Origin of the sequence: Micromonospora sp. WMMC250, assembly GCF_027460215.1 — a bacterium.
Lineage (GTDB): Bacteria > Actinomycetota > Actinomycetes > Mycobacteriales > Micromonosporaceae > Micromonospora > Micromonospora taraxaci.
The window spans coordinates 6,631,992-6,688,644 of the sequence record NZ_JAPZBJ010000002.1 but is presented as its reverse complement, the minus strand read 5'-3'; the positions used below and the strand labels follow the sequence as shown (position 1 = coordinate 6,688,644).

Here is a 56,653-nt window from a genome sequence, read left to right as displayed (position 1 = left end):
GCTGGCCGTCACGCAGGTCGCCGGCACGGTCGGGGTGGGCGTCGGGGTGGGCGTGACCGTCGGGGTCGGGGTCACCGTCGGCGTGGGGGTCGGGGTGGTGCCGCCGCCGTTCAGACCGAAGAAGAGCGCGTCGCGGTACGTCGAGCAGATGGTGTCCAGGAAGTACGCGGCGGCGGTGCCGCACTGGTCCGCACCGGAGCCCGGGTCGACCGGGGTGCCGTGGCCCATTCCGGAGACCCGGTAGAGGCGCACGTCGTCGTTGCCGTACACCTCGAGGGTCGTGTTGCCGGGCAGCGACGACGTGCTGCTCGGGGTCTGCGAGACCCCGCGCACGTTGGTCCACTGGTCGCGGGACTCGGTGCCGTTGAGCGGGGTGACTGTGGTGTCCGAGGTGCCGTGCCAGATGGCCACGCGGGGGCGCGGGCCGGTGTAGCCGGAGTACGCGCCGCGCACCAGGTCGCCCCAGGCGGCCGGGGTCTTGTCCGCGCCCGGGTTCATGCAGCTGAACGCGTTGACCATGCTGCTGGCGCAGCGGTACGGGATCCCCGCGATGATCGACCCGGCGGCGAAGACGTCCGGGTAGGTGGCGAGCATGACGGCGCTCATCGCCCCGCCCGCGGACAGGCCGCTGACGTAGACCCGGGAGCCGTTCACGCCGAAGTTGGCCTTGGCGTGGTCGACCATCTGCTTGATGGACAGCGCCTCACCCTGACCTCGGGTGGTGTCCCCGGCCTCGAAGAAGTTGAAGCAGGAGTTGGCGTTGTTGCCGGAGGGCTGCTGGGCGACGATCAGCGTGAACTTCCACTGGTCGGCGTACTTCTGCCATCCCGAGTTGGAGAAGTATCCGGAGGCGTTCTGGACGCACCCGTGCAGGAGGACGACGGCCGGGGAGTTGGCCGGCAGGTTGTCCGGTCGGTAGGCGTACATGGCGAGGTTGCCCGGGTTGGAGCCGAACCCGGTGACCTGGGTGAGGGTGGCGGCCTGGGCGGGTGCGGCGATGGCGAACACACCGGCCAGGGCCAGGGAGAGCCCGGCGACCGCGCCGATCAGCCGGGTGAGGATGGACGAGGAGCGGCGCACGGCGGCCTCCTGGAAGGGGCGGACTGTGAACTGGGTCACGGTCGAATTGCCGAGACGTTACGACGATGTGTCGCCGCTATGACATGGGGCACACTCACACATTTACGGCGACCGCTGTGTACGCCGAACCAGCGAGCGGCGGACCGGAAGGGGAACCCACGACAACCGCCGGTCTGACCGGCCTGTCCAGGTCCGGTTGGTAACGTCCGCTGCGTGCCCTCCTCCCCGTCGCTGGCCACCGGGCCCGCACCAGCGTCACCGCCGCGCGTCGTCCGAGATCGCCGGGCCGACCTGATCGTCGTGGTGGTGGCGCTCGCGCTCGCCGTCTGGGTGACGAGTGGCCTGTGGCGGGACCCGAACACCCGCACGATCACCGTCAACTCCAGCGACCAGGCTCTCTTCGAGTGGCTGCTGGCCTTCGGCGGGCACGCGGTCACCCACGGCGACAACCCGCTCTTCACCTACCTGATCAACGTCCCGGACGGCGTGAACCTCGCGGTCAACACCTCGATCACGGTGTACGCGGTGGTGTTCGCACCGCTCACGTACCTCATCGGGCCGCCGGCGACGTTCCTGGTGATCCTCACCCTGAACCTGTTCGCCACCGCCCTGGTCTGGTACTGGTTCCTCTCCCGGCACCTGGTCCGCAGCCGGCTTGCCGCCGGGATCGGCGCCCTGTTCATCGCCTACTCCCCCGGCATGGTGTCGCACGCCAACGCCCACCTGAACTGGACCGCCGGCTGGCTGGTGCCGCTGCTGATCTGGCGGCTGTTCGCGCTACGCCGGTCGGGGCACTGGCTCCGCGACGGGGTGATCCTCGGCGTGCTGGTGGCGGTGGCCTTCTCGATCGCCGCCGAAGGGCTCTTCTTCACCGCTCTGGCGCTCGGGGTGTTCGTCGCCGTCTGGTCACTGCACCCGGCCAACCGCGCCGAGGCACGCGCCGTGCTGCCCGATTTCCTGCGCGGGCTCGGGGTGACCGCAGTGGTCTCTGGCGTGCTGCTGTCGTACCCGCTGTGGCTGCACTTCGCCGGACCGCAACGGTTCCACGGCACAGGATTCGACCCGGTGATCCATTCCGAGGACATCGCGGCGTTCGCCGCCTTCCCGCGCCGCTCGCTGGCCGGTGAGGCGGGGCTCGGCACCTCGCTCGCACCGAACCCGACGGAGGAGAACTCCTTCTTCGGTATCCCGCTGCTGATCCTCACAGTGGTCTGCTTCGTCGCACTCTGGCGACGGGCCGACGCGAGCCGGCGGGCCACCCTCTGGGCGCTGGGCACCCTCGCGCTGATCTTCTCGGTGCTCTCCTTCGGCCCGGTCGCCAAGGTCGACGGGCGCCGCACCGACCTGCCCATGCCGTTCGACGTGCTCGGCCAACTTCCGGTGGTGAACGCCGCGCTGCCCGCGCGGCTGGCGCTGATCGTCGCACCGGTGATCGGGCTGGTGCTGGCGTACGCCGTCGACCAGTTGCGCGCCGCGCCGCCCCGGCACCGCTCCACGGAGCTGGCCTGGCTGATCGGGTTCGCGGTGGCCCTGGTGCCGTTGCTGCCCACCCCGCTGCTGACCGACGAGCGGGAACCGATCCCACGGTTCATCACCTCCGGCACGTGGCGGGAGTACGTCTCACCGGACGGGGTGCTCACCCCGGTGCCGCTGACCGTCGACATCTACCCGGACGGCCAGCGCTGGCAGGCGTACGCGTTGTCGCACCGGCAGGGCGAGTTCGCCATTCCGGGCGGCTTCTTCCTCGGCCCCGGGGGGCCGGACGGGCGTGGCCGGATCGGCCCGATCCCGCGCACCCTGAGCGCCCTGATGGACCAGGCCGGTCGCACCGGCCTAGTGCCGATCATCACCGACGGGACCATCCGGGAGGTCCAGTCGGACCTGCGGCACTGGCGGATCGAGACGGTGGTGCTCGCCGACGAGGTGCACGGCGCGAAGTTCGAGGTCGACGAGGAGGCGCTGCGGCGTACCGGGACCGCTCTGTTCGGCGAACCGCAACGGGTCGACGACGTGTGGCTCTGGCGCATCCCGCCCGCCGACCGGTAGACCGCGCCACGCGATCGACCGGGGCACGGTTACCGGTCGGCATCGCGTCTAATGGGGTGATGCGAGTGACGGGTGGGCGATTGCGACGCGCGGTTGTGGCAACTGTCGCGCTGGTCCTCGTCGCGCTCAGCGCTCCAACGGCCACGGCCGCTGACCGCCCCGTAACGGTCGCGAGCGGCGTCGTCACCGACAGCACGGCCGCGAGCAGCGCCGTCACCGACAGCACGGCCGCCGGAGGCGCTGTCACCGACGGCACGGCCGGGGTGGTGCCGAGCCGGGTGCGCGATCCGTGGCTGTGGCAGGCCACCGTGGGGCAACGCCCGGCCGGTCCGGCCGCGCTGGTGTTCTTCACCGACCGCACCCGCTATTTCGAGTCGACCGGCGTGCTGGTCGACCGGGACGGCGCCTACCGGCTCATCCCGATCGGCATGGCGGAGGGGCACGGGCTGCTCTCCCCCGACGGGCGTCACTACCTGCGGCCACAGTCCGGCGAGTTGCTGGATCTCACCACCGGTCAGCAGCGCCGCACGGTGAAACCCGGGCTGCACCCGTTCGCCTGGTCACCGGATGGGCGACGCGTGCTCGGCACCCGCAGCAACGACGACCACGTCATCAGCTACGGGCCGGAAAACCAGCAGCTCAACGACCCGGAAAAGCCCGACGACCTGCTCGTCGTCGACCCGCGCGGGGGCAGCGAGCAGGTGGTCGCGGCCGGCACCTTCGCCGCCCACAACGGGGCGGCCTGGTCACCCGGTGGCGACCTGGTGGCGGTCACCGGCTCGCCCGACGTGCCCGCTCAGCTCGCCGAGCGCCAGCGACTTGTGGTCCTGAGCCCGACCGGCGGCGGTCCCCGCTGGCAGGTCGACCTGGGCGACCGGCGGATACTGGCCGGCCCCGCCGCCTGGCATCCGGACGGCCGGCGGCTCGCGCTGCTCGCCTTCGACGGCTGCGCCGGGCCCAGCTGCACGGCCGAGCAGGTGGCGGCGCGCAGCTGGCGAGTCGAGTTCCTGGACGCGACCACCGGTCAGGCGGTCGGCGAGGCCCTGCCGGCCGGCACCTCGGTCAGCGGGCTCGTCGGCTGGCGCGGCGACGACCCACTCCTGCGGTATGTCACCAGGACGGAGGCGGACACCGACCGGCAGGCCACTCTCGCCGCGCTGTCGCCCGAGGGCGGTCGCGAGGTGCTGGTGACCACGCCGGTCGGGTCGACCGACCTGATGGTGCCGGGCGACCTGCTGACCCGGGCCGCGTTCGGTGGGCCGGAGCCCCGGCCGTCACCGTTCGCCGCCCCGCTCTGGGTCTACCTGGCCCTGGCCGTGCCGGCGCTCCTCGTGATCGCTCTCGTCGTCCGCCGGATTCCCCGCCGTCGCGCTGCGACGGGCCCCGCTCCGGCGTGACGACGAACCGCCGAGTGGCAGCGCGACCGGCATGACGTGGTCCTCGTGAGGCGGCTCACCAGGGATGATCGCCCCGGACGGGACTAGGCTGGTTGCCGTGACAACGACGACCCCCGGCCTGACGGCCGTCCGTGCCGGTCTGCTCGACTACCAGGCCGCCTGGGACGAGCAGCGGAGCGTGCACGAGTCGGTGGTGGCTGGCGAGCGCGGCGACACAGTGCTGCTGCTGGAGCACCCGAGCGTCTACACGGCGGGCAAGCGCACCGAACCGTGGGACCGGCCCATGGACGGCACTCCGGTGGTCGACGTGGACCGCGGCGGCAAGATCACCTGGCATGGGCCGGGGCAGCTCGTCGGTTACCCGATCCTGCGCCTGCCCGACCCGGTGGACGTGGTCGCCTACGTGCGCCGGACCGAAGAGCTGCTCATCGACGTGTGTGCGGAGTTCGGGCTGACCGCCGGCCGGGTCGAGGGGCGCAGCGGGGTCTGGGTGCCCGCTGACGACCGGGGGCCGGCCCGCAAGGTGGCGGCCATCGGCATCCGGGTGGCCCGGGGCGTCACCCTGCACGGCTTCTCGATCAACTGTGACTGCGACCTGACGTACTTCGACCGGATCGTGCCGTGCGGCATCCGCGACGCGGGCGTCACGTCGCTCACCGCCGAGCTGGGCCGTCCGATCACCGTCGCCGACGTGCTACCGGTGGTCGAGCGCCGGCTGTCCACCCTGATCGAAATCTGAGCGCACAGCCGACGCACGGCCCTACGGAGTGAGGCGGTGCAGGTCGCGCGGGAACGCGGTGACCTCCCGGATGTTCGCCGCGCCGACCAGGCGGGCGACGAAGCGTTCCAGGCCGATGGCGAAACCACCGTGCGGCGGCATGCCGTGCCGGAACGCGTCCAGATAACCGGCGTACGGCTCGGTCGGCTCGCCCCGGGCCGCCAACGCCGCCAGGTAGTCGGCGTGCCGGTGCAACCGCTGCCCGCCGGTGACCAGCTCCAGACCACGGAAGAGCAGGTCGAAACCGTTCGAGTACGCGGGCCGCGCCGGGTCCGGGTGGGTGTAGAACGGTCGCTTCGCCATCGGGTAGCCGGTGACGAAGAGGAAGTCCGACCCGTGTTCGCGGCGGGCCCACTCGCCCAGCGCCCGTTCGTGGGCGGGCGCGAGGTCCGGCTCGTCGGCGGGCGCACCGGCGATCGTCAGCGCCTCGGTGAAGTGCACCGCCGGGATCTCCGCCGGCACGACCGGCACGTCGACGCCGAGCGTGGTCAGCGCGCCCCCGGCCCGCTCACCCACCGTGTCCAGCATCCCGGCCACCGTGTCGCGCAGCACCCGCATCACGTCGGAGTGGTCGGCGACGAAACCCAGCTCAGCGTCGAGCGAGGTGTACTGCGCGAGGTGCCGGACGGTGTCGTGCGGCTCGGCCCGGAAGACGGGCCCCACCTCGTAGACCCGTTCGAAGACACCGACCATCAGTTGCTTGTAGAACTGCGGTGACTGGGCCAGGTACGCGGGCCCGCCGAACCAGTCCAGCGCGAAGACGTTCGCCCCGCTCTCGGTGGAGGAGCTGACGACCTTCGGCGTGTGGATCTCCACGAACCGCTGGGCGTCGAGGGCGGCCCGGAACCCGGCCACCGCTGCCGCCGAGATCCGTAGCGCGGACGACCGGGTCGGGTGCCGCAACGCGGTCGGGGCGTTGTCCAGCTGGGTGGGCAGGCTCGCGGTGAGCGCCGGCCGGTACAGGTCGAACGGTGGTGGCACGGCGGGCGGCCCGAGTGGTCGTACCCTCGGGTCGGTCAGCTCGACCCCGGCGGGCGCGGTGTCGTTAGCGGTGACCGTCGCGGTCACCTCGACGACCGTCTCCTCGGTGAGTTTCTCCAGGTCGGCGCGGACGGCCGGGTCGGTGACGACCACCTGGGCCAAGCCGGCGGCGTCCCGCACGATCAGGAAGGCCACCGACTTGAGCAGTCGGCGGCGGTGCACCCAGCCGGCGATACGTACGGTCTCGCCGATCCGGGCGGGCAGGTGGTGGGACAGGGTTCTCTGCATGGCGTGCTGCTCCTCGGTCGATCGCCACGCCATCGCCGCCCTGGGGAAGCGATGCGTCGCGTCAGCCCCAGGGAGGTGTGGGCGAGCGGGATCCTCGCGGTGCCACCACACCTTCACCCCCGCCGGAGCGGGGGCCTCGTTCGTCGCCTGATGACCGGGGCCAACCGGGCGGGCTCTACTAGGCGTCGCCGCCGTTCTGCCCGCAGCTCGGGAGGGTCTTCACGCACCGGCGCCAGACCGCCTCTCAGCACCGGCGGCTCTCTGCACTGGCGGGTCGGGGCGCTACTCGGCTCCGTCGTCGCTGTTGGCGCCGACCGTAGCACCCGAAACCCTCTCGTGTGACGCCCATTTTCGACATGCCGGTGTCCGGCGTCACAACATCTGCGGCGTGACGCCGGTCGCCCGACGCACATAGACACCCGCCGTCCGGCGTAGGCTCGTTTTCGTGACGATCGAGCACTCCGCGCCGACGACCGGCCAGGCAGCGCGTACCGCAACGGCGGCCCCCGAGGGGCGACGCCTGCTGCGGATCGAGGCGCGCAACGCCGAGACGCCGATCGAGCGCAAACCGCCATGGATCAAGGTCAAGGCCAAGATGGGGCCGGAGTACACCCAGCTGCGCGGGCTCGTCTCGCGCGAAGGGCTGCACACCGTCTGCCAGGAGGCCGGCTGCCCCAACATCTACGAGTGCTGGGAAGACCGGGAAGCCACCTTCCTCATCGGTGGTGACCAGTGCACCCGACGCTGCGACTTCTGCCAGATCGACACCGGCAAGCCGGCCGAGTTCGACGCCGACGAGCCGCGTCGCGTGGCCGAGTCGGTGGTCTCGATGGGCCTGCGGTACGCGACCATCACCGGCGTCGCCCGCGACGACCTGCCCGACGGCGGCGCGTGGCTGTACGCCGAGACCGTCCGGCAGATCCACGCGCTCCAGCCCGGCTGCGGCGTCGAGCTGCTGATCCCGGACTTCAACGCCGTCCCCGAGCAGCTGGCCGAGGTCTTCGGTTCCCGCCCGGAGGTGCTGGCCCACAACGTGGAGACCGTGCCGCGCATCTTCAAGCGCATCCGCCCGGCCTTCCGCTACGACCGTTCGCTGGACGTGATCCGGCAGGCCCGCGCCGACGGCCTGGTCACCAAGAGCAACCTCATCCTGGGCATGGGTGAGGAGCGGGCCGAGGTCTCGCAGGCGCTGCGCGACCTGCACGACGCCGGCTGTGAGCTGATCACCATCACCCAGTACCTGCGCCCCTCCCCCCGACACCACCCGGTGACCCGGTGGGTCAAGCCGGAGGAGTTCGTCGAGCTGCGCGAGGAGGCCGAGGAGATCGGCTTCGCCGGGGTGATGAGCGGGCCGCTGGTGCGCTCGTCGTACCGGGCCGGCCGGCTCTACCAGCAGGCCATCGACGCCCGCGCCGCCGGGTCGGTCGTCACCGCCGGCTGACCCACCGGCAGCGCCGCACGGACCGTGCGGCGCCCGGGTGTCATGATCGTGCGATGACCGCCGGGGTACGCGAGCAGCCGCGCGACGCAGGTCGTCCGCGGCCCGTCGCACACCTCGGACCGGCCGGCTGGCTCACCGCGTTGGTGCTGCTCGCCGGTGTGGGTTACCGGCTCTGGCTGCTGGCACACGCGACGCCGCCGACGAACAGCGACGAGGCCACCATGGGGCTGGCCGCGCTGCACATCGCCCGGGGCGAGGACTTCCCGGTCTGGTTCTACGGCCAGCAGTACATGGGCACGCTGGAGGCGTACCTGGCCGCACCGGTGTTCGCACTGGCCGGTGGGCCGTCGCTGGTCGGTCTGCGACTGCCCACGCTGGCGCTGTACGCGGTGTTCCTGCTGCTGGCCTGGCGGTTGACGCTGCGACTGACCGGGGACCGGTGGTTCGGGCTGCTGGTGGTGGCGCTGCTGGCGCTCGGCTCCGACCGGATCGTCAAGAACCAGCTCATCGCCGGCGGCGGGTATCCCGAGATGAACGCGGCCGGCGTGGCGCTGGCCGTACTCGCCGTGGACCTGGCCACCGGTCGGCCGGGTCGGCGACCGGCCCGCTGGGCGACGTGGGGTTTCCTGGCCGGCCTGATGCTCTGGGTCGACCCACTCGTGCTCCCGTACGTGGTGGCGACCGGGGCGGTGCTCGTCGGGTTTCGCCGGCGGGAGCTGTGGGGTGCGGCCGGGGCGTTACTCGGGGCGGCAGCCGTGCTGGGGGCGGCCCCTCTTTTGCTGCACAGCCTGCTGAACGGACGCAACCCGCTGCACGCGGTGCTCGCCGCCAGCGGTGCCAACGCCACCGCCGGCTGGGCCGACCGGTTGCACGGCGGCCTGCTGCTCGGCCCGTCGCTGGGGATGGGCTTCTGCGACCCCGGGCGATGCGCCGCCTGGCAACTCTGGTGGGCGCTCGCCCTGCCGCTGCTGCTGGCCCTCGCCGCGGTCAGCGCCTGGCGCGCACTACGCTCGCCCACCCCGACGGATTCCGCCGGCGCTGCTGAGTCTGCCGGCGCCTCGGGCTCCACCGGCGCAGCCGAGTCTGCCGGCGCTTCGGGCTCCGCCGGCGCTGCTGAGTCCGGGGTGTCGGCCCGGGTGGCGGCGGCGGTCCGGCTGGCGCTCGTGCTGGCCGCGGTGGCCACCGTGGGCGCGTACACAGTGAGCAGTTCCGCCGGCCTGACCCCGGTGGAGAGTTCCCGTTACCTGTCCTGCCTGCTCATCTCCCTACCGGCGCTGCTCTGGCCGGTGTGGACGGTGGCCCGGGACGGCCTTCGTCAAATGGCGGCCGGCCGGCGCGAGGTCTCCTCGACGGTGGCCCGCCCGGTCGCGGTGGCCCGCCCGGTCGCCGTGGCCCGCCCGGTCGCTGTGGTGTTGCTCGTCGCCACGGTGGGCACCGCCGCGCACGCCACCTGGCGGGCAGCGCAGACCGCACCGGCTACCCGGGCCGCCGAAGCCCGGCACACCGAGTTGGTCGGCACCCTGCGTCAGCTCGGCGTACGACACGTCCGCGCCGGCTACTGGACCTGCAACCGGCTCATCTTCGCCAGCGGGGAGCGGGCGGTCTGCGCGGTCGTCGACGACAGTCTGCGCCCCGGCTTCGACCGCTACCCCGCCTACCGGCGGGAGGTGGACGAGGCGGCAGCGCCGGCCTGGGTGGCGCCGGCCGGATCGCCGTTGGCGGACGTGCTGGACGAGCGTCAGCGCGCGGGCGACCTGGACCTGGTCACGATCGACGGCTGGCGGATCTACCTGCCTCGGTGATCGGGTCAGCGCGACGCTGTGGTTTCGGTGAGCAGGCCGAGGCGGTGGGCCAGGGCGGCGGCCTCCACGCGGTTGGTCACGTCCAGCTTCGCGATGATCCGGGAGACGTGCACGCTCGCCGTCTTCGGGGAGATGAACAACTGCTCGGCGATCCGGCTGTTGCTGTGCCCCTCGGCGACCAGTCGCAGCACCTCCCGCTCCCGCGCGGTCAGCAGATCGGTGCCCGCCCCGCCCTGCCCGGGGGTGCGCAGGCCAACCCGCCGTGCCAGGGTGCCGGCCGCCTCCATTAGCGGTACCGCCCCCAGTCGCTGACCGATCTCGGCGGCCTCGGTGACCGCCGCCGCCGTCTCGTCGCGCTCCCCGGCGGCGGCAGCCGCCTCGGCCAGCGCCACCAACGCACGGCCCAGCGGGTAGGGCTGCCCGTCGGCCCGCCACGCCTCGACCGCCGTACGCCAGGCCGGCAGTGCCTGGTCGCCGACCGCGAGCAGCGCGGTGACCTGGGCTGCGTGGGCCCGCGCCGCCGGGTGCCGCGCGGGCAGGTCGGCGGCGAGCGCCGCCACGGCCACCGCGAGGTCGCGGTCACCGACCCGGGCTGCGGTACGCGCTACCGCGCTGAGCACCGGCCACCCCTCCCGGGGGAGCTGCGGCAGGCTGTCGTCGGCCACTGCGACGCGGGCGGCCCGGACCGCCTCGACCTTGTCGTCGCTGGCCAGCGCGGCCTCGATCGCCAGTTCGTGCAGGGGCAGGCGGTGGTTCGGCCACAGGTAGGGCCGGCCGAGGAAGGTGAGCGCCCGGTCGACCAGCTCGTCGGCGCCCGGGCGCGCGCGGGCCAGCCGTAGCCCGGCGCTCAGTTGGAGCCAGTGCAGCCCGGTGACGCCGGACAGGTCGATCCGCGCGGCCTCCGCGCACACCGCCTCGGCCTCGTCCCACCGGCCCAACGCGATCAACGCCTCGGCCCTGTTGGACAGGAGGTACGCCCCGGTGGAGCGGCTGATGCCCACCCGCCGCGCTTCGGTCACGCCGGCCTCGGCAGCCTGCGCGGACTCGGCGTAGCGGCCCAGCTCGCAGAGCATGTCCGACTCGAACACCAGGGCGAGCACGAGGGCCGGGGCGTCCCCCGCCGCGCGGGCAGCGGCGGCCGCCCGGCCCAGCTCGACCAGCCCTCCGGTCAGGTCCCGCTCGCCGTGGCACAGCAGTGCGATCCGCGTCGACAGCAGGGCGGAGTGTGCGCCGGGCGCCTCGGCGTCGTCGGCGGCCTCGGCGGCGACCCGGGCCGCCTTCTGCGGGTCGATCTTGACCAGGTGCGCGGCGATCTCGGCCAGCAGCCGGGCCCGCTCCGCGCTCTGCGGGCTGGCGGACGCCAGCCGGTACGCCTCGTCCAGCTCCCGGCCACCGTCACTCTTGCCGAGCAGGGCCATCAGTCGGCCGCTCTGGTCCAGCAGGCGGGCGGCCCGCAGCGGCGCGGCGTCGGCGTCCACCTCGGCCAGTCCGGCTCGGGTCAGGGTCTTGGCCCGGCTGAAGTCGCCGGCGGTGACCGCCGCGTCCAGGGTCTGCTCCAGCAACGCCAGGTGGTCCATGCCGAGCAGGTCGGCGGCGTCGGGCACCAACTCCCACAGCTCCAACGCCCGCTCCAGCAGCCGGCGCTGCTCGGCGTACGCGTACCGGTCGGCGGCGGCGCAGGCCGCGGCCTTCGCGGCGACGAGGGCACGCGGGTGGTCGTGCGCGGCGTGCCAGTGGTGGGCGATCTCCGCCGGGGCCCGCCCGGCGGCGACCAGGTGCGGCTGCGCCTCGATCGCGGCGGCGAAGCGGGCGTGCAGCCGGGCGTGCTCGCCGGGGAGCAACTCGTCGTGGACGGCCTCGCGGACCAGGGCGTGCCGGAACTCGTAGTCACCGTCGCGGTCGGCCACCACCAACTGGGCGGCGACGGCGGCGCGCAGCGCCTCCTCCAGCTCGACGTCGGGCAACCCGGCGACCTCGGCGATCAGGTCGTGGGCGAACCGGGTGCCCCCGGCGGCGGCGATGCGCAGCACCCGTTGGGCCGGCTCGGGAAGGCGCTCCACCCGGGCCAACAGCAGGTCACGCAGCGTCTCTGGGAGCGCGGCGCAGCCCACCGGGTCACCGGCGACGGCCAACTCCTCGATGAAGAACGGGTTGCCCTGGGTGCGGTTGTGGACGTCGTCGACGGCACGGGCGGGTGGCTCGGCACCGAGCAGGTCGGCGAGGATCGCCGCGGTGCCGTCACGGTCGAGTCGGCCCAGCTCGACCCGCTCCACACCGCGCGCCCGGTCCAGTTCGGCGAGGAACGGACGCAGCGGATGCCCACGCTGCAACTCGTCGGTGCGGTAGGTGCAGACCAACAGCAGCCGGCCCGGCCGGGCTGCCCGGACCAGGAAGCCGATCAGGTCCCGGGTGGACCGGTCGGCCCAGTGCAGGTCCTCGATGATCAGGACCAGCGGGCAGGCGTCGGCGAGCCGCAGGAACAACTCGGCGACCAGGTCGAACAGGTAGCCGCGCGGGGCGTCGCCCAGCGGCAGGGCACGCGGGCCGGCCAGCGCCGCGGACGCCCGGCCCAGCTCCGGCAGCAGCGGCGCGAACTCGGCCTCGTAGCCGGCGAAGACCTCGGGGCCGTCCGCGCGGAGCACCGCACGCAGCGCGGCGGCGAACGGAGCGAACGGCAGGCCGGCTTCGCCCAACTCCAGGCACTGGCCGACGAGCACCCGGGCCGTGCCGCCGACAGCCTGGCCGGCGAACTCCTCCAGCAGCCGCGTCTTACCCACGCCCGCCTCGCCACCGACCAGCACCGTGGTCGGCTCGCCCGCCCGGGCACGGCCCAGCGCGTCCCGCAGTGCCGCGATCTCGCGTTGGCGGCCGACGAGGACGGAGCTGGCTGCGCGTACGGTCACATGGTCGAGCATGCCATGACGGCCCGCGCCGCCCGCCCCGCCGATCGGCCGGTGCCCGAGCAGCGGGGCGGGTTCGAGTCGACCGCGCGGTGCGGCGGGCGGGCTCGACCGAAGGTCGGGCTCGACCCCGGCGGCGGACCTGGTGGGGGCGGTCACCGGCGGGCGTCGCCGGTGCGGCCGGCCTGCCTGCGCCGACCCAGCCACCCTCTACTGACCGGGCGTGACAGCGACCGGGCGAGCCGGTCCGCCGCCGCGTCGGCGCGCAACTCGGCGGCGTGGGAACGGTGCAGGGTGAGCAGGAAGTCTGCGTCGTTGCCGAACATGTCGGGCTCCTTCGTCGTGTCGTCGTTGTCTGCTGACGACTCTTCGCGCGAAGGCCCCACCCGGGCATGGGCACGACGCCTCATCTTCCCGGTCGGCACCCTCCTTACCCGCCCGGTCCGGGTGCCTGAGGCGACGTAAGGTACTCAGTTGCCCCGGCACCCGGACGCGGATCAACAGGGCAGGCGGCGACCACTAGACTCTTCGGCATGGCAAAGCCCCAGGAGAAGGTCTCGTTCGGCCAGCGGCTGAAGCAGATCGGGATGGTGTTCCAGTTCACCGCCAAGCAGGACCGGTGGTTCGCGCCGCTGGTCGCCGCCGCGGTGCTGCTCCCGCTCGCCCTCACCGTGGTCGCGGTCATCCTCTGGGGCTGGATCTGGCTGCCGCTGGGCATCCTGTTCATCCTGCTCGCGGTGCTGATCGTGCTCAACCTGCGATCCAACAAGGCGATGATGAACGCCGCCGAGGGGCAGCCCGGCGCGGCGGCGCAGATCATGGAGAACATGCGCGGCGACTGGCGGGTGACCCCGGCGGTCAGCTCGACCACCCAGATGGACATGGTCCACCTGGTCATCGGCCGCCCGGGCGTGATCCTGCTGGCCGAAGGCAACCCGCAGCGGGTGCGTGGCCTGCTCGGGCAGGAGAAGCGGCGGCTGTCCAAGGTGATCGGCTCCGCTCCCCTGCACGACTACGTGATCGGGCAGGAGGAGGGCGAGCTGCCCATCCGCAAGCTCCGGACGACACTGCTGCGCCTGCCCCGCGCCCTCTCCGGCAAGGACGTCAACTCGCTGGACAAGCGCCTCAAGGCGCTCACCGCGCGTCCGCAGATGCCCAAGGGCGCGATCCCGAAGAACATGCGCCCGCCGGGTGCCTTCCGCCAGTCGCGGGGCCGCTGACCCCTTTCGACGTACGCCGACAAGAGCCGGACCCACACGGGCCCGGCTCTTTCGCGTCGTGGCGCCCCGCGCCCTGTCGCCTCGCGCCCTGCGGCCCGCGGCGGGCGGCGACGCGGCGGGCACGCGCGGCGCCAAGATCGTGCTCGAACCCTGGACGTAGTGGTGTCAGGGCGCGTGGATGCCACTACATCAAGGATCGAGCACGATCGTGGGATCGCTGATGCGGGCTCAGCCGCTTTCGGGGGCGCAGAGGGTCTGATCAGCCGCGCGGTGCGTCGACGATGACCGAGTCGGCGAGCCGGTCGTGCAGCCCTCGGCGGTGCTCGTCCATGATCAGCGCGGGGACGACGAGGGCCAGCAGCAGACCCCGGATCAGCCCTCGGAGGATCCCGATCCGCCCGCCGTCGTGCCAGTTCACGCAGCGGACCTTCGTGATGTACATGCCGGGGGTCTGGGCGAACAGGCCGAGGAAGAAGCCGTACACCAGCACCAGCACCAGCACGGGCGCCCAGCCGTCGCGGACCGGGTCGGCGAAGAAGTTGGACACCAGCAGACAGAGCACCCAGTCGATGATCAGCGCCCCGAACCGTCGCCCGAGGGTCGGCGGGGTGAAGGTGGGGTCGGTGGCTGGCGCTGCCGGTGTGTGCGGATTGGTCACAGCGGTCAAGGGTATCCGCGCCGGGACGAGGGCTTGCCGGGTGCCGCCGCCACTGTGTGCCGATTCAGGCCAAACGCATCAGATGTCATTAGACTGGCACAGTCGGTACGGCGCTCGCAGCGGGCCGAGGCGTCGACCGGAGTGTCGCTGACGCTCCGCGAGGGACGTAACACGGCAGAAACAACGGAGACACGGCCGGGCAACCCCCCGGCCCTAGCGTCGCCAGAAGCCTAGCCACCCCGTGGACGTGCCAGGAGGATGTGTGTTCGCCAACCCCGAGGAACTGCTGCGATACCTCAAGAACGAGGACGTGAAGTTCGTCGACGTTCGTTTCTGTGACCTGCCCGGCGTGATGCAGCACTTCAACCTGCCGGTCGAGTCCGTCAACGACGACCTCTTCACTGACGGCCTCGCGTTCGACGGTTCGTCGATCCGCGGTTTCCAGGCGATCCACGAGTCGGACATGCTCCTGCTCCCGGACGTCGCCACCGCGTTCATCGACCCGTTCCGCGCGCAGAAGACTCTCGCGCTCAACTTCTTCATCCACGACCCGTTCACCCGCGAGGCGTACACCCGCGACCCGCGGAACGTGGCGAAGAAGGCCGAGGCGTACCTCGCGGCCAGCGGCATCGCCGACACCGCGTACTTCGGCGCCGAGGCGGAGTTCTACATCTTCGACTCGATCCGCCACGAGACCTCGGCGCACCAGTCGTTCTACTACATCGACTCGATCGAGGGCGCCTGGAACACCGGCCGCGAGGAGGCGGGCGGCAACCGCGGTTACAAGACCGCGTACAAGGGCGGTTACTTCCCGGTGCCGCCGGTCGACCACTACGCCGACCTGCGCGACTCGATCGTGCGTCGGCTGGTCGACTCCGGGTTCACCGTGGAGCGTTCGCACCACGAGGTGGGCACCGCCGGCCAGTCCGAGATCAACTACAAGTTCTCGACGCTGCTGCACGCCGCCGACCAGCTCCAGCTCTTCAAGTACATCGTGAAGAACGAGGCCTGGGCCAACGGCAAGACCGCGACGTTCATGCCCAAGCCGCTCTTCGGTGACAACGGTTCCGGCATGCACACCCACCAGAGCCTCTGGCTCAACGGTGAGCCGCTGTTCTACGACGAGACCGGCTACGCCGGCCTGTCCGACATGGCCCGCTGGTACATCGGTGGCCTGCTGCACCACGCGCCGTCGCTGCTGGCCTTCACCAACCCGACGGTCAACTCGTACCGCCGCCTGGTGCCGGGCTTCGAGGCGCCGGTCAACCTGGTCTACTCGCAGCGCAACCGGTCCGCCTGCACCCGCATCCCGGTGACCGGCAGCAACCCGAAGGCCAAGCGTGTCGAGTTCCGGGTCCCGGACCCGTCGGCCAACGTCTACCTGGCGTTCTCCGCCATGATGATGGCCGGCCTGGACGGCATCAAGAGCAAGATCGAGCCGCCGACGCCGATCGACAAGGACCTCTACGACCTCCCGCCGGAGGAGTGGGGCGACGTCAAGCAGGTGCCGGGCTCGCTGCCGGCCGTGCTCGACTCGCTCGAGGCCGACCACGACTACCTGCTCGACGGCGGCGTCTTCACCCCCGACCTGATCTCCACCTGGGTCGACTGGAAGCGCGCCAACGAGGTCGACCCGGTGCGTCTGCGCCCGACCCCGCACGAGTTCGCCATGTACTACGACTGCTGAGCAGTCCGATGCACGACGACTGCTGAGCAGTCACCGCACCACCGGCCGGGCCGGCTCCGCGATCGCGGAGCCGGCCCGGCTCGCTGTGCGCCGCCCCCCGGCATACCTTCGCGTCCGATACATTGCTCCCTGTGGACATGCCTCTGCGCGAACCGACCTTCCTGATCCTCACCGCGCTGGCCGCCCAACCGATGCACGGCTACGGGCTGATCGGTGAGGTCGCCGCCCTGTCCGACAACCGCGTGTCGCTCCGCCCCGGGACGCTCTACGGTGCGCTCGACCGACTCGTCGACGCCGGCCTCGTCGAGGTCGACCGGGAAGAGGTGGTGGACGGCCGGCTGCGACGCTACTACCGCCTCTCCACCAGCGGCGAGACCACGTTGAGCAGCGAGACCGAGCGGCTGCGACGCAACGTCGAAGCCGCCACCAGCCGGTTGTCCACGCGTTCTCGGGCCACCCTCCCCACCATTCCGCGCACGGCCGGAGGCTTGGCATGAACGACCTGGAACGCCGCTACCTCCGGCTGCTGCGCGCGTACCCCACCGACTACCGGCGCGCCCGCGGCGCCGAGATCGTCGGTACCTACCTCGACCTGGCCGCCCCTGACCAACGCTGGCCGACGCCGGCGGACGCCGCGGACCTGGTGCGCGGCGGTCTCCGCCAGCGGCTGCGGGCCGCGGGCGTCACCGGCCTGATCCCTGGGGTACGCCTCGCGGCGCTGCTGGCCCTGGTCACCGCGAGCGCTCTCGCCGGCGTCTGGGGTACGGCGGAGCTGCATCCGCCGCCCGCGGAGTGGGGCGTCCCCCACGTCGGCCCGTTCGTCTCGCTCGGTGTCGTCACGTGGGCGGCATGGCTGCTGGCGGCGGTGGTGATCGCCGTCGCGCCGAGCCGGGTCGCCCGGTGGGCCATCACCCTCGCGCTCCTGCTCACGATGGCGCTGCCACCGGTGGCTGCGGCGGTCGACGCACCCCGACCGCCGCTGATGGTGCTGCTGCCGCAGGTGGTCCTGGGCCTGCTGGGGCTCGCCCTGCCCGATCGACTCTCCCGGGCGATCCGCCTCGCGCCGGCGCTGTCCGCACTGTCGGCGGTGGCGGTGACGGAGTTCCTGGTGGGCTTGGACGCGGTCGGCACCTACTACGGCGCCACTTTGGAGATCTTCCTGCCCACCGTCGGCGGAGTGCTGCTGGTCGTCGGGGCGCTGCTGGCCACGGGTCTGGCACTGGGCGGGGACACCCGCGGCGGCTGGGCGCTCGTCACACTGCTCACCCCCGCCGGTTTCCTGGCGGTGCCCGGCCTGGCCGACAGCTTCGGCCCGGCGTACGGCGCCATCACCTTCGCGGAACTGGCGGTGACCGCCGTCGTCGTCGCGGTAGCCGGTCCGGCCGCGCTGCTCCTGACCGTCCTGTTCCGCTCCCGCCAAACCTCCACCCCCCAGCCCTCCGGACGACAGTGCCCCACCTGCGGCGCGCAAGCCACCCCACCCCACCCCACCCAGTCCCCACCCCCACCCGCCCCCGCGCGTTGATCAAGAGGTTTGCGTCACCAGAGCGCCGAAATCTGACGCAAACCTCTTGATCAACCAGGACGAGGGGTTAGCTGGATAACTGTCCGAATTGTCACCCGGCAACCTCATGATCGACCGGCCGGACACGACCGGTGGGCGATCGCAGCAGGATCAGACCCAGGGTCAGGAGCAGGACGGTCATCGCCACGGCGCCGGGGGCCTTGGTGAAGCGGGCCAGGTTCGTGCCGTCGGGCAGCGCCAGGAAGGTCGCCACCGCCACCGGCAGCACGAACCAGGTCGTCCGCACGGCGGTGAGTGCGAGCAATGCCAACGGCCAGGTCGCATACCAGGGGTGGAAGACCGGTGACAGGACGACGGTGGCGACCAGCGCCAGCGCCGCACCGTGCAGCACCACCCGGGAACGCCCCACCTCGACCCCTGCCACCCCGACCCGCGCCACCCGTGGGGCATCGTTGACGCCGCGCAGCGCCCGCCAGGACCGGAACCAGAGCACCACCAGCAGACCAGCGAGCAGGAGCAAGGCGACGGCGCGGATCACGGGCACCGCCTGCGGGTCCCGGCCGACCGACGCTCCGATGTAGTCCACCACGAACCCGACGGCGGTGGGTGGTGACGTCCACTGCTCGGAGTCGCCGCTGTGCGTCAGCCCGCCCACCCAGCCGAACCCGAGACCGGACAGCACCGAGGTGACCAGCACCGCGCCGACGAGCCCTCCGGCCAGCCAGCCGCCGGCGCGCAGCAGCGCCCGCACCGTGTACGGACGCCGCATCCCGGCCAGCACGGCGAACGGCACCACCACCACGGCAGTGGCCTTCACCGTGACCGCCAGCCCGAGCAGCGCTCCGGCCAGCAGCAGTCCCCCGACCAGCGGCAGCGCCCCGAGCCGAACCGGTCGCCGGATCGCCACCAGCAGCCCGCAGAGCAGCAGACCCAGCATCACGGCGTCGTTGTGCGCCCCGGCCACCAGGTGTACGCCGACCAGCGGCCCGGCCAGCGCCAGCCAGGCGGCCCGCCGGGTCGGCACCCCGGCGGCGCGGGCCAGACCGGGCAGGCAGAACGCGGCCAGCAGCAGGCCCGCCACGGCGATCACCCGCAGCGCCACGATCGTGCCGGTCAACCCGCCGCCGAGGCCGACGGCGAGCGCGGCGAGCAGGACGAACACCGGCCCGTACGGTGCCGGGGTGTCCCGCCAGATCGGCGCGACGGTGTCCAGCCACGGGCAGCCCGCCGCCGCCACCCCCACGGAGTACGGGTCGACGCCGTGCGCGTACGTCCAGCCCTGGCAGGCGTACGAGTAGACGTCCCGGCTGCCCATCGGGGGCGTGAGCAGCAGGGGCAGCGCCCACAGTCCGGCGGTGACGTACGCCCACCGGGTCGACGGGGCACCGTCGCGCAACGACCACCACGCGCCGACGAGCAGTGCGGTGCCGACCAGCCAGCAGATCAGCGTCGCAGGGCCGTCCGGGGCTCGCCAGATCGACGCCGGTGTCACGCCGAGCGGGGCGTCGGGCAGCGCCCCGCCGAGGTGTCCGGCCACGGCGAGCAGTACCGCGCCGGCCAGGCCGGCGTACCGCGCACCCGACGCCGCCACCGATCCAGCCGCGACCGAAGCAGCCGGCACCGAACCATCCGCCACCGATCCAGGCGGGCCGAGTGAGCCAGGTGGGCCAGGCGGGTCAGATGGGCCAGGCGGGCCGGGAGCGGTCACCGGCGCACCTTCCCTCAGTCGGCGGCGACCGGCTGACGGGTCGCCCGAGCCGACCGTACCAACCGGACGACCACCACGATCACCAACAGCGTCATCAGCGGCGCCCCGACCGTCTTGGTGTACCGGGGAAGCCCGGTGCCGTCGGGCAGGATCAGGAACGACGCGACCAGGGCGACCACGACGAACCATCCGGTACGCCGGGCGGTGGCGGCCAGCACGAACAACGGCCACGTCCAGTACCAGGGGTGCACCACCGGTGCGAGCGCGACGGTGACGGCGAGCGCGAGGCCGGCGTAGAACAGCGGGTCACGGGTGCGGGCCCGCCACCAGAGCCAGACGAGCAGGACGGCCAGCACCACCACGGCGATCCCGCGCGTCACCGGCAACGCGTCGACGTGACCGCCGAACGGCACCGCGAGGTAGCCGATGGTCTGCGCGACGGCGGTGGGTGGGGAGGTCCAGGCGATGGCGGCGCCGCCTTGGGACAGCCCGCCGATCCAGCCGAAGTCGAGCCCGCCGGCCACTGTCACTGCCACGACGGCGGCGACGGTCCCGCCGACCACCCAACCGCCGTCGCGGATCAGCGTCCGGATGCGGTACGGCCCGGCGGTGGCCGCCAGGGCGGCGAACGGGACCACCACCACGGCGGTGACCTTGATCGCCACGGCGACGCCGAGGAGCAGCCCACCGACGAGCAGCATTGCGCGCCGGCCCGGGTGCGACGCCACCACGGCCAGCCCTCCGACCAGCGCGGCGAGCATCAGCACGTCGTTGTGGGGACCGCCGATCAAATGCGCGGCAACGAGTGGGCAGCCCAGCGCCAGCCACACCGCCCGGCCGGCCGGAACCCCGGCTCGGCGGGCCAGCACCGGCAGCGCCCACGCGGTCAACGCCACACCGATCAGGGACAGCGCCCGGAACAACACGATGCTGGCGTTCAGCGATCCGGTCACCTCGACCACAGCGCCCGCGATGAGGACGAACAGCGGCCCGTACGGTGCCGGGGTGTCCCGCCAGATGACGGAGACGGTGTCCAGCCAGGGGCAGGGCAGCGCGGAGACACCGTGCTCGTACGGGCTGATGCCGCCGGCGAAGCTGGCGCCCTGACAGGCGTACGCGTACACGTCGCGGCTGCCGAACGGTGGTGCGACGAGCAGCGGCAGCAGCCACAGCCCTACGGTGACCAGCGCCCAGCGGGTCGACGGCACTGCGTCGCGCAGGGCCCACCAGGCGTACGCGAGCAGGCCGGTGCCGACCACCCAGGCGGCCAGGACCAGTGGCCCGTGGGGGCCCTGCCAGATGCTGACCGGGGTGCTGCGCAGCGGGCCGCTGGGGAACGCTCCCCCGAGGAACGCGGACAGCGCGAGCAGCGTCGAGCCGACCAGGCCGGTCCAGCGCGCGAGGTGGGAAGGCACCCCGACATGCTGCCAGCACACCGGTCGGTGGGTGACGGCAGGCACCGTCAGCAGTGCTTGGCGGGGGCCAGGTCGCTGGAGATCGTGTAGTCACCGGCCGCGCGGACCCGCACCTCGGTCCACCCGTCCGCGCCGGGGCGTACACAGCCGTCCGGGCCGGTCAGCGACAGCCAGCGGGACCAGCGCACCCGCACCGGCACGTCGCCGGGCGCGGCGGTCAGGCGGACCGAACCCCGGTCGCTGGCGACGAGGTGGCCGGGGGCGCCGACCAGCGGTGTCGGGTCGGCCACGGCGTACAGGCGCCAGGTCGTGTCGCGCCAGACCTCCCGCAGGTACGGCAGGCCGGCGCGGATCATCGCGGCCTCGTCCCGGCCCCACCGGTCGACGGGCGCGTCCGGGGCGATCGCCACGTAGGTCACCGCCTCGTCGTGGAGCCACTTCCCGTAGGTCTGCGCGTTCAGGGTGCCGTCGTAGAACAGCGCGTTGCGATCGCTGTCGACCTGGCGTTCCCAGCCGCGGGCCAGGGGCACTGTCGGTGGCAGGTACGCGGATTCCCAGTGGTCGCGCAGCGGCACCACCTCGATCCGTCCGACGGGTTGCCGCCGTTGCAGTTCCTCCACGAGCGGGCGGTGGAACGCCGGGGAGCTTTCCGGGGCGCCGGCCCTGGTGACGTCGCTCGTCATCACCGGCGACTGCCACCACACGGTCGCGGCGAGGAGCCCGGCCAGCCACGGGCCGGGCAGCGGGGCGTACCCGGCCAGCACGGGCAGCGCGAAGAGCAATGGCAGGCGCAGCGCGTTGGACCCGATCGGGCTGGGCACGTAGTAGGCAGCGACCAGGAGCAGGACGGTGAGCGCCGCGCCGACCCGCAGCACCCGGCGGCGTCGCGGCACCAGGACCGCCACCAGCACGGCGAGCGCGACGTTGATCCGCATCGACTCGGCCGAGTACGGCTGGGTGCCCCCGTTGCCGAAGAGGACCGCGATCGGCGCGAGGGTGACAGCGGGCGTGACGGCCAGGACGAAACCTTCCGCCAGTGGACCCTCCGCCCGCCACCCACCCGGCAGCACCCGACCCGGCCCGTCCCCACGGCGGAGGGCGGCCAGCAGCAACGCCGCTCCGGCCAGGCCGGTGAACAGGCCGGCGACCGGGCTCGCCGCCGTCGCCAGGGCAGCGCAGATCGCGGCGAGCGCCAACCGGGCGGCACGTGGCGGGCGTTCCGTGCCGACGGCGCAGAGCGCGAGCAGCCCGAACGTCAGCCCGACGGCGAAGGTGATCCGTCCGCTCGCCAGGTTGCCGACCAGGACCACGGCACCGAGGACGCCGGCCAGCAGCGGGCGTCGGGCCCGGTTCCGGGCGAACAGCCACGCCAGCGCGAACGCGCCGAACACGGCGGCGACCGCCCCCAGTGGACGCATCCCGATCAGCGCGCCCAGCCGTGCCGTGAACAGGCTGTAGCCGTACTGGTCGACACCGCCGTACCAGCCGAGGTCGATCGGCGTCGCACCGTACCGGTCGGCGAACTCGGCCCGCGCCACCTGCGCCGCGAGGTCGGTGCCCATCCGGGGCGCGACCAGGAACACGACGGCGAGCACCACAGCGACCCCGGTCGCCGTCGTCCAGCCGGTGCGCCGCCCGAACGGGCGTGGCGACGCGTCAGGCATTGAGGACCCGTTCGGTGGCGGCCCGGGAGCGACGACCGACGCGCAGGTACTCGTCGAGGAACTCCCCCGGGTCGTCGCGGCCGAGCAGCCGGACCACGCCGGCCAACTCCACCCCGTGCCGGGGCAACTGGTCGCCGGCCCGACCGCGGACCAGCATCAACGCGTTGCGGACCTGCGCGGCCAGGGACCACCCGGCGGCCATCTCGGCGGCGTCCGCCGGGTCGATCAGGCCGGCCCGCTCGGCGGCCGCGAGAGCGTCGAGGGTACGCGTGCCGCGCAGCGCCGGGTTCGCGCCGGCGTGCCGGAGCTGGACGAGCTGCACCGCCCACTCCACGTCGGCCAGCGCGCCGCGACCCAGTTTGGTGTGGGTGGCCGGGTCGGCGCCCCGGGGCAGCCGTTCGGTCTCCACCCGGGCCTTGATCCGTCGGATCTCGACGACCTGCTCACGGGTCAGCCCTTCGGCCGGGTACCGCACCGGATCGATCATCGCCTCGAACTCGGCACCCAGACCCGCGTCGCCGCAGACGAACCGGGCGCGCAGCAGCGCCTGCGACTCCCACACCCGCGACCAGCGGGCGTAGTACGCCGCGTACGCGGCGAGGCTGCGCACCAGCGGACCCTGCCGGCCCTCCGGGCGCAGGTCGGCGTCGACGCCCAGCGGCGGGTCGGGTGCGGGCACGCCGAGCAGTCGGCGCAGCTCCTCGGCGATCGCGTGCGCGGCGGCGCTGGCAGCGCTGTCGCTGGCCCCGGCCGGCGGGTCGTAGACGAAGAGCACGTCGGCGTCGGAGAGGTAGTTCGACTCGTACCCGCCGAGCCGTCCCATCCCGATCACGGCGAACCGCAACCCTTCCGGCGCGGGTTGGCTGGCCTGGGCGGCGCGCAGCGCGGCGGCCAGCGTGGCGTCGGTGACGTCGGCGAGCGCGGTGCCGACCTGGGTGATGTCGGACAGGCCGGGAGCGGGCCGGCTCGTGCCGTCCGGACGGGTGGGGCTGGGTGCGAGCGAGCCCGCACGGCAGAGCACGTCGGCGCAGGCCACCCGGACCAGTTCCCGACGCCGCAGCGCGCGCACCGCGCTGGTCGCCTCGACCGGGTCGGTGTGCCGGCCCGCCGCCGCGAGGAACCCCTCCCGGAGCACCTCCCGGGAGCGCGGGGCCAACTCGTTCTCCTCGGCCAGCAGCCGCAGCGCCTCCGGGTCGCGGGCGAGCAGGTCGGCCACGTACCGGGACAGGGAGAGGACCCGGGCCAGCCGACGGGCGACCGGGCCACCGTCGCGCAGCAGCCGCAGATACCAGGGGGTGCTGCCGAGCTTGTCGGAGACCTTGCGGTAGTTGAGCAGCCCCCGGTCCGGCTCCGGCGCGTCGGCGAACTCGCTGAGCAGCACCGGCAGCAGGGTCCGCTGGATGGCCGCCGTGCGACTCACCCCGCCGGTGAGCGCCTGGAGGTGCCGCAGCGCCCCGGCCGGGTCGGCGAAGCCGAGGATCTCCAGTCGGTGCCGGGCGGCCTCAGGGGTGAGCCGCAGCCCGTCCGCCGGCACCCGGGCCACCGACTCCAACAGCGGCCGGTAGAGCAGTTTGGCGTGCAGCCGGCGTACCTCGGTGGCGTGGGTGACCCACTCGGCCCGGAAGCTCTCCACGGCGCTGCGCCCCGGCGCGGCAGTGAAACCCAGCGCGGCGGCGAGCCAGCGCAGCGCGCCCGGCTCGGTGGGCACCGTGTGCGTACGGCGTAGGCCCTGGAGTTGCAGCCGATGCTCGACGCTGCGCAGGAAGCGGTAGCCGCGCAGCAGCGCCTCGCCGTCGGCGCGACCGACGTAGCCGCCGGCGACGAGCGCCCGCAGCGCCGGGATGGTGCCCGGTTCCCGCAGCGTCTCGTCGCCGCGACCGTGCACCAGTTGCAGCAGTTGGACGGCGAACTCGATGTCGCGCAGCCCTCCGGGACCGCGCTTGATCTCGCGCTCCAGCTCCTTCGGCGGAATGTGGTCGATGATCCGGCGGCGCATGGCGCGTACGTCCTCGACCGCCTCGGGCCGTTCGGCCGCCCGCCACACCAGCGGCGCGAGCTGGTCGATCCACTCCTGGGCCAGCGGCAGGTCACCGGCGGCCGGTCGGGCCTTGAGCAGCGCCTGGAACTCCCAGGTGCGCGCCCACCGCCGGTAGTACGCGAGGTGGCTGGCGAGGGTACGCACCAGCGGGCCCCGGTTGCCCTCGGGGCGCAGCGCGGCGTCCACCGGCCAGGCGACCAGCCCGCAGATGGAGATCAGCCGGGTCGCCACCACTGTCGCGGCGGACAGGTCGGCGTCCTCGGCGGCGACGAAGATGACGTCCACGTCGGAGACGTAGTTCAGCTCCCCACCGCCGCACTTGCCCATCGCCACCACCGCGAGCCGGGGCCGTTCGGTGCCGTCCGCCAGCTCCGTGACCGCGATCTCGTACGCGGCGGCCAGCGTCGCGTCGGCGAGCGCGGAGAGCGCGGCCATGGTCTGCTCCAGGCCGCGCCCACCGGTCAGGTCCGCCGCCGCGATCCGCAGCAACGCCAGCCGGTACGCGGAACGCAACGCCGCCGTCGGGTTGCCACCGTCGGTCGGCTCCAGCCGCCCCTCGGCGATCGGGGCGAGCCCGTCCGGTGCGGTACGCAACGTCAGACAGTGCTCGGGGTTCGCCACCAGGTGGTCGCCGAGCGCCGACGACGCGCCCAGCACGGCGATGAGTCGCCGCCGCAGCCCCGGGTCGGCGTGCAGCTCCGCGAGCAGCGGTGGGTGTGCGTCGTCGCCGCTGCCGCCCGGTGCCCCGGCTCCGCTGCCGCCGCTCGACGCACCGCTGCCCTCCGTCGCGCGGCGTTCGGCCTCGACGATGCGGTGCAGTTGACGCAGCGCCAGGTCCGGGTCGGCCGCCCGGGACAGCGCGGCGAGCAACTCCCCGGCCGGCTCGTCGGTCGGCTCCTGCTCCTCCGGCCGCCATAGCCGCAGCCCGTCCGGGCCGAGGAGGTCCGCGGCGCGCGCGCCGCCGTCGCCCTCGGCGGTGCCGAACCCGTACCGGGCGAGCCGCCCCGGCGCCCTGGTCGGCCGGCTCATCAGTGCCCGAGCAGCGGCAGGCCGCGCCGCGTCACGCTGTCGTCCAACTCGCCGAGGGCCAGCGCGGCGAACCGGGCGGCGAACGGCTGCCAGACCTCCTCGATGTCGGGCAGCACCGAGGCGCAGGCCGCCACCACCAACTCCGGGTCGTAGCCCAGCTCGGCGAGTTGGGCCGAGTCGGTGGACCAGTCGGCGATCATCGCGGCGTCACACTCGATGTGGAACTGCAGACCCCAGGCACGGTCACCGAGCCGGAACGCCTGGTTGGGGTACCGGGTCGACGCGGCCAGAAGGGTCGCGCCCCGGGGCAGCTCGGTGATCTCGTCGACGTGCCACTGGAGCACGTCCGGGATCAGCGGCACGTACCGGAACAGCGGGTCGCCCTCGGCGGCGTCGCGCCGGCCGACCACGCCCGGCCCGATCTCCGGCCCGGACGGGCTGCGTTCGACCAGCCCGGCGTGCGCGGTGGCGAGCAGTTGCGCGCCCAGGCAGACGGCCAGGGTCGGCACCCGGTGCCGGACCGCCTTGCGCAGCAGGCCCTCCACGGCGGGGAACCAGGGCGCGCCGGGCGATCCGTCCGGCAGCGGGTACGCCTGTTGTTCGCCGCCGAGGACCACCAGCGCCGCGTACCCCTCCAGGTCGGCGGGGAGCTCGTCGCCGGCGTGGGGGCGTACCACCCACAGTTCCAGCCCAGCCTCGGTCAGCCACTCGCCCAGTAGGCGGGCGTCGTCCGTCGGGTCGTTCTCGATCACCAGCGCGGTTGCCACCCGTCGAGGCTAGCGGGTACGCCGCGTCGTGCCACGCCACAGGCTCGCTCCGTCGTGGGCTCGTTAGGCTCTGCGGTTGTGATCAGCGAGGACACCACCGCCGCCGTCCGTCCGCCCGTGCTGGTGCCGGGGGACGCGGTGCTGCTGGTGTCACCGTCCGGGCCCACCTCGCCGGAGCGGGTGGCCCGGGGCATGGAACTGCTCGTCGGGTGGGGTCTGCGCCCGGTGCCGGCCCCGAACGCGTACGCCCGCCACGGCTTCCTCGCCGGCACGGACGATCTGCGCGCCGCCGACCTGAACGCCGCCTTCGCCGATCCGGAGATCCGAGGGGTCATCTGCACCCGTGGCGGGTACGGCGTCCAGCGCATCGTGGACGCCATCGACATGGCCGCCGTCCGCCGCGACCCGAAGGTGGTGGCCGGCTTCTCGGACATCACCGCGTTGCAGTTCGCGTTGTGGCGGGGTGCCCGGCTGGCCGGGGTGCACGGCCCGGGGGCGGCCTGGCGCGACGAGCGGACCCCACTGCGCTCCGCCGAGTCCCTGCACGCGGCGCTGATGACGACCGAGCCGGTGACGATCAGCGCGGTGCCCACCGAGGAGACGTTCGACGTCCGCGTCCCGGGTCACGCCACCGGCACCCTGCTCGGCGGCAACCTGTGCATGATCGCCGCGTCGATCGGCACACCGGACCTGCCCGACCTCACCGGTGCGGTGCTGTTGATCGAGGACGTGCAGGAACCCCCGTACAAGGTCGACCGGATGCTGACCCACCTGCGTCGGGCCGGCGCGCTGGACGGCCTGGCCGGGGTGGCGGTCGGGCAGTTCACCGACTGCGGTGACGGCTGGGACACCACGATCGTCGACGTGCTCGGCGAACGCCTCGGTGACCTGGGCGTACCGGTCCTCGGCGGCCTCCCCATCGGCCACGGCCCCGGCCAACTGACGGTCCCGGTGGGCACCAGAGCGACAGTGGACACGGACACCAACACCCTGACCGCCGCCCCCGCCGTCTCCCGCCGGTGATCAAGAGGTTTGCGTCATTTCCGGCCCGGAACCTGACGCAAACCTCTTGATCACCTAGGCGGGGTGGGGTGGGCGGGGCGGGCGGGGCAGGTGGGGCGGGCGGGGCAGGTGGGCTACCGCGCCGGTTTCCAGGGCGGCCCAGACGCCGTCGGCGGTGCGGGCGATGCCGTGCGGTTCGGCATCGGGGGTGAGCAGGTCGTAGCCCTCGATCCGGCCGGTGTCGTCGAGGTGACCGATCCGGTTGGCGCCCCACTCCGTGAACCACGCGCCGCCCGCCGGGTCGGCCACGATGGCGTGCGGACGGGCCGCACGGTTCGGCAGGGGAAACTCGACGATCTCGCCGTCCGGGGCGATCCGGCCGAGCTGACCGGCGGCGATCTCCACGAACCAGACGGCACCGTCGGCGCCGAGGGTGATGCCGACCGGGCCGGCGTTCGCGGTGGGCAGCGGGTGCAGCGTGGTACGACCGTCGAGGTCGATGCGGCCGATCGCGTTCGCCTGGTTGAGGGTGAACCAGAGCGCCTGGTCCGCGCCCGCGGTGATCATCGAGGCGAACCCGCCGGTCACCGGCAACGGGAAGATCGTGACCGTGCCGTCGGTGTCCACCCGGCCGATCGTGTCGGAGGTCATCCCGGCGTACCAGAGCGCGCCGTCGACTCCGGCGGCGATGCCACCCGGCCCGGTGCCGGCGGGCAGGGCGATGGTGCGCTGCTCACCATCGACGCTGAGGCGACCGATCCGGTCGTCGCCGGAACGGGTGAACCAGAGCGCGTCGTCCGGCCCGGCCGTGATGATCAAGGGGCGACCGCCGGCTGGCTCCAGCGGATAGGTACGGACCGAGGCGTCCACCCCGAGGCGGACGATCGCGCCGGCGTGGACCAGCGTCAGCCACAACGCGCCGTCGGGGCCGGCCGTGATGCCGTACGGGCCGGCGCCCGGCCCGGCGAGCGGTATCTCCCGAATGTCGGAGGTCGTCACGTGCGGTGTCCTTCCGTGGGCGGATCGCCCACCCTGACCGGTCGGCCAGCGACGGCACAACCGGTTTCGTCCGCCACCCGCCGCGATTATCAGCCCGCTGACAGGATCGCCACGGCTTCCACCCAGGCTGCCCGGTCACTGTCGGTGACGACAGCGCAGGATGACCGAACCTCTGGAGGACAGCATGTCCCGCACCATCCGCAGGAAGCACCTGTTGGCCGGCCTGGCCACCGCCGGCGTCCTCGGCGTGGGGATCGCGGCCCCGACGATCGCGTTCGCCGCGGACACCCCCACGCCGGCACCGAGCGCCAGCAGCGCCCCGGCCCCCGGTGCGAAGGCCGACCGGCAGGGCGAGTTCGCCGAGGCGCTCGCCAAGGAGCTGGGCGTGCCCACCGACAAGGTGACCGCCGCCCTGGAGAAGGTCCGCGAGCAGCACCGACCGGCCGATCGGCCGCAGCGCCCCTCCGGCGAGGACCGCAAGGCCGCGCTCAAGGAGCGGCTGGACCAGGCCGTCAAGGACGGCAAGCTCACCCAGGAGCAGGCCGACGCCATCACCAAGGCCGTCGAGGCCGGCGTCTTCCCCGGGGCCGGCGGCCACCGCGGGTGGGGCCACCACGGCGGTCCGGCGGGTACGCCCGGCAAGTGAGTCCGCGGTGCCCGTGAGCCACACCCGTTTCGCCGATGTGGCGGTGTCCCCGAGTCGGGACACCGCCACATCGGCGACCTGGTGTCGATCACGGCACGCGGGCGGGCGGACGCCGCCAAACCAGGCCTGCCCGAACCCGGCCGGGACTTGATCGACTCGGTTTCACGGAAGCGGCGGTGTCGAAGGCACTCGGACACCCCGGTTTCGGCGAAACCGAGTCGATCACTGCCGTGCACCTCCACGCCAGGCCCGCCCGGGACCGACCGCCCGGGCGCGTGGGCGTCAGTTCTGGCCGGGCGGCGGTGCGAACACACCCACCCGGTTGCCCGCCGGGTCACGCAGTTGGGCACGGGTGAGGCCGGTCGGCGTCGTCCCCATCGGCACCAGCACCGTGCCGCCGGCCGCCTCGGCGCGGCGGCAGGTCTCCGCAACATCGGCCACCTCCGCGTAGAACACCGCGTAGCTGGCCGCGTCGCCGTTCGTGGTCCGGATCGCCCCGCCGATCCCGGTGTCGCCACCGGCCCCGGTAACGCGGTAGGACGGGCCCTGCTGCTCGAAGGTCCAGCCGAACAGCTCGCCGTAGAACCGTTCCACCTCGTCCGGCCGGTCGGTGCCGAACTCGAACCAGGTGATGGGCGTCGTGGACATCTACTGCCTCCAGAGTTTCCCGAGCGGCCGTTCGACCGTCGTCTGAAGCAGTCTCGGGGCCGTCCGCGACACCGTCCTGTCGGTGTTTCCGGATCACCTGACGGCGTTTCCCCGCCGACGAAGACGCCGGACGAGACGGGGCCGCCGCGCCTCAGACCAAGCTCAGCGGACGGACCCGCCGGTGCGGGATGTCGAGGTCGTTCAGGTGCAACTCCCGGGACACCACGTCGGGCAGCGCCCGGACGCTGCGGATCCGGTCGGTCCGGAAGCAGCGCAACTCGTCGCGGAGTCGACACCAGGCCACGAGATACCAGTGGCGGGTGTTGCCGAGGTAGCCCAGCGGCTCGACGTCGCGCAGCGAGCCCGTGCCGTCGCGGTCGGCGTACCCGATGCGCAGCACCCGCCGCGCGGCGACCGCGTCGGCGACGACGGCCGGGACGGGTGTCGCCGGCCCGTCGCCGACCAGGTGCACCCGGCCGGCGAGGCGGTGCGCCTCGGCGGCGTCGGCGGCCGGCAGCACCGCCACCAGCTTGCGCAGAGCGGTGCCGCCCGGCCCGGCGAACGGCGTGCCGGCGAGTCGGTGCAGCGCCACGGCCATCGCGACCGCCTCGGCGGCGGTCAGGTTGACCGGCGGCAGGGTACGGGCGCGGTCCACCACGTAGCCGCCGGTGCGCCCGGGCTCGGCCCAGATCGGCACCCCGGCCTCCTGGAGAGCGCCGATGTCCCGTTCGATGGTGCGGCTGCTCACCTCGAAACGGGCAGCCAACCAGCGGGCGCTGCGCGGCCTCGGTGACACCGCCCGCAGCTCCTCGACCAGCGCGTAGAGACGGTCCGTGCGGTTCATGCCCGGCACGCTACGGCCGGGGTACGACGCCCGCCCGCGACCGCCCACGGACCGCTCGCGACCGCGACCGCTCGCCCGCACGCGGCCTCAGGCGATGCAGGCGCAGACGATCAGCGCGGCCCCGAAGTGGGTGGCGGCGCTGACCCGGGCCGCCGGGTGCGGCTCGGGCGAGCAGATGACCTCGCCGAGCTTGCCCGGGGTGAGCAGGTCCAGCACGAAGAAGGCCAACGCCATGATGGCCAACCCGACCAGCCCGAAGACCACGGTGGAGGCGAGCCCTTTGCCGAAGTCGCTGTAGCTGGTCAGGATCGCGGTGAACACGATGCCGGCGATGCCGAGCTGGTTGGCGGCGAGCAACAGCCCGGCGTTGGTGTTGCGGTCGACCCAGATCAGGTCCCGCAGCCGGCCCGGGGTCAGCAGGTCGACCAGCCCGAACCCGGCCGCCATGAGCCCGACGCCCACGATCCCGAACACGACGCTCTGCCAGGCACCGCTGAGCAGATCCTCCAGCACCGACTGCCTCCCGACTCTCCGCCCGGAGGGGTACCGGCGCGGTGATCGAGACGATAGCGGCAGGGCGCAACCGCGTCAGCCCCAGTGGCTACAGCGCCAGGTAGCGCTGCCGCTCGTACGGGGTGACCTCGCGGCGGTACTGCTCCCACTCGGCCCGCTTGTTGCGCAGGAAGAAGTCGAAGACGTGCTCGCCGAGCACCTCGGCGACCAGCTCGGACTCGGCCATCACGTCGATCGCCTCGGCCAGGTTCTCCGGCAGCGCCTCGTAGCCCATCGCACGCCGCTCCGCGCTGGTCAGCGACCAGACGTCGTCCTCGGCGCCGGGCGGCAGCTCGTACCCCTCCTCGATGCCCTTCAGGCCGGCGCCGAGCAGCACCGCGAAGGCGAGGTACGGGTTGGTCGCCGAGTCCAGCGAGCGGACCTCGACCCGGGCCGAGTTGGGCTTGCCGTACGCGGGCACGCGGACCAGCGCGGACCGGTTGAGGTGGCCCCAGCAGACGTACGCCGGGCTCTCGGTGATGCGGTCCGGGAGGTGCTGCGGGAAGAGCCGCTTGTACGAGTTGACCCACTGGTTGGTGACCGCCGTGTATTCCCGGGCGTGCACCAGCAGGCCGGCGATGAACGACTTGGCCACCTTGGAGAGCTTCATCGGGTCGCCGCTGTCGTGGAAGGCGTTGCGCTCCCCCTCGAACAGCGACAGGTGGGTGTGCATCCCGCTGCCCGGCTGGTCGGTGAAGGGCTTCGGCATGAAGCTGGCCTGCACACCGGTGGAGAGCGCCACCTCCTTCACCACGTGCCGGAAGGTCATGATGTTGTCGGCGGTGGTCAGCGCGTCGGCGTAGCGCAGGTCGATCTCCTGCTGGCCGGGCGCGACCTCGTGGTGGCTGAACTCCACCGAGATGCCGATGCGCTCCAGCGCCAGCACACCCTGGCGGCGGAAGTCGCGGGCGACGGCGTGGGTGGTGTGCTCGAAGTAGCCGCCGGTGTCGACCGGGGTGGGCACCGAGCCGTCCTGCGGGCCGTTCTCCAGCAGGAAGAACTCGATCTCCGGGTGGGTGTAGAAGGTGAAGCCCTTCTCGGCGGCCTTGGACAGCGCGCGGCGCAGCACGTGCCGGGGGTCGGCCCAGGACGGCCCGCCGTCGGGCAGCAGGATGTCGCAGAACATCCGGGCGCTCTCGCCGCTGACCCCGCCCTCGAACGGGAAGACCTGGAAGGTGGTCGGGTCGGGCATGGCCACCATGTCTGATTCGAAGACCCGGGCGAAGCCCTCGATCGCCGAGCCGTCGAAGCCGATGCCCTCCTCGAAGGCCGCCTCCAACTCCGCTGGCGCCACCGAGACGCTCTTCAGCGTGCCCAGCACGTCCGTGAACCACAGCCGGACGAACCGGATGTCCCGCTCTTCCAGCGTACGGAGGACGAACTCCTGCTGACGGTCCACTTCCCCAACCCCTCGCGACGCTCATTTGTCCGCATTGGCCGGGCTGCACCCGACCTGATCGCCCAGTCTTCCCGGGCCTGGTTACGCAGACGTTACGCGAACTGCCGCCGGCCGTCCCCTCACCTCCCGCCCGACGGACGGACGCCCCGCCGCGAAGCCCAGCCCGGGCCCCACCGCGCGGCGGATACGCCCGCCGCAGCGTGGCGACCATCTCGCCCGAGGGGTGGGATTCAGCAGCGGAGGCTGGGGCAAGATGAGGACATGCCCACCCTGCGTCTCGCCCTGTCCCAGGTCAACCCGAGCGTCGGCGACCTCGCCGGAAACGCCGACCTGGTCCGCAGCTGGACTCGCCAGGCCGCCGATGCCGGTGCCCAGTTGGTGCTGTTCCCGGAGATGATGCTCACCGGTTACCCGGTCGAGGACCTGGTCTTCCGGCGTTCCTTCGTGGCCGCGTCCCGGGCCGCCGTGGAACGGCTCGCGGCCGACCTCGCCACGGACGGCCTCGGTGAGGTGCCGGTCGTGGTCGGCTACCTGGACGCCGACGGGCCGCCGCAGGTCAGCGGGGACGCCCAGCCGGGCCGGGGCGCCCGCAACGCCGCCGCGCTGCTGCACCGGGGCACCGTCGCCGCCCGCTACTTCAAGCACCACCTGCCCAACTACGGCGTCTTCGACGAGGACCGCTACTTCGTCTCCGGGGACGCGCTGACCGTGGTGCGGATCGGCGGGGTGGACGTCGCGCTGACCATCTGCGAGGACCTGTGGCAGGCCGGGGGCCCGTTCGCCGCCGCCCGGCGCGCGGGCGTCGGCCTGGTGGTCAACATCAACGGCTCGCCGTACGAGCTGAACAAGGACGACGTCCGGTTGCCGCTGGTGCGCCGTCGGGCCGCCGAGGCGGGCGCCGCCATCGCGTACGTGAACATGGTCGGCGGCCAGGACGAGCTGGTCTTCGAGGGCGACTCGATGATCGTCACCGCGGACGGTGACCTGCTCACCCGGGCCCCCCAGTTCGTCGAGCACCTGCTCCTGCACGACGTCGAGCTGCCGACCGCCACCGACCTGCCGACCGGCGAGTCCGTCGCGGACGGCATGCGGATCGTGCGCAGCACTGTCGACGGCATCCCGGCCGCACCGACCGGCCCGGCCGCCACCGGAGGTCTGATCGAGCCGGTGGCCGACGAGGCCGAGGTGTGGCAGGCACTGGTCCTCGGTCTGCGCGACTACGTCAACAAGAACCGGTTCCCGTCGGTGGTGCTCGGCCTCTCCGGCGGCATCGACTCGGCGGTGGTGGCCGCGTTGGCCGTCGACGCGCTGGGGCCGGCCCGGGTGGTCGGGGTGTCGCTGCCCAGCCAGCACTCCTCCGAACACTCCCGGGAGGACGCCGCGGACCTGGCCAAGCGCACCGGCCTGGACTACCGCATCGAGCCGATCCAGCCGATGGTGGACGGTTTCCTGGCCAACCTGTCGCTGTCCGGTGTGGCAGTGGAGAACCTCCAGGCCCGGGTCCGTGGCGTGATCCTGATGGCGTTGTCGAACCAGGAGGGCCACCTGGTGCTGACCACCGGCAACAAGAGTGAGCTGGCGGTCGGCTACTCCACCCTGTACGGCGATTCGGTGGGCGGCTTCAACCCGGTCAAGGACGTCTGGAAGACGCTCATCTGGCGACTCGCGAAGTGGCGCAACACGGACGCGGCGCGACGCGGCGAGACCCCTCCGATCCCGGAGAACTCGATCGGCAAGCCGCCGAGCGCCGAGCTGAGCCCGGGGCAGCTCGACAGCGACAGCCTGCCCGAGTACGACGTTCTGGACCCGATCCTGATCGGCTACGTCGACGGTGACCTCGGCCGTGACGGGCTGGTCGAGTCGGGTCACGACCCGGCGGTGGTGGACAAGGTGCTGCGGCTGGTGGATACCGCCGAGTACAAGCGACGGCAGTCCGCGCCGGGCACGAAGATCTCGATGAAGGCGTTCGGTCGGGACCGCCGTCTGCCGATCACCAACCGGTGGCGCGAGCACGGCTGAGCCCTACACCGTGGGGTGACGGGTCGGTGGCACGGCCCGGCACCGCCTCGCGGCGCTGCGAACGACGGCCTCGCGGCTCTGTCGCCGGTGATCTCGCGTCGCGGTGGAGTGACATCTTGCACTGGGCCCTGCCATCGCCCCGTCTCGCGGTGCGACGATCGCGACGGAACCCGGGGACCGCGCAGGCGGCCTCGAGGAAGGGAGACAGAGATGGTGGAGTCCACTCCGAACGAGGTGACAGCCCTTTACGGGGGCCCGGCCACCCGACGGGTCCGCACCCGGGACCTGATCGCCGCCAAGGAACGTGGTGAGCGGTGGCCGATGCTCACCTCGTACGACCAGTACACGGCGTCGATCTTCGACCAGGCCGGCGTGCCGGTGCTGCTGGTCGGCGACTCGGCGGCGAACAACGTGTTCGGCTACGAGACGACCCTGCCGATCACCGCCGACGAGCTGCTTCCGCTGGTACGGGCCGTGGTGCGGGCGACCCGGCAGTCACTGATCGTGGGTGACCTGCCGTTCGGCTCCTACGAGGAGGGGCCGGCCCAGGCGCTGCGCACCGCCGTCCGGTTCATGAAGGAGGGCGGCTGCCACGCGGTGAAGCTGGAGGGTGGCCGTCGCTGCGCCGCCCAGATCGCCGCGATCGTGGGCGCCGGCATCCCGGTGATGGCGCACATCGGTTTCACCCCGCAGAGCGAGCACACCCTGGGCGGCTACCGCGTGCAGGGCCGGGGCGACGCCGCCGACGAGGTGCTGGCCGACGCGCGGGCGGTGGCCGAGGCGGGCGCGTTCGCCGTGGTGCTGGAGATGGTGCCCGGCGAGGTGGCCAAGCGGATCACCAACGAGTTGCCGATCCCGACGGTGGGCATCGGTGCCGGCCCGGACACCGACGCGCAGGTGCTGGTCTGGCAGGACATGGCCGGCCTGCGCACCGGGAAGACGCCACGCTTCGTCAAGCGGTACGCGGACCTGGCCGGCGCCCTCACCGACGCCACCCGCCGGTTCGCGGACGAGGTCCGGGGCGGGGAGTTCCCCGCCTCCGAACACACCTTCTAGAGCCCACAGCGGCGTGATCGACTCGGGTTCGCCGATGTCGGGGTCTCCCAGGCACCGGGATACCGCGATATCGCCGAACCCGAGTGGATCACGCAGCCGGCACCGCCGGTCAGATGTCGGTGACGCGAATGCCGGCGTGGGCCTTGTAGCGCTTGTTGATGGCGATCAGGTTGGCGGTGAACGCCTCGATCTGGTGGGCGTTGCGCAGCCGGCCGGCGTAGATACCGCGCATCCCCGGGATCCGCGCGGCGAGCGCACCGACGATGCCGACCAGTTCGCGGTCCTCGGTGCAGATCAGCACGTCCAGGTCGATCCGGTCGACCTCGGGGTCGGCCAGCAGCGGGGCGCTGACGTGGTTGAACGCCGCGCAGACGCGGGAGTCGGGCAGGAGCGCGGCGGCCTGCTGCACGGCGCTGCCCTCGGCGACGGTCAACGCGTACGGGCCCTGCTTGTCGAAGCCGAGCGGGTTGACGCAGTCGACGACGATCCGGCCGGCGAGCGGCTCGGCGAGGGCGGCGACGGTGGCGGCGTGCCCGTCCCACGGCACCGCGATGATCACCACGTCGCTGCGTCGGGCCACCTCGTCGTTGGCCGCGCCGGTGACACTGCCGTCGGCCGGTACGCCGGGCAGTGCGGCGATCTCGGCGGCGGACTCGGCGGCCCGCTCGGCGGAGCGGGACCCGATCAGCACCGTCTGCCCGGCCCGTGCGAACCGGTAGGCGAGGCCCCGCCCCTGGTCGCCGGTGCCACCGATGATGCCGACAGTCAGCCCGGACACGTCGGGGAGCGTGCTCGCGTCGTATGCCATGCGGTCATCCTCGCAAACCGTCCGGCCCGGCACCGCGTCAGGCCGTCGGGGTTCGGGTCGGTCAGCCCAGCTCGGAGACGCCGGCCCGGCACCGCGTCGGGCCGCCGCCGGACGGGTCGGTCAGGCCAGCTCGGAGACGCCGGCCCGGCACCGCGTCAGGCCGTCGGGGTTCGGGTCGGTCAGGCCAGCTCGAACAGGACGGTGCGGGCCGCCGGGTCGGCGGTGACCAGGCGGACCCGGACCCGTTCACCGAGTGGCAGTTGCCCGAGGCAGCGGGCACGCACCGGAGGGGCGTCCAGGGCCACGGTGCCGCCCGGCGGTCGGGGCCGGGACCGGCCGTTGGGCGGAGCGTCGACGTCGAGGACGGCCGCGTCGAAGGTTTCGCCCACCCGGTGCTCCAGCACGGCGGCCTCGGCCAGGTCGACGGCGCCCCGGGCGGCCGCCGAGGCGGTCCGGTCGGTGCTCGCCATCACCTCCGGCAGCCGGGGCAACGCGGCACGGGCCCAGTCGGGCACCGGCTGGCCGGCGTGCAGCGCCAGGCACACCTCGGTGGCGTACCGGTCGGCGAGGCGTCGCAAGGGCGCCGTGACGTGGGCGTACGCCGCCGCCACACCGCCGTGCTCCGGCTGCTCCGGCACGGTCCCGTCGAAGGCGGTGTACGCGGCCCCGCGCATCAGCTCGGCCGCCTGGTCGATGAACGCGGCGGCGCGCGGCTGGGAGGCGTCCAGACCGGCGATCACCTGACCGGCGCCCATCTCGTCCGGCCAGTGCACGCCCAGCGGCGCGGCGGCGGCCCGTAGCCGCTGCACGGCCTCCGGCTTCGGCCCCGGCATGGTCCGCAGCAACCCGACCCGGCCGGCCAGCATGATGTCGGCGGCGGCCATCCCGGTCAGCAGGGAGATCTGGGCGTTGTGCTCCTCCATGGGCACCGGTGCGCGCAGCACCAGCTGCCAGCCCTCGCCGTCGGGCTCCAGGTCCTGCTCGGGCAGCGGCAGGTTGATCGCGCCACGACGCAACCCCCGGGCGGTCAGCAGGTCGCCGATCTCGGGCAACAGCGCGATCGGGTCGGGCAGCCGGCCGGCCTCGGCTGCCGCCTGCACCCCGGCGTAGTCGAGTTTGGCCCGGCTGCGGACCAGGGCGCGTTCCAGCTCGACCGCCACGGTGGCCCCGTCGGTGTCCAGGTCGATCGTCCAGACCACAGCGGCCCGGTCGTCGTCGGGCAGCAGACTGGCAGCGCCCTCGCTGAGCGTGTGCGGGTGCAACGGCACGTTCCCGTCGGGCAGGTAGATGGTCTGCCCCCGCCGCCAGGTCTCCGCCTCCAACGCGCCGCCCGGCTTGACGTGCGCGGCGACGTCGGCGATCGCGTACCGCACCCGGTAGCCCCCGCCGGGGCGGCGGGCGAGGTGCATCGCCTGGTCCAGGTCCCGCGAGGTCGCCGGATCGAGGGTGACGAACGGTACGTCGGTGCGGTCGACGGGCGGACGAGGTGGCGCGCTCGCCGCCTCGTCCGCCTCACGCTGGGCGTCAGGCGGGAACTCCTCGGGCAGGCCGAGTTCGCGGCGCAGCGCGCCGAAGTCGATGCGGGGCGCGAGTACGCGTCGGATGACCACGGGTCAATCCTGACAGCGCCGCCGGTGATCCGCTTCCGGTGACCGGCCGAGATGTCCGCCCGACGCGCCGCGGCGGTTCGCTCAGCCGGTGGCCTTCCGGGCGGTGCTGCGCGTACCCCTGGGGGCGGTGGCGCGTGCGGCGACCGGGCGGGCCGGCGACTTGCGGGCGGTGACCTTGCGAGCCGGGGCCTTCGCCGCGACGGTCCTCTTCGCCGGGGCCTTCTTCGCCGCCGCCTTGCGCGCGGTGGTCGACGAGGTGCCGGTCACCTTCGCGGCGGGTGCCGTCCTGGCCGGAGCCTTGCGGGCGCCGCCGCTGGGGCGGGTGGACGCGGCCTTCTTGGCCGGGGCCTTCTTGGCGGCTGCCTTCGTCGCGGCCGTCTTCTTCGCCACCGTCTTCTTGGCGGCGGACGCCTTCGTCGCGGTCTTCCGCGCCGGGGCCTTCGCCGCGGTGGCGGTCTTGCGGGCCGGGGCCTTCGCCGCGGTGGCGGTCTTGCGCGCCGTCGCCCTCGTCGCGGTGGCGGTCTTGCGGGCGGGTGCCTTCGCGGCGGCGGTGGTCTTCTTCGCGGCGCTCACGGTCTTCTTCGCGGCGCCGGTGGTCTTCTTCGCCGCACCCGTGGTCTTCCTCGCGGCGGCGGTGGTCTTCTTCGCGGTCGCGGTGCTCTTGCGCGTCGCGGGCCGCGTCGCGGCGGCGGTGGAAGTGCGAGACGCTGGCGCGCGCTTCGCGGCGACTGTCGTCGTGCGGGTGGTGGTCTTCTTCGCCGGGGCCTTCTTGGCCGTCGTGGCCCGGCTGGTCGTGGTGGTCCTGCTCGTCGTGGTGGCCTTCTTCGCGGGGGCCTTCTTGGCCGCCGTGGTGGTCTTCTTGGCCGGGGCACGCCCCGCGCCGCCGGCCGCCTTACGCGCGGGGGCCTTCGCCGCCGTCGCACCGGCGGTGGACTTGCGGACCGGGGTGGTCCGGCTCGCCCCCGTGTTCCGTTCCGCCGCGGCGGTCTTCTTCGCGGTGGTCCGTCGGGCAGCCGGGCGGGTGGTGGCCTGCTGTGCTTCGGCCATCGTGGTTCCCTCCTTGGGGACGTGCTCTCGCGTGCGTCCTCGCGGAGCACGAAATGCCTCGGCGCGAGCCGTCCCGCGCCGCCTACCTGTCTTCTCCGGCCCAACGAGCGTCCTCGGCATCCCACGCCTCGTTCCGCTCCTGCACTCGTTGCAGGGCGTTCTCCGCGTCGGCCGCCGAGTCGTACGGGCCGAGTACGTGCTTGGCCGGACACACGTCGGCGTCCGTCTCGACCCGGTGATGCCGGGTGCACCAGTAGAACTGCCCACCACGTCCGCTGTCGCTCATGGGAATCACTGTGCACCGCGATCCGGCCGGCCGCCACCGGATCGCACAAGTCGCCGACCCTCTCCACAGTAGATATGCATTGCGTTCGTCGGGCCGGAACAGCAAAAGAAGCGCAGGCCGGGACACTTTTCCCCGCCGTACCGTCGGCTGGTCGGCCTGACGCCCGACGTGACGTGACGGGACGGCGCTGGCCGGCGGGCTCCTGCCTATGATCGCCGGATGGGAACACCGGACTACATCGTGGGCATGCGCAAGCATGTCGGGCACGACCTGCTCTGGCTGCCCAGCGTCAGCGCGGTGGTCCGCAACGACGCCGGTGAGCTGCTGCTCGGTCAGCGTGCCGACGACGGCCGCTGGTCGGTGATCAGTGGTTTCGTCGAGCCGGGTGAACAGCCGGCCGCGGCGCTGGTCCGCGAGGTGCGGGAGGAGACGGGTCTGGAGGTCGCGCCGGTGCGGTTGTCCAGCGCCGTCTCGCACCCGCACACCTACCCCAACGGGGACCGCTGCGAATACCTCAACCTGGGCTTCCTGTGCCGGCTGGTGTCCGGCACCGCCCGGGTCAACGACGACGAGTCGTTGGCCGTCGGGTGGTTCCCGGTGGACCGGTTGCCCGAGTTGGACAAGCACGCGCTGCTGGTCCTCGCGTACGCGTTGCGCGAGAACCAGGTCGCCGGCTACCTGGAGCCGGGCACCACCTGGGACGACGTACCCGACTGAGGTTCACACCGGGGTCGCCGCGAGGGCGACCTGCTCGGCCGGGGTCGCCCGGGCCGCCCGGATGGTGTACGCGAGCGCGTACGGCATGCAGGCCAGGTAGAGCATGGGCTCCACCCGCAGTTGGTAGCTGATCAGCTGGAAGATCTCCCACGGGATGTGCTGCGGCACGCCGACGCTCCAGCCTGTCCAGGCGGCGACGAGCCACAGCGGCGCGGCGAGCCAACCGACGTCGTCCGGTCGCAGAGGACCGCTGAGCGGGCCGGCGCCACTGCCCATCGGGAGGGTGTCGACGACGGCGCGGATCACCGCGAGGTCGGTCGCCGCGAGCGCGCCGAGCACACCCACCCACCAGGCGGCGCGGGGTCGGTGCCGGGCGGCGAGGCTCGCCACTGCCCAGAGCGCGAGTGTCAGGCCGGCCAGCCACAGCAACAGACCGGGTACGGCACGGGCCAGGTCGTCCGGGTAGATGACGTACAGGACCGGGACCGCCGCCGCACCGATGGGGAGCACCACGCCGAGCGCGATCCGCAACGGGCCGTCGAGGGCGTTGTGCCGGGCCCAACGCCCGGCGAACACCGCCAGCAGTGTCGCCATCCCGGCGGTGAGCGCCGTCCAGATCGGCTTCTCCACCCAGATCGCCCCGTTCGAGATCTGGATCTGGAACGGGATGTAGGCGCTGCCGAGCACGATGCCGACGCAGGCGATCGGGGACAACAGCAGCGCGGCTGCCGTACGGCGGGCCCGCCGGTGCAGCACGCTGCGGTCGACCACCGGAGTGCCGGCCCGGCTCACCGCGAGGCTCGCGGCGAAGCCGAGCATCTTCGTCCGACGGCCGCTCTCGGCGAGCACGTGCAACTCGGCGGCCCATTCGCGGCGCAGGTCGTCGCGGACGTGGGCGGGCCAGCGGCGGGCGGCCATCTCCAACAGCAACGCGGCGACGCGTCGGCTCACCATGCCGGCGCTCCGGTCGGCTCGGTGCCGCCCCACGATGGACGGCTGTCGGGAATCGCGGCTCGCAGGTCGGCGAGCGCCTGCCGGGCCCGTGTCACCCCGACGGCGGTGAGCCGGTAGTAGCGGCGGGCCGGCCGACCGGCCGCGACGGGATCGATGTCCTCCCAGTCGGCGGCCAGCCAGCCGGCCTCGGTGAGCCGGTGCAGCACCGGGTAGAGGGTGCCGCTGGGCAGGTCGGTCATCCGCATCAGGTCCAACCCGTAGCGCTGCGCGTCGGGTTCGGCGAGCAGCGCCGCGAGCACCTTGGCCACCGGAATGGTCATCCGCATCCGGCAACTGTATCGGAACTCTACATAGGGGTGGGTACCCGTTCGACGGGAATCCACAGCTCGGCGTCCGCCTCGGTGCCGTCCGCGGAGACCCGGACCCGGGAGATCTCCGGTCCCGGTCGGCTGCGGTACGGGTTGGACGGAAACCACTGGGTGAACACGTCCCGCCACAGGTACTGCACCGCCTGCGGGAACGCGCCCGACGTGGTGAACACCGCCCACGTGCCCGCCTGCACCGGCAACGCGTCCATGTCCTCCGGCGGGACGGCGCCGGTCACCACCCCGTGCCAGTAGTCCAGCTCCGTGCCCTCGGCCCGACTGTCGGCGAGGTTGTCGCTGACGTTCACGATCCCTTTCGGCTCCTGATCGGAAAGGGCCTCGATCCGCCCCGTCGTCTCTTTGTCGATGCCCTTGATGAACGCGACGATCGCCGGATTCATCCCCTCGTGCACCAGCGGAACCCGGGCCTTGCGCCCCACCAGCGCGAACGCGTCCTTGTCGACGATCCGGTACTCCATGCTGCCGCTCCCTTCGACGGTGAGTCGGAAGGACATCCGGGGCTGGGCGCGCAGCGTCGCCCCCGTACGCCGAGCCTCTCCGGGCCCCACGCCGTGTACGGCCTGGAACGCCCGGGCGAACGCCTCGGTCGACCCGTAGCCGTAGTGCACCGCGACGTCGAGCAACGTCCGCTCCCCCGCCAGCACGTCCGCCCCGGCGACCGTGAGTCGACGGCGACGGATGTACTCCGACAGCGGCATCCCGGCCAGCGCGGAGAACAGCCGCCGGAAGTGGTACTCCGACGTCAGCGCGATCCGCGCCAGCTCCGCCACCTCGATCTTCCGGTCGAGGTGCCGCTCGATGTACGTCATGGCTTCGTTGAGCCGCTCCAGCACCAGGATCTCCTTCCCTTTCGAGCAGTAACGCTAGGCAGCGAGGCCCCTGCCGCACCCGACATCCGGTGCCCGCAATGGTCGGGTCGATCGTCCTGTCGTAGCCTGGCCGACTTTGCTTCTTCGAGGAGGTTGACGTGGCCGAGTATCCGCAGGACGTCGTGCAGCGCTTCCACGGCACCCCGGAGCAGGTGGACGCCGGCCTGGTGGGCGAGCCGCCCCGGACCTGGGGGTCCGTCGTCATCGAGGAGTACGACCCGGAGTGGGCGCAACTGTTCACCGCCGTCCACGCGTCGCTCACCGAGGCGTTGGGACCGCTGGTCGTCGGTGTGGAACACGTCGGGTCCACGGCGGTGCCGGGGCTGGCGGCCAAGCCCGTCGTCGACGTCGACCTCGTCATCGAGGACACCGCCGAGGAGTCGAGCTATCTTCCGGCCCTGGAACGGCTCGGCTACCGACTCGTCCTGCGGGAGCCCTGGTGGCACGGACACCGGATGCTGCTCAGCCCTGCCGAGGACGTCAACCTGCACGTCTGGCCCCGGGGTGCGCCGGAACCCGTCCGGCACCGACTGTTCCGCGACTGGCTGCGCGCGCATCCGGAAGACCGGGAGCAGTACGCCTCGACGAAGCGCCGCCTCGCACGGGACACCGCGCACCGCCCCCGCGACTACAGCCTGGCGAAGAACGACGTCATCGACGAGATCTACGCGCGCATCTTCGCCGCCTGACGGCGCGCTGGTCGCCGACGGCCACGCGCAGATCTTGGACAGTTTCCGTTAGGAGGGCCCGCCGAGCTAACGGAAACTGTCCAAGATTCGGCCGTAGGCCGAGCGTGTGAGCCTGCCAATGACCATCCGGATTCGTCAGGAACAGTCGAAGCGGTAGTCGAACGGCCTGGTGGGGCACGTGGTGCAGACGAACAGGTAGATCCCGCCGACGTCGCCCAGCATGAGCCCGCTGGGGTTCTGGATCGTCCGCCACGGGTGATCGTCGGTGGTGTCCCATCCCCACCCGGCCATCGCCGGACGATCCTCTACCGGAATCCACCGTTTCTCGTCACCGCGGCTGAACTCCCAACTCGCGACTGTCAGCAGATGGTCCATGGACGCGCCGCACCCGCAGACCGGCCAGTCCGGAGACTGGGTCCAGCCGGGGTAACCGCCAACCTTGATCCCCGAGGCGACCGCCAGATCGGTTTCGTACTCCCAACCGGTCTCCTGCGCCACCCGACTCATCGTGTCTTTGATCTGCGGCCGGACGGCATCCGGAAGGTCCCAGCCCGGGTACTCGGTGACCCGCTCCGGGTCAAGCACGCAGGGGTTGGGGACGTGCGCTGGATCTGACTCCTCATCCGGTACGGGCATGTCCTGAAGTCGGGCACCGATGTCGGCGCGGCGACGCCATCGCAGCGCAGGGCGAGGTGTCGTCCACGGGTCATGGTCGAATGGGCACCACAGGACCTGCAGCACGTCCGTACCCGCTGGGAACGGCACCTCGGGTACGTCCTCGGCCAGCAACTGCACTACCGGCACCAGCGGTGCCGCCGGCTCACCCGGACCACCCTCGTAGTGGTCGCCGGGCTCCGGTCCGTCGCACATCGGCCAGGCCTCGTCGGCCGGCCACAGCAGCGGGCCGCCCACCGAACTCTGCTCCGCCGTCGGCGAACCTGGGCGGGGATGCAAGCGGACGGTCGTCCGTGCCAATGGGGCAACCGGCGCAAAGACCTGCGGCACGTCGATGGGGCTGGAGGGGGTGGTGTGCACACCGCCGATCGTAGGAGGCGCGCAGTCACGTGCTCAGCGCAGTGGCTGCTGCATGATCCAGGTGGGTACGGGCTCCGACAGCGAGCCCACCACCTCCCAGCCGGCCCGGCGGTACAGGTCGACGTTGCCCGGCTTGCTGGTTTCCAGGATCGCCGGCAGTCCGTCGGCGGCGGCGCGATCCAGCCCGGCCCGCATGACGGCCCGACCCCAACCGCGTCCGGCGCTGTCCGGGTGGGTGCCCAGCACGCCGAGATACCAGAACGGGTACGTCGGCAGGGCGGCGTGCACCGTGTCGTCGTAGCCCTGCACGCGGGCCCGCACGTCGGCCGGGTAGGGAGACACCTCCGGCGACTCGTGCGCGGCGTCCGGCACGGAAGTAGGCACGGAAGCCGCGCCGGAAGCCGGTTGCCCGGCCGGCGGGTCCCAGAGGGCGACCGACGCGCCGCCGCCCAGCGTCCAGACGGACGACAGGTGCACCCGCTTGTCGAAAAGGTTCCCGAAGAAGGCGGCGGCGTAGCGCGGGTAGGTGTCATCGTCGGGAAACAGGTGACGCAGGATGGGATCCTGCACGAACGCGGCAACCAGGGTGCCGACCACCGCCTCGCGGTCCGCCGGGGTGGCGATGGCAATCTCGGGCGTCGTCATGGAAATCCACGATATTGCAGGCCGGCTGCCCCCACCGCCCCGGCGCGGGACGGCAGACTCATCGCATGACCATCGATGACCACCGGCAGCACTCCCCGTACAGCGATCCCGGGCCGCACGCCGCGCTGCTCGACGCCGTCCCGGCCGACATCGCATCGGTGGCGGCGACCGTCCGCAATGTGATCGTCCACTACCGCGCCGGTGGGGTGGAGTTGCCCCCCCGACCGGCTCGAAGAGGTCAACTGTCGCTGGGTGGACCGCATCCTCGATACCGACCAGTCCCGATTTCCGCTGCCTCTGGCCGCGGAGCGCCCGGCCGCGGACCGGGTGGCCGGCTGCTGCCGGGACCACACGCTGCTCTCGGTCGCGGTGTTGCGTCAGCACGGCATCCCCAGCCGCAGCCGGGTCGGTTTCGCCTCGTACTTCGCGCCCGACTGGCACCACGACCACGTGCTGGTGGAGTACTGGGACGGCCGCCGGTGGGTCTGGGCCGACCCGGAGCTCGACCCGGCCGGAGACTGGGGGTTCGACGGCTACGACATCGACCCGAAGGCCGGGCTCTTCGACTCGGCGGCGCGGGTGTGGTCGGCGTACCGGGCCGGGACGATCGACCCCGAGCTGTACGGGGTGAGCCCGGAGCTGCCGATCCGAGGCGACTGGTTCATCCACGACTACGTCCTGATCGAACTGGCCCACCGCCAGAAGGACGAACTGCTGCTCTGGGACGGCTTCGGCGCGATGACCGAGGATCTCAGCACCGCCGACCTCACGCTCGTGGACGAGATCGCCGCGTTGCTGCTCGCCGCCGACGACGGCGACGAGGCAGCGGAGAAAACCCTCGCCGACCGGTACGCCGGCGACGCCCGGCTCCGCCCCGGCCCGCAGGTGCACTGCATGTCACCGGTCTCCGGCGCCGAAAGCACTGTCGACCTGCGTCGCTGAGCGACAGGCGCACTACCCGAAGGTGAAGGCGTACGCGGCCGCGCCGGGCTCGGCGAACGTGATCTCCAGGGTCCGCTCGCGGACCGCGCCGTCCTGGCGTACGAGCTGGTAGAGGCGACCGTCCTGGAGCACCCCGTTGCCGTCGGCGTCCACGTCGACGCCGTGGGACCTGCCGGGAGCCTCCCCGTCGAGAAGCACCCGGAACGGGATCGACGGTCCCGGCGCGGGGGCCAGCACGAGGTGGGCGTCCCGGGCGTGGAACCGGAACGCGATGCTGCCGCCGGCCCGGTCGACCACGACGCTCTCCGCCCCGATCGTCCAGTCCCCCGCCAGCGCCCACTGGTTGAGGCTCAGACGCTCCGGCAGGTGGTAGGCGCGGCGTTCGTCGAGCGCCGGGCCGTCCGGGGACGCGAAGTGTTCGCCGCGGCTGAAACCGAGGTACGTCTCGGGCGTCCGCAGGTTGTCCCAGTCGGCCTCCGCCTCCGGTCCGACCCCTTTGACGGGTACGGGATCCCGCTCGATGCCGAGCAGCTGTTGGAGGCTCCGCTCGGACTGCTCGTAGCGCCCCTCGCCGAAGTGCTCGTCCCGGAAGACCCCGTCGCGGTCGACGAAGTAGAGCGCCGGCCAGTAGTGGTTGTCGAAGGCCTGCCAGATCGCGTAGTCGTTGTCGACGGCGACCGGGTAGTCGATCGACCGGGCCGTGACCGCCCGGCGCACCTGGTCGACGTCGTGCTCGAACGAGAACTCCGGTGTGTGCACCCCGACGACGACCAACCCGTCGTCGCGGTACGCCTGCGACCAGGCCCGGACGTGCGGTTCCTGGCGTAGCCAGTTGATGCAGGTCAGCGTCCAGAAGTTCACCAGGACGACGCGTCCGCGCAGGTCGTCCGGGCCGAGTGGCTCGGAGTTGAGCCACTCGGCCGCCCCGCTGAGCGGGGGCAGGTGCACGGCCATCTACCGCAGCGACCGGAAGGCGGTCCGAAGCTCCTCGGAGAAGATCTTCGGCTGTTCCCAGGCCGCGAAGTGCCCGCCGACGTCGAGCTTGTTGTAGTAGATGAGATTGGAGTACGCCTGCTCGGCCCAGCTCTGCGGCGCCTCGTACAGCTCGTCGGGGAAGACGCTCACGGCGACCGGCACCTTGACGCCCTTGGCGGCGAAGAACGACAGCTTGTTCTCCGCGTACAGACGGGACGCGGAGATCGCGGTGTTGGTCAACCAGTAGAGCGAGATGTTGTCCAGGATGTCGTCACGGGTCAGACCCGCCTTGGCGCCGTCGAAGACCTGCGCGATCAGCGCGAGACTCTTGGCGTCGTGGTCGAGCAGGAAGGACGCCAGACCCACCGGGGAATCCGCCAACCCGGTGAGCGTCTGCGGACGCGTCGCCATCATCAGGGCGTACGCAACGTGCTTCCAGACGTAGTTGGCTTCCTCGGCGGCACGCATCTCGTCGGCGGAGAGACCGGACGGCAGTGAGCCCATGGCGTTGTTCGCGCCGGTGGTGTCGCCTTGGAACAGCAGGTCGATTTCGGGTGGGATCGCGCCGGGCATGTTGGTGTGGATGCCGAGCAGTTCCGGGGGCGCCTGGAGGCCCATCTGGTCCACGATGACGGCACCCCAGTCGCCGCCCTGCGCGACGAACCGCGTGTAGCCGAGGCGCTTCATCAGCTCGGTCCAGGCGGTGGCGATCTTCTGCGGGCTCCAGCCCGACTCGGTCGGTTTGCCGGAGAAGCCGTGCCCGGGCAGCGACGGGATCACCAGGTGGAAGGCGTCGGCCGCGCTGCCGCCGTGGGCGGTGGGATCGGTGAGCGGTTCGATGATCTTCATCTGCTCGATCACCGAGCCGGGCCAGCCATGGGTGACGATGAGCGGCAGCGCGTCCTCGTGCTTGGAGCGCACGTGGATGAAGTGGATGTCCACTCCGTCGATCGTCGTCAGGAACTGCGGCAGGGCGTTCAGCCGTGCCTCGACCTTGCGCCAGTCGTACTCCTTCTCCCAATAGCGGGCGACGGCCTGAATGGTCGCGAGAGGCACACCCTGCGACTGGTCGTCCACCGTTTCCTTGTCCGGCCAGCGGGTCGCCTTGATGCGCCTTTTCAGGTCGTCGAGGTCGGCCTGGGGAATGTCGACCGAGAACGGCCGAATTTCCGTGGTGCCGGGACGGGTCTTGGTTTTGACAGCCATGCGGGTTCCTCTCCGTCTAGGTTTGCGCCCTGCGAGGAGAATTCGTGGGCCTGTGTGCCATTCCGACATGGGCACGCCGCCGCCATATCTCGGAGCCTAGAACGCCGCACCCGGGGCCCGTGGCGATACGGCGGTCAGGGGGCTGCGACCGCCTGTTCGGCGGCTCGACTGACCTGCTCCCAGCCCGCCCAGGTGTCCATCCGCCGGCGGGAGATGTCGAACGCCAGGTCGTACACCATGCTTCCGAGCAGGAGTCGCAGCGGCGGGTCGTCGCTGTCGACGAGTCGGAGCAACGCCTCGGCGGCCAGCCTGGGTTCGCTGTCGATCGACCCTTCCGCCCACTGTCGTTCCAGTTCGGCGCGCAGCGGCGCGTACGCCTCCAACGGGGTGGTGGCGGCGATGCTGGTGTAGAGGTCGGTCCAGTATCCGCCCGGCTGCACGATGCTGACCGTGATGTCGAAGGCCGCCGCCTCCATGGCCAGGGCCTCGCTCATGCCTTCCAGGGCGAATTTGCTCGCGCTGTACATGCCGGTGCTCGGGAAACCGCCGAGCGCGGCGATGCTGGACACCTGCACGATGTGGCCGGACCGTTGGGCCCGCAGGTGCGGCAGCACGGCCTGACCGACCCAGAGCGCGCCGAAGAAGTTCACCTCGAACTGGGCGCGCGCCTCGGCCTCGGTGAACTCCTCGACCATGCCCATGGACATGGTGCCGGCGTTGTTGACGACGATGTCGAGCCGGCCGAAGTGCTCTACGGCGGTGTCGACGGCGGCGACGACCGCCGCCCGGTCGGTCACGTCGAGCGGCAGGGCCAACAGTCGGTCGGCGTGCCGCTCGTCGAAGTCGCTCTGGGCGATGCTGCGGGACGCGGCGACCACCTGGTCGCCCCGGTCGAGCGCGGCGTCCGCGAAGGCACGGCCCAGACCACGGCTGGCGCCGGTGATGAACCAGGTACGCATGTGAGCTCCTTGATTCTTGTGAGACGAGACGGTTCGTCTCGCGTTATGAGGAGAGTAGGCTCCCGCGCCACTGCCGTCAAGACGAGACGGTCCGTCTCGTTACTGATATCGTGTCGTCCCATGACGCCCAACACGGCCCGCCGCAACGAGACGTCGCGGCGCGCCATCCTCACCGCCGCCTTCGACCTGCTCCAGGAGGTCGGGTACGCGAAGGTCAGCATCGAGGGCATCGCCACCCGGGCCGGCGTCGGCAAACAGACCATCTACCGCTGGTGGCCGTCCAAGGGCGCTGTCATCTTCGACGCCTTCCTCCTGCTCAGCGAGGGCGCCGAGGGCGAACCGCCGACCCTGCCGGACACCGGTGACCTGGCCGCGGACCTCATCCTGGTGCTCCGCGCCACCGTCGAGGAGATGAACGATCCACGGTACGAGCAACCGATGCGCGCGCTCGCCACCGAGATCACGCTCGACCCCGAGCTGGCAGCCGCGTACGCCCAACGGTTGGACGGGCCGCTGCGGGAGGCCAAACGGCAACGCCTGCGCAGCGCCCAGCAGGCCGGGCAACTCGCCGACGACCTCGACCTCGACGTGGCAGTGGACCTGATCTGGGGGCCGGTGCTCAACCGGTGGCTCTACCGCAGCGGGCCGCTCACCACCGAGTACGCCGACCAGGTCGTCACCACCGCCCTCGACGGGCTACGCCCCCGCCGATCCGGCAACTGATCCGACGAGTACAGCAACCCGCGCTGTCAGGCGAACGGCTGCTCGACGAAACTGATCCCCGAGCGCTGGGCGACGGTAAGCATCTGCCGGGGAACGTGCTGCGGCGGCGTGCGGAGAAACTGGGTGTATCCGGCAGCCCGGAGGCGAATGTCGAAGTTCTGACCTTCGATGCGCCACAACGGTTCGGGATTGTCGTCGGGTGGGTCGAGTCGATGGATGTCGGCGATCTCCAACATGTCGTGGAGTGGGCCAAGCTGGCAGTCGATGTTCCAGGCGCCGTCGAACACGAGCGTCGCCGGCGCGATCCAGAAGGTGAAGCGTTGATCCTCTCCTTCAGGCTGCACCCACCGCACGATGTAGTCGAGGTCGAGCAGCAGCCTTGCGGGTGGAAGCTCGTTGTCCGCGCCGTCACCAATGCTGAGAGCATGGATTCGGCAGTCATGCCAGCCCATACTCGCAAAGTCGGCGTCGGTCCAGGTCCCCTTGGACAGGCCCGACAGCGTGTGCGGCAAGCTGATCATCTGCTCAGTATCTGGTACGCCGACAACAACTGGGCCATCGAGGGCAGGGCTCGACTCCGGCCGTACAACACCTCACGGCATGCCGGCGTAGCGCAGTGGGAGCGGCGGTCGCGGCCGGCGCCACGCGACATAGGCCAGAATGCCGAAGGCAGTCAGGAGTACCGCCGCGATGAGGACCATGTACCACCCCGACTGATCGCCGACCTCCCGCACGCTGAGGCAGGGCCGGCTGTCGGAATGACGGACGCGGATGCGGTCGCCGGTGGCCACGGCCTGGTTCTCGTCGACGGCTACGCGGAAGTCCGCCTCGCAGACCTCGCCACCGCTCGTTTCGAACTGCACCGTCACGAGGGTCCGCCTCCCTCGCTGCTCGACGTCGAGCACCGTGGCCTCGGCCTCCGACCCTCGGCTGTCATCAACGAGCGACCAGGTGCCAGCCGCTGTCAACGTCATCGCGAAGGCGAGACCGAACGCCGAGAACACCCGCAGGAAGGTGCGGCTCGGGCATTGACTGTTCATGGCCGGAACTCTAGAAGGGGCCAGCCAACCCTTGCCCTCGCTCCTGCAACGGGCCGCGACCCCGCAGATCCGGCGAGTGACCGCCTTTGCGTTGCCGCAGCCCGGTGCGGCAACATCAGGCGCCGTGACGGCACCAGGCACGGAACCCGCGAACGACACCCCGGCCAGCACACCCCGGATCAGTCGGCGGGTCCGGCACTGGTTGGCTGGCGCCGGCATCACCGCCCTGGCCGCCACCCTCGGCATCACCCTCGTCGTACGCGGCGGCGCCACCCCGGCCTGCGCCGCGCCGCCGTCGGGGAACACCGTCCACAAGGGAACTGCCAGCTTCTACGACGCGGGCCGCTCGGGCGGCAACTGTTCCTTTCCCGGCCCTCCGGCGGATCGGCTCTACGTGGCCCTCGGCTCGTCGCAGTACTCGAAGGGAGCGGCCTGCGGCAGCTACCTGGACGTGACGGGCCCCAAGGGCACGGTCCGGGTCATGGTCATGGACCAGTGCGGCGGCTGCGGGCCGACGAAGATCGACCTCTCCACCGAGGCGTTCACCCGGATCGCCGACCGGTCGCAGGGCATCGCGTCAGTGACGTACCGGGCGGCCCTCAACCCGCCGCTCGACGGAGGCCTCACCTTCCGCATCAAGGGCGGCGCCTCGCAGTACTGGTTCGCCGTGCAGGTCGGCAACCACGGCAACCCGGTGCGCTCCGTCGAGGCGAAGGGGACCAGCGGCGGCTTCCGCAAGGCGGCCCGCCAGACCGACAACTACTGGACCGTCGAGGGCGGGCTCGGCCCTGGGCCGTACACCATCACGGTCACCGACGTGTACGGGCAGAAGGCGACCGCCACCGGCATCCGGATGGTCACCAAGCAGGTGCAGCGCACCACGGTCTCCCTGATCAGCCCCGCCACGCCCAGCAGCTCACCCTCGACCCCGGCCTCGCCGAGCGCTCCCCCGCCCTCGCCGACTCCGACGGAGCCCGCCACGCCGACAGCGACGGTAGAAGCCATCGCCGGCACCGCCCCGCTCCCCGGCCCCCGCTGCTAACCGACCGCACCGCGACCTCCCCGGCGCTGCCCGCACCGGGATCTCCCCGGTGATCAAGAGGTTTGCGTCACGAGGCGGCCTCTTTCTGACGCAAACCTCTTGATCACCGAGCTGGTGGGTGGGGTGGGGGGTGGTCACTGAACGTTTCGGACGGACTCGGCCCGCTTGGTCAGGGCGTCGAGTACGTCGACGTGGGTCGCTGGCACTCGCACGTCCAGCGACAGCGAATCCCCGTCCGGCCGAGAGAGGTCAAAGGTGAAGAACGAGCAGCAGGACGACTCCCGGGCCGTCAGGTCCCGCGCCGCCTCCTCGACCTGCGTACCGCCGTCGAGATGTAAGCGCAGATGCTGCGCCGACAGCCGGTCGAGGCCCCGCACGGCGTCGGCGAAGAACTGGTCGAACTCGGCGAGCCGCAGCGGTCGTTCCGCAGTCGGCAGGGTGCAGGCCTCCGGCACCCACGCGTCGTCCGTGGCGATGTGGTGGTCACTCATAGCCCGACGGTAAGCCTGGATCGGCCTACTTCACCGTGTCTATCTCCTTGCCGGTGATCAGGCGGTAGCCGAGATCCACCAGCGCCATGATGCCGACCACGGCGATAGCTGCGCCGAACAGCCGGTCCAGCATAATCCAGCGCGCCAGACGCTCCTCCTGCGCGGCGTCGGGCAGAAAGCGCCACGGCGGGATCCGCCGCAGCACGCTAGCGGCAGCCATCGACCGCCGCATGTGCCACTCCGCGACGCCGCGAAAGTTGGTGGCCAGGGCGACTCCGACAAGGCTCACTGCCAGCATCGTGATGGCACCCGCCACCACACGCCATGTCTCCATTCGACCCCTCTGGTGGTGTCACCTGCTCGCACCGCGAACGTGATCGAGCGACAGTAGTACTCCGCCGCCATTCGGCGGGGTCCTGCCGACGGTCACAGCAGGCGGCGAAAGAGAGAAGGGACACCCTCCAAGATCCGTTGACACGCGTTTCCGACGAGTGACAGCGTTGTCATCGACTCATTTCCTCCATATGAGACGAGGAGCGCATCTTGCTCTATCGGAACTCACCGCGCCGTCGCGCGACGGCAGCCGCCGCAGCCGGCATCCTCATCGCCGGGCTGGCACTCGCTCCGTCCGCGCCGGCGCAGGCCAGCGGCCACAAGGCGCAGGACGGAGCGGTCCGGTCGGGTGACGCACGTTTCGAGGTGCTGTCCCCGACCCTGATCCGCACCGAGTACCAGAAGGACGGCCGGTTCACCGACGCCGCCACGTTCAACGCGATCGGGCGCGACGACTTCGCCCGTACGCGCTTCACGAAGCACGTCGATCACGGCTGGCTCACCATCGACACCGGCGCGATGACGTTGCGCTACCAGGTCGGCTCGGGTGCGTTCACCGCCGACAACCTGACCGTGCAGCTCAAGGCCGGCAAGCAGACCGTGCAGGGCCGGCCCTGGGCCGGGCACACCGCGCCGGCCTGCGTGTTCGGCGCACTGTGCGAGGCCGAGTCGCTACAGCTGAACGGCCCCGGCGTGGCCACCGACCACCAGGGGTACACCGGACGCGGGTTCGCCGCCGGTTTCGCCGCCACCGGCGACTCGGCCACCTTCGCGCTCGACGCCCCGGCAGCCGGCACCAAGCAGCTCACCGTCCGCTATGCCAACAGCACCGGCGGCGACGGCCAGAACGTGAACCGCACCCTGACGGTGCGGGTCGACGGCGACGCCGGCCGCACGCTGACGCTGCCGCCCACCGCGAACTGGGACACCTGGGGCCTGGCCAGCGTGCCGGTCGACCTCACCGCCGGCCGGCACGAGATCAGCATCGTGCGGGGCCCCGACGATTCCGGCAACGTGAACATCGACAGCCTCGCGGTGGTCAACCCGGGTGATGAGTTCCCGGCGCCGACCCCGCCCCAGCCGCAGCCGCTGCGGTTCGGCACGCTGGGAGAGGCCGAGACCGGCGCCCTGACCGGCGGCGCACGGCCGGCGAACGACCACAACGGCGCTTCCGGTACGGGATTCCTGGCCGGCCTGGAAAACACCACCGCCGCCGCGGCACTCACCGTGACGGATGTCCCGTCAGCGGGCGACTACCGGGTGCAGATCCGCTACGCCAACGGCCAGGCCGGCGCACAGCCGAGCCAGACCCGCACCATGTCGGTCACGACCGGCACGGCGACCCCGGTCACGGCGACCCTTCCGCCGACCAGCGGGTGGGACTACTGGAACACCGTTGCCGTCCCGGTCCACCTGGACCGTGGCACCAACACCGTGACGCTGGGCTGCCCCACCGACGCCAGCTGCAACGTCAACGTCGACACGGTCGCCGTCACGAGCAAGGACTCCCCGCTGCTCGCCCCGCACGCGCCGCTCGGCGGCTACCGCCGCGGCCTGGACGGCGTGACCGGTTCCGCGCTCACCGCTCCGGGCCTGCTCTACCAGGACGGCTGGTACCTGCTCGACGACTCCGCCTCGGCCCTGCGCACCACCAAGCCCCGGCCCGCCCCCGAGCAGGACGGCTACGTCTTCGCGTACGGGCAGGACTTCACCCGCGCTCTGAAGGACCTGTCGACGCTGACCGGGCCCACGAAGCTGCTGCCCCAGTGGGCGTACGGGGTGTGGTACTCCGAGTACTACGACCGCACCGCCTCCGAATTCCAGGACCTGGTGGCCCGGGCGAAGGCCGAAGGCGTACCCCTTGATGTTCTTGTCCTCGACACCGACGTCAAGGCGCCGGACAAGTGGAACGGCTGGAGCATCGATCCCACCCGGATCCCCGACCCGAAGGCGTTCTTCGACTGGGCCAGGAAGCAGGGCCTGCACACCGGCATCAACATCCACCCGAGCATCCTCGGGTCGGACCCGAAGTTCGCGCAGGCGCAGGCCACCGCGAAGGGCAAGCTTCAGCGCGTCGGCTGCAACGGCGGCCCCGACTGCTACGCGTTCGACTTCGGCGACCCGGACCAGCTCACTGCGTACATGCAGCTGCACGACGGGATGCTGCCGAAGGGCAGCAAGGGCCCGGACCTGTGGTGGCTGGACTGGTGCTGCGACAACACCACGTCGTCGCTCGCCGGGGTGACCGGCGACGCGTGGATCAACCAGCAGTACGCCGACAAGACCGGCTTCGCCTTCTCCCGGGCGTACGGCTCGTTGCAGGCCGGCGGCTACAGCAGCCCGACCCCCGTGTCGACCGGGCCGTGGGCCGACAAGCGCACCACGCTGCACTTCACCGGCGACACCACCAGTGACTGGTCGACCCTTCAGATGGAGGTCGGTTACACGCCGGGCGAGTCCGCCGCGACCGGGCTGGCCGCGGTCAGCCACGACATCGGCGGGCACACCGGCGGCCTCCAGGAGCCGGGCACCGAACCGGGCAGCACGAAGCTGCCCGACGACCTCTACGCCCGGTGGGTCCAGTTCGGCACGTTCCAGCCGATCGACCGGCTGCACTCCAACCACAGCGACCGGCTGCCCTGGCAGTACGGCCCGGCGGCCAACGCGTCGGCCAAGAAGTTCCTCAACCTGCGCAAGGAACTACAGCCGTACACCTACGCCGCCGCCAAGGAGGCCACCCGCACGGGTACGCCCATCGTCCGCTCGATGTACCTCGCGTACCCGAACGAGCAGGCCGCGTACGCCACCGCCGGTTCCCAGTACCTCTACGGCCCGGACTACCTGGTGGCACCGGTGACGACGCCGGGCGACACCGCCACCACGTCGGTGTGGTTCCCGCCGGGCGACACCTGGACGGACATCTTCACCGGAAAGACGTACCGGGGCGGCACCACGCAGAACATCACCACCACGCTGGACACCATGCCGGTGTTCAAGAAGCACTGAGGTTTCAGGGATCCGGTTGCCGGCCGGGTGGGGCGACCCACCCGGCCGGTTTTTCCTGGCTATCGGTGTGGCCGGCGGGCCAGCGACAGCCAGCCGAGGAACCGGCCGTGCAGCGTGGGCAGGTCCGGGCGCAGACCCAGGCCGTACACGTCGTCGATCGCCTCCTGCATCGACGCGGCCAGGTAGAACGCCAGCGCGATCGAATGACCGTAGAACTCCGTCGCGAGATCGAGCCGAGCGGGACCGCACGGCCAGGGCGCGGCGCAGTTCCGGCACAGCCACGCCGGACGCATCGGCAGGTGCGAGGTCATCCGACCCGCACCGGACGTCGCGGGCGTTTGGCCGGCAGGGCCTGCATCCGCACGCCCGCACGCATCACGAACAACTCGCGCCGCGCGACGGCGTCGCCCGCCGCGTTCAGCTGGTAACCCTCAATCCAGACCCAACCGTGGTACGTGTGCCGCTCAGGCAACTCGCGGATGACGCGCACGAAGATCGGGCGCAGAAACTGCACACTCGCCGCGGTGGTCAGGTGGATGACGTCGCCGGCCTTCATCGTCCCGATCACCGCGACCCCCGCCAGATGGTCCGCTTAGCTGATCCCTCTCCTGACATGCCCCGAACCTGTCAGGCGCAGCAACCGCCCATCCATCACAGCGGGTAGTAACCGGGCAGATAACTTTCATCCACGTTGGATGTCGATCAGTTCCGGCTATATGACCACCGGATAAGCTGACCACCACCCAGGTTTGGGAAGGAGCCACACGCATGAGCGTCAGGGCAGCCACAGCGTTCACCGTGCCTCCTTCACTCTGGGACAACACCGACATGATCGACGCTTTGGCCGCCCGCGACATTGCGCGCGTCTTCCGCTTGGTCCAGCGCGCAACCCGCGCCAGCCAAACCCACCTCGGCGTTGCCACGGGTCTCAGTCAGGCTCAGATCAGCGAGATCATCAGCGGCACCCGTCGGGTCAGCAGCATCGAGGTACTAACCCGCATCTGCACCGGCCTTGCCATGCCCGGTCACGCGCGGATGACACTACTGCTCGGCGAACACCCACCCCAGGCCACACAGCGTCCTGTCGGCGACGGTGGCAACCGCACATCAGGAGTTTCCGCCGAGGCAGAATGCGCCGACCGGAGCCTGCCGGTTGACGAAGGTGCGCGAGAGCGGTACTCCGACGTCACCGCGATCTACTTGAGCCGCTCGGACTTCACCGCGAAGATGCCACCACATGTCCTCTTTGAAGACGCAAAGAACATCCGGGCCGCCGGCCTGTCGCTCAACATCCTCAGCCA

The 56,653-nt window shown here is 71.9% G+C and carries 53 protein-coding genes (2 of these 53 only partly in view); 20 read left to right on the top strand and 33 right to left on the bottom strand.

Features of this window, described 5'->3' with window-relative positions; genetic code table 11:
• Positions 1-1,080: the 5' portion of an extracellular catalytic domain type 1 short-chain-length polyhydroxyalkanoate depolymerase gene (locus O3438_RS30500; RefSeq protein ID WP_269683806.1), read on the bottom strand. 150 nt of this gene lie to the left of the window's left edge; 1,080 of the gene's 1,230 nt are visible here — the first part of the coding sequence; its start codon is at positions 1,078-1,080; its stop codon lies off the left edge, out of view.
• Between the two features lie 213 nt (positions 1,081-1,293).
• On the opposite strand from O3438_RS30500, the gene O3438_RS30495 reads away from it, so the two are divergent.
• From O3438_RS30495 to lipB, 3 genes are all read left to right on the top strand, one after another.
• Positions 1,294-3,126, top strand: a complete 1,833-nt coding sequence (locus O3438_RS30495; protein ID WP_269682992.1) for a DUF2079 domain-containing protein — start codon at positions 1,294-1,296, stop codon at positions 3,124-3,126.
• 80 nt (positions 3,127-3,206) lie between these two features.
• Entirely contained in the window at positions 3,207-4,523 is a 1,317-nt protein-coding gene (locus tag O3438_RS30490; protein WP_269682991.1) for a hypothetical protein, read from the top strand.
• Positions 4,524-4,620: 97 nt separating this feature from the next.
• A complete protein-coding gene (gene lipB / locus O3438_RS30485; protein WP_269682990.1) occupies positions 4,621-5,262 on the top strand; it encodes a lipoyl(octanoyl) transferase LipB in 642 nt (213 codons plus the stop codon).
• A gap of 21 nt (positions 5,263-5,283) precedes the next feature.
• Here the strand turns inward: lipB and aspS are convergent, their stop codons facing one another.
• Positions 5,284-6,570 carry an aspartate--tRNA(Asn) ligase gene (gene aspS / locus O3438_RS30480; protein ID WP_269682989.1) on the bottom strand — a complete coding sequence of 429 codons (1,287 nt, stop codon included), beginning with the start codon at positions 6,568-6,570 and terminating at the stop codon, positions 5,284-5,286.
• Between the two features lie 445 nt (positions 6,571-7,015).
• Between aspS and lipA the strand changes: the two genes are divergently transcribed.
• Both lipA and O3438_RS30470 read left to right on the top strand, forming a co-directional pair.
• Complete coding sequence (gene lipA, locus O3438_RS30475) at positions 7,016-8,011, top strand: lipoyl synthase (protein ID WP_269682988.1); 996 nt, start codon at positions 7,016-7,018, stop codon at positions 8,009-8,011.
• 53 nt (positions 8,012-8,064) lie between these two features.
• Complete coding sequence (locus O3438_RS30470) at positions 8,065-9,813, top strand: hypothetical protein (RefSeq protein WP_269682987.1); 1,749 nt, start codon at positions 8,065-8,067, stop codon at positions 9,811-9,813.
• A 5-nt stretch (positions 9,814-9,818) separates the two neighbouring features.
• Here the strand turns inward: O3438_RS30470 and O3438_RS30465 are convergent, their stop codons facing one another.
• Entirely contained in the window at positions 9,819-12,716 is a 2,898-nt protein-coding gene (locus tag O3438_RS30465) for a helix-turn-helix transcriptional regulator (protein ID WP_269682986.1), read from the bottom strand.
• 152 nt (positions 12,717-12,868) lie between these two features.
• Positions 12,869-13,039 carry a hypothetical protein gene (locus tag O3438_RS30460; protein ID WP_269682985.1) on the bottom strand — a complete coding sequence of 57 codons (171 nt, stop codon included), beginning with the start codon at positions 13,037-13,039 and terminating at the stop codon, positions 12,869-12,871.
• Between the two features lie 207 nt (positions 13,040-13,246).
• Here O3438_RS30460 and O3438_RS30455 point away from each other — a divergent pair, with 207 nt between their 5' ends.
• On the top strand, positions 13,247-13,933 hold the full coding sequence (locus O3438_RS30455; protein WP_145779624.1) for a DUF4191 domain-containing protein: 687 nt from the start codon (positions 13,247-13,249) through the stop codon (positions 13,931-13,933).
• A gap of 259 nt (positions 13,934-14,192) precedes the next feature.
• On the opposite strand, the gene O3438_RS30450 is transcribed toward O3438_RS30455, so the two are convergent.
• A complete protein-coding gene (locus O3438_RS30450; RefSeq protein WP_269682984.1) occupies positions 14,193-14,591 on the bottom strand; it encodes an RDD family protein in 399 nt (132 codons plus the stop codon).
• A gap of 262 nt (positions 14,592-14,853) precedes the next feature.
• Here O3438_RS30450 and glnA (O3438_RS30445) point away from each other — a divergent pair, with 262 nt between their 5' ends.
• From glnA (O3438_RS30445) to O3438_RS30435, 3 genes are all read left to right on the top strand, one after another.
• The gene (gene glnA, locus O3438_RS30445) at positions 14,854-16,278 is read left to right on the top strand and encodes a type I glutamate--ammonia ligase (protein ID WP_269682983.1); all 1,425 of its coding nucleotides are present in this window, start codon (positions 14,854-14,856) and stop codon (positions 16,276-16,278) included.
• A 131-nt stretch (positions 16,279-16,409) separates the two neighbouring features.
• Positions 16,410-16,775 carry a PadR family transcriptional regulator gene (locus O3438_RS30440; RefSeq protein ID WP_269682982.1) on the top strand — a complete coding sequence of 122 codons (366 nt, stop codon included), beginning with the start codon at positions 16,410-16,412 and terminating at the stop codon, positions 16,773-16,775.
• Positions 16,772-17,803, top strand: a complete 1,032-nt coding sequence (locus O3438_RS30435) for a hypothetical protein (protein WP_269682981.1) — start codon at positions 16,772-16,774, stop codon at positions 17,801-17,803. The genes O3438_RS30440 and O3438_RS30435 overlap by 4 nt, the downstream gene beginning before the upstream one ends.
• A gap of 91 nt (positions 17,804-17,894) precedes the next feature.
• Here O3438_RS30435 and mptB (O3438_RS30430) read toward each other — a convergent pair whose 3' ends face one another.
• The 5 genes from mptB (O3438_RS30430) to O3438_RS30410 all read right to left on the bottom strand — a co-directional run bounded on the left by mptB (O3438_RS30430) (position 17,895) and on the right by O3438_RS30410 (position 26,424).
• On the bottom strand, positions 17,895-19,439 hold the full coding sequence (mptB, locus tag O3438_RS30430; RefSeq protein WP_442929678.1) for a polyprenol phosphomannose-dependent alpha 1,6 mannosyltransferase MptB: 1,545 nt from the start codon (positions 19,437-19,439) through the stop codon (positions 17,895-17,897).
• An 86-nt stretch (positions 19,440-19,525) separates the two neighbouring features.
• A complete protein-coding gene (gene mptB, locus O3438_RS30425) occupies positions 19,526-20,926 on the bottom strand; it encodes a polyprenol phosphomannose-dependent alpha 1,6 mannosyltransferase MptB (protein WP_269682979.1) in 1,401 nt (466 codons plus the stop codon).
• 47 nt (positions 20,927-20,973) lie between these two features.
• Positions 20,974-22,590, bottom strand: a complete 1,617-nt coding sequence (locus O3438_RS30420; protein ID WP_269682978.1) for a hypothetical protein — start codon at positions 22,588-22,590, stop codon at positions 20,974-20,976.
• Complete coding sequence (locus O3438_RS30415; protein WP_269682977.1) at positions 22,583-25,657, bottom strand: bifunctional [glutamine synthetase] adenylyltransferase/[glutamine synthetase]-adenylyl-L-tyrosine phosphorylase; 3,075 nt, start codon at positions 25,655-25,657, stop codon at positions 22,583-22,585. Before O3438_RS30415 ends, O3438_RS30420 begins: the two co-directional genes overlap by 8 nt.
• Positions 25,657-26,424, bottom strand: a complete 768-nt coding sequence (locus O3438_RS30410) for a type 1 glutamine amidotransferase (protein ID WP_145779615.1) — start codon at positions 26,422-26,424, stop codon at positions 25,657-25,659. Before O3438_RS30410 ends, O3438_RS30415 begins: the two co-directional genes overlap by 1 nt.
• A 78-nt stretch (positions 26,425-26,502) precedes the next feature.
• On the opposite strand from O3438_RS30410, the gene O3438_RS30405 reads away from it, so the two are divergent.
• Entirely contained in the window at positions 26,503-27,447 is a 945-nt protein-coding gene (locus O3438_RS30405) for a S66 peptidase family protein (protein ID WP_269682976.1), read from the top strand.
• 54 nt (positions 27,448-27,501) lie between these two features.
• Here the strand turns inward: O3438_RS30405 and O3438_RS30400 are convergent, their stop codons facing one another.
• Positions 27,502-28,425: a Vgb family protein gene (locus tag O3438_RS30400; RefSeq protein WP_269682975.1), complete on the bottom strand. Its 924-nt coding sequence runs from the start codon at positions 28,423-28,425 to the stop codon at positions 27,502-27,504.
• Between the two features lie 184 nt (positions 28,426-28,609).
• Here O3438_RS30400 and O3438_RS30395 point away from each other — a divergent pair, with 184 nt between their 5' ends.
• Complete coding sequence (locus tag O3438_RS30395; protein WP_145785510.1) at positions 28,610-29,071, top strand: hypothetical protein; 462 nt, start codon at positions 28,610-28,612, stop codon at positions 29,069-29,071.
• Between the two features lie 282 nt (positions 29,072-29,353).
• On the opposite strand, the gene O3438_RS30390 is transcribed toward O3438_RS30395, so the two are convergent.
• The 4 genes from O3438_RS30390 to glnA (O3438_RS30375) all read right to left on the bottom strand — a co-directional run bounded on the left by O3438_RS30390 (position 29,354) and on the right by glnA (O3438_RS30375) (position 32,514).
• Positions 29,354-29,719 carry a VOC family protein gene (locus O3438_RS30390; protein ID WP_269682974.1) on the bottom strand — a complete coding sequence of 122 codons (366 nt, stop codon included), beginning with the start codon at positions 29,717-29,719 and terminating at the stop codon, positions 29,354-29,356.
• Positions 29,720-29,870: 151 nt separating this feature from the next.
• Positions 29,871-30,563: a helix-turn-helix transcriptional regulator gene (locus O3438_RS30385; protein WP_269682973.1), complete on the bottom strand. Its 693-nt coding sequence runs from the start codon at positions 30,561-30,563 to the stop codon at positions 29,871-29,873.
• An 87-nt stretch (positions 30,564-30,650) separates the two neighbouring features.
• Entirely contained in the window at positions 30,651-31,076 is a 426-nt protein-coding gene (locus O3438_RS30380) for a DUF350 domain-containing protein (protein ID WP_269682972.1), read from the bottom strand.
• Positions 31,077-31,164: 88 nt separating this feature from the next.
• The gene (glnA, locus tag O3438_RS30375; RefSeq protein WP_088988293.1) at positions 31,165-32,514 is read right to left on the bottom strand and encodes a type I glutamate--ammonia ligase; all 1,350 of its coding nucleotides are present in this window, start codon (positions 32,512-32,514) and stop codon (positions 31,165-31,167) included.
• Positions 32,515-32,775: 261 nt separating this feature from the next.
• Between glnA (O3438_RS30375) and O3438_RS30370 the strand changes: the two genes are divergently transcribed.
• On the top strand, positions 32,776-34,533 hold the full coding sequence (locus tag O3438_RS30370) for an NAD+ synthase (RefSeq protein ID WP_269682971.1): 1,758 nt from the start codon (positions 32,776-32,778) through the stop codon (positions 34,531-34,533).
• A gap of 210 nt (positions 34,534-34,743) precedes the next feature.
• Complete coding sequence (gene panB / locus O3438_RS30365) at positions 34,744-35,589, top strand: 3-methyl-2-oxobutanoate hydroxymethyltransferase (RefSeq protein ID WP_269682970.1); 846 nt, start codon at positions 34,744-34,746, stop codon at positions 35,587-35,589.
• 109 nt (positions 35,590-35,698) lie between these two features.
• On the opposite strand, the gene npdG is transcribed toward panB, so the two are convergent.
• The 4 genes from npdG to O3438_RS30345 form a co-directional block, all read right to left on the bottom strand.
• Positions 35,699-36,397 (bottom strand): NADPH-dependent F420 reductase, encoded by a 699-nt coding sequence (npdG, locus tag O3438_RS30360; RefSeq protein ID WP_269682969.1) that lies wholly within the window; start codon positions 36,395-36,397, stop codon positions 35,699-35,701.
• A gap of 179 nt (positions 36,398-36,576) precedes the next feature.
• Positions 36,577-38,007, bottom strand: coding sequence for an RNB domain-containing ribonuclease (locus O3438_RS30355; RefSeq protein ID WP_269682968.1), 1,431 nt, complete (start codon positions 38,005-38,007; stop codon positions 36,577-36,579).
• Positions 38,008-38,088: 81 nt separating this feature from the next.
• Positions 38,089-39,054, bottom strand: coding sequence for a histone (locus O3438_RS30350; RefSeq protein WP_269682967.1), 966 nt, complete (start codon positions 39,052-39,054; stop codon positions 38,089-38,091).
• 82 nt (positions 39,055-39,136) lie between these two features.
• Complete coding sequence (locus O3438_RS30345) at positions 39,137-39,340, bottom strand: hypothetical protein (RefSeq protein WP_109820768.1); 204 nt, start codon at positions 39,338-39,340, stop codon at positions 39,137-39,139.
• 219 nt (positions 39,341-39,559) lie between these two features.
• Here O3438_RS30345 and O3438_RS30340 point away from each other — a divergent pair, with 219 nt between their 5' ends.
• The gene (locus tag O3438_RS30340) at positions 39,560-40,057 is read left to right on the top strand and encodes an NUDIX hydrolase (protein ID WP_269682966.1); all 498 of its coding nucleotides are present in this window, start codon (positions 39,560-39,562) and stop codon (positions 40,055-40,057) included.
• Positions 40,058-40,060: 3 nt separating this feature from the next.
• Here the strand turns inward: O3438_RS30340 and O3438_RS30335 are convergent, their stop codons facing one another.
• From O3438_RS30335 to O3438_RS30325, 3 genes are read right to left on the bottom strand one after another with little or no spacing between them, the layout of a single operon-like run.
• On the bottom strand, positions 40,061-41,011 hold the full coding sequence (locus tag O3438_RS30335) for a hypothetical protein (RefSeq protein ID WP_269682965.1): 951 nt from the start codon (positions 41,009-41,011) through the stop codon (positions 40,061-40,063).
• Complete coding sequence (locus tag O3438_RS30330; RefSeq protein ID WP_088988285.1) at positions 41,005-41,337, bottom strand: PadR family transcriptional regulator; 333 nt, start codon at positions 41,335-41,337, stop codon at positions 41,005-41,007. Before O3438_RS30330 ends, O3438_RS30335 begins: the two co-directional genes overlap by 7 nt.
• A gap of 20 nt (positions 41,338-41,357) precedes the next feature.
• Positions 41,358-42,230 carry an AraC family transcriptional regulator gene (locus O3438_RS30325; RefSeq protein WP_269682964.1) on the bottom strand — a complete coding sequence of 291 codons (873 nt, stop codon included), beginning with the start codon at positions 42,228-42,230 and terminating at the stop codon, positions 41,358-41,360.
• A 134-nt stretch (positions 42,231-42,364) separates the two neighbouring features.
• Between O3438_RS30325 and O3438_RS30320 the strand changes: the two genes are divergently transcribed.
• Positions 42,365-42,955, top strand: a complete 591-nt coding sequence (locus O3438_RS30320) for a GrpB family protein (RefSeq protein ID WP_269682963.1) — start codon at positions 42,365-42,367, stop codon at positions 42,953-42,955.
• A 135-nt stretch (positions 42,956-43,090) separates the two neighbouring features.
• Here the strand turns inward: O3438_RS30320 and O3438_RS30315 are convergent, their stop codons facing one another.
• Both O3438_RS30315 and O3438_RS30310 read right to left on the bottom strand, forming a co-directional pair.
• Complete coding sequence (locus O3438_RS30315) at positions 43,091-43,867, bottom strand: hypothetical protein (protein WP_269682962.1); 777 nt, start codon at positions 43,865-43,867, stop codon at positions 43,091-43,093.
• Positions 43,868-44,023: 156 nt separating this feature from the next.
• Positions 44,024-44,635, bottom strand: coding sequence for a GNAT family N-acetyltransferase (locus tag O3438_RS30310; protein WP_269682961.1), 612 nt, complete (start codon positions 44,633-44,635; stop codon positions 44,024-44,026).
• Positions 44,636-44,887: 252 nt separating this feature from the next.
• Between O3438_RS30310 and O3438_RS30305 the strand changes: the two genes are divergently transcribed.
• Positions 44,888-45,577, top strand: a complete 690-nt coding sequence (locus O3438_RS30305) for a transglutaminase domain-containing protein (protein ID WP_269682960.1) — start codon at positions 44,888-44,890, stop codon at positions 45,575-45,577.
• Between the two features lie 12 nt (positions 45,578-45,589).
• On the opposite strand, the gene O3438_RS30300 is transcribed toward O3438_RS30305, so the two are convergent.
• The 3 genes from O3438_RS30300 to O3438_RS30290 all read right to left on the bottom strand — a co-directional run bounded on the left by O3438_RS30300 (position 45,590) and on the right by O3438_RS30290 (position 48,717).
• A complete protein-coding gene (locus tag O3438_RS30300) occupies positions 45,590-46,531 on the bottom strand; it encodes a redoxin domain-containing protein (protein WP_269682959.1) in 942 nt (313 codons plus the stop codon).
• Positions 46,532-47,758, bottom strand: a complete 1,227-nt coding sequence (locus O3438_RS30295) for an epoxide hydrolase family protein (RefSeq protein ID WP_269682958.1) — start codon at positions 47,756-47,758, stop codon at positions 46,532-46,534.
• 134 nt (positions 47,759-47,892) lie between these two features.
• Entirely contained in the window at positions 47,893-48,717 is an 825-nt protein-coding gene (locus O3438_RS30290) for an SDR family NAD(P)-dependent oxidoreductase (protein ID WP_269682957.1), read from the bottom strand.
• Positions 48,718-48,837: 120 nt separating this feature from the next.
• Between O3438_RS30290 and O3438_RS30285 the strand changes: the two genes are divergently transcribed.
• Complete coding sequence (locus O3438_RS30285) at positions 48,838-49,440, top strand: TetR/AcrR family transcriptional regulator (protein ID WP_269682956.1); 603 nt, start codon at positions 48,838-48,840, stop codon at positions 49,438-49,440.
• A gap of 26 nt (positions 49,441-49,466) precedes the next feature.
• On the opposite strand, the gene O3438_RS30280 is transcribed toward O3438_RS30285, so the two are convergent.
• The gene (locus O3438_RS30280; protein WP_269682955.1) at positions 49,467-49,961 is read right to left on the bottom strand and encodes a hypothetical protein; all 495 of its coding nucleotides are present in this window, start codon (positions 49,959-49,961) and stop codon (positions 49,467-49,469) included.
• Between the two features lie 72 nt (positions 49,962-50,033).
• Complete coding sequence (locus O3438_RS30275) at positions 50,034-50,444, bottom strand: DUF3592 domain-containing protein (RefSeq protein WP_269682954.1); 411 nt, start codon at positions 50,442-50,444, stop codon at positions 50,034-50,036.
• A gap of 160 nt (positions 50,445-50,604) precedes the next feature.
• Between O3438_RS30275 and O3438_RS30270 the strand changes: the two genes are divergently transcribed.
• Positions 50,605-51,522 (top strand): expansin EXLX1 family cellulose-binding protein, encoded by a 918-nt coding sequence (locus O3438_RS30270; protein WP_269682953.1) that lies wholly within the window; start codon positions 50,605-50,607, stop codon positions 51,520-51,522.
• Positions 51,523-51,656: 134 nt separating this feature from the next.
• On the opposite strand, the gene O3438_RS30265 is transcribed toward O3438_RS30270, so the two are convergent.
• Positions 51,657-52,013, bottom strand: coding sequence for a hypothetical protein (locus O3438_RS30265; protein WP_269682952.1), 357 nt, complete (start codon positions 52,011-52,013; stop codon positions 51,657-51,659).
• 25 nt (positions 52,014-52,038) lie between these two features.
• Positions 52,039-52,347, bottom strand: a complete 309-nt coding sequence (locus O3438_RS30260) for a hypothetical protein (RefSeq protein WP_269682951.1) — start codon at positions 52,345-52,347, stop codon at positions 52,039-52,041.
• 209 nt (positions 52,348-52,556) lie between these two features.
• On the opposite strand from O3438_RS30260, the gene O3438_RS30255 reads away from it, so the two are divergent.
• A complete protein-coding gene (locus O3438_RS30255; protein WP_269682950.1) occupies positions 52,557-55,352 on the top strand; it encodes a TIM-barrel domain-containing protein in 2,796 nt (931 codons plus the stop codon).
• A gap of 59 nt (positions 55,353-55,411) precedes the next feature.
• On the opposite strand, the gene O3438_RS30250 is transcribed toward O3438_RS30255, so the two are convergent.
• Both O3438_RS30250 and O3438_RS30245 read right to left on the bottom strand, forming a co-directional pair.
• Positions 55,412-55,663 carry a hypothetical protein gene (locus tag O3438_RS30250; protein ID WP_269682949.1) on the bottom strand — a complete coding sequence of 84 codons (252 nt, stop codon included), beginning with the start codon at positions 55,661-55,663 and terminating at the stop codon, positions 55,412-55,414.
• Positions 55,660-55,917 carry a hypothetical protein gene (locus tag O3438_RS30245; protein ID WP_442929749.1) on the bottom strand — a complete coding sequence of 86 codons (258 nt, stop codon included), beginning with the start codon at positions 55,915-55,917 and terminating at the stop codon, positions 55,660-55,662. The genes O3438_RS30250 and O3438_RS30245 overlap by 4 nt, the downstream gene beginning before the upstream one ends.
• 203 nt (positions 55,918-56,120) lie before the next feature.
• Here O3438_RS30245 and O3438_RS30240 point away from each other — a divergent pair, with 203 nt between their 5' ends.
• Positions 56,121-56,653 carry the 5' portion of a DUF5919 domain-containing protein gene (locus O3438_RS30240; protein ID WP_269682948.1) on the top strand. Its footprint extends 415 nt past the window's final position, so 533 of the gene's 948 nt are visible here — the first part of the coding sequence; its start codon is at positions 56,121-56,123; its stop codon lies off the right edge, out of view.

Coding starts and splice junctions, on each gene's coding strand:
- aspS (WP_269682989.1), bottom strand. CDS start 6,570: ATGCAGAGAACCCTGTCCCACCACCTGCCCGCCCGGATCGGCGAGACC.
- O3438_RS30470 (WP_269682987.1), top strand. CDS start 8,065: ATGACCGCCGGGGTACGCGAGCAGCCGCGCGACGCAGGTCGTCCGCGG.
- O3438_RS30460 (WP_269682985.1), bottom strand. CDS start 13,039: ATGTTCGGCAACGACGCAGACTTCCTGCTCACCCTGCACCGTTCCCAC.
- O3438_RS30455 (WP_145779624.1), top strand. CDS start 13,247: ATGGCAAAGCCCCAGGAGAAGGTCTCGTTCGGCCAGCGGCTGAAGCAG.
- O3438_RS30435 (WP_269682981.1), top strand. CDS start 16,772: ATGAACGACCTGGAACGCCGCTACCTCCGGCTGCTGCGCGCGTACCCC.
- O3438_RS30420 (WP_269682978.1), bottom strand. CDS start 22,590: ATGCCTGACGCGTCGCCACGCCCGTTCGGGCGGCGCACCGGCTGGACG.
- O3438_RS30415 (WP_269682977.1), bottom strand. CDS start 25,657: ATGAGCCGGCCGACCAGGGCGCCGGGGCGGCTCGCCCGGTACGGGTTC.
- O3438_RS30395 (WP_145785510.1), top strand. CDS start 28,610: ATGTCCCGCACCATCCGCAGGAAGCACCTGTTGGCCGGCCTGGCCACC.
- O3438_RS30390 (WP_269682974.1), bottom strand. CDS start 29,719: ATGTCCACGACGCCCATCACCTGGTTCGAGTTCGGCACCGACCGGCCG.
- O3438_RS30385 (WP_269682973.1), bottom strand. CDS start 30,563: ATGAACCGCACGGACCGTCTCTACGCGCTGGTCGAGGAGCTGCGGGCG.
- O3438_RS30370 (WP_269682971.1), top strand. CDS start 32,776: ATGCCCACCCTGCGTCTCGCCCTGTCCCAGGTCAACCCGAGCGTCGGC.
- panB (WP_269682970.1), top strand. CDS start 34,744: ATGGTGGAGTCCACTCCGAACGAGGTGACAGCCCTTTACGGGGGCCCG.
- npdG (WP_269682969.1), bottom strand. CDS start 36,397: ATGGCATACGACGCGAGCACGCTCCCCGACGTGTCCGGGCTGACTGTC.
- O3438_RS30350 (WP_269682967.1), bottom strand. CDS start 39,054: ATGGCCGAAGCACAGCAGGCCACCACCCGCCCGGCTGCCCGACGGACC.
- O3438_RS30345 (WP_109820768.1), bottom strand. CDS start 39,340: ATGAGCGACAGCGGACGTGGTGGGCAGTTCTACTGGTGCACCCGGCAT.
- O3438_RS30340 (WP_269682966.1), top strand. CDS start 39,560: ATGGGAACACCGGACTACATCGTGGGCATGCGCAAGCATGTCGGGCAC.
- O3438_RS30335 (WP_269682965.1), bottom strand. CDS start 41,011: ATGGTGAGCCGACGCGTCGCCGCGTTGCTGTTGGAGATGGCCGCCCGC.
- O3438_RS30330 (WP_088988285.1), bottom strand. CDS start 41,337: ATGCGGATGACCATTCCGGTGGCCAAGGTGCTCGCGGCGCTGCTCGCC.
- O3438_RS30310 (WP_269682961.1), bottom strand. CDS start 44,635: ATGACGACGCCCGAGATTGCCATCGCCACCCCGGCGGACCGCGAGGCG.
- O3438_RS30300 (WP_269682959.1), bottom strand. CDS start 46,531: ATGGCCGTGCACCTGCCCCCGCTCAGCGGGGCGGCCGAGTGGCTCAAC.
- O3438_RS30295 (WP_269682958.1), bottom strand. CDS start 47,758: ATGGCTGTCAAAACCAAGACCCGTCCCGGCACCACGGAAATTCGGCCG.
- O3438_RS30290 (WP_269682957.1), bottom strand. CDS start 48,717: ATGCGTACCTGGTTCATCACCGGCGCCAGCCGTGGTCTGGGCCGTGCC.
- O3438_RS30285 (WP_269682956.1), top strand. CDS start 48,838: ATGACGCCCAACACGGCCCGCCGCAACGAGACGTCGCGGCGCGCCATC.
- O3438_RS30280 (WP_269682955.1), bottom strand. CDS start 49,961: ATGATCAGCTTGCCGCACACGCTGTCGGGCCTGTCCAAGGGGACCTGG.
- O3438_RS30265 (WP_269682952.1), bottom strand. CDS start 52,013: ATGAGTGACCACCACATCGCCACGGACGACGCGTGGGTGCCGGAGGCC.
- O3438_RS30260 (WP_269682951.1), bottom strand. CDS start 52,347: ATGGAGACATGGCGTGTGGTGGCGGGTGCCATCACGATGCTGGCAGTG.
- O3438_RS30250 (WP_269682949.1), bottom strand. CDS start 55,663: ATGACCTCGCACCTGCCGATGCGTCCGGCGTGGCTGTGCCGGAACTGC.